This is a genomic window from Arthrobacter sp. YA7-1, from assembly GCF_025960325.1.
Taxonomy (GTDB): Bacteria; Actinomycetota; Actinomycetes; order Actinomycetales; family Micrococcaceae; genus Arthrobacter; species Arthrobacter bambusae_A.
In genome coordinates this window covers 4,112,456-4,167,824 of sequence record NZ_CP110114.1, presented here as the reverse complement: position 1 = coordinate 4,167,824, position 55,369 = coordinate 4,112,456, and the positions used below count along the sequence as shown (strand labels likewise).

Genomic DNA, 55,369 nt, shown 5'->3' with positions numbered 1-55,369 from the left:
GTGCAAAAAGCACTTTGACTCCTTACATCTCTCGGAGGTAGTGTCAGTAGCGTAACCCATTTTACTCCTGACAGGAGGCTGCTGTGTCAGCTGCAACAAACCGGGCTGGTGCTGCGGGCTTCATGGCGTCGGGCCTGGGGCTCGCGCTCTTTTCTTCAGCGGTCTTCGGCTTGTCAGGCTCGTTCGCCAAGTCCCTCCTGGAAACGGGGTGGACCCCCGGTGCGGCAGTTGCCATCCGATTGAGCGGCGCTTCGCTCATCTTGGTGATCCCGGCCGTCGTCGCCCTCCGGGGCCGTTGGCACCAACTCAAGGACAACTGGCTCACCATCCTGTTGTTCGGCGTCATCGGTGTTGCGGGGTGCCAGCTTTTCTACTTCAACGCGGTGTCCAGGCTGTCCGTGGGCGTCGCCCTCCTGCTCGAATACCTCGCGCCAACCATGATCGTCCTGTGGCTGTGGGCCGCGAGCCGACGCCGACCCCGGGCCCTCACGGCCATTGGAACGCTGCTGTCCCTCGGCGGTCTCGTCCTGGTGCTTGATCTCACCGGTTCCGTGAAGGTGGACTTCGTCGGCGTCTTGTGGGGCATGGCCGCGGCCGTCTGCCTGGTCATCTATTTCTTCATCACGGCCAAGCAGAACGACACATTGCCGCCCATTGTCCTGGCTTCCGGCGGTCTCATGGCCGGTTCAATCCTCATTTGGATTGCCGGCGCAACCGGTCTGGTGTCCATGAATTTCGCTACCGCGGACACGCAGCTCGGGCCGTGGACCACGCCATGGTGGGTCTCGATCGCCGGCCTTGTCATCCTGTCCACCGTGCTGTCCTACGTCACGGGGATCATGGCAGCACGAAGCCTCGGTTCCAAAGTGGCATCCTTTGTCTCGCTCACCGAAGTGCTGTTCGCCGTGGTGTGGGCCTGGCTTTTGCTGGCCGAATTGCCGGGAGCCATCCAGCTCGTGGGCGGGGCGCTCATCGTGTGCGGAGTGGTGTTGGTTCGAATCGACGAGCTACGTGCGGACAAGCGCGATGCCGTGGAGTCCGGTACATTCCACGCGGCCCTGGAGCTTGACCACGCAAACGACGTCGAGCCGGTTCCATCCGAGCGGGTCCTCTAAAACCGAGCCTTGAGGGAGGGCCAGGGCCTAGCATGTTGATATGTGCCGGAATATCCACACCCTCCACAATTTCGAGCCACGAGCCACCTCAGCGGAGGTGGAAGCTGCAGCACTGCAATACGTGCGCAAGATCAGTGGCACGACGAAGCCGTCGAAGGCCAACGAGGAGGCCTTCGCCGAGGCCGTCCATGAGATCGCGCATATCACCCAGCATCTGCTCGATTCCCTCGTGACCCACGCGCCCGCTCGCAACCGCGACGAGGAGGCGGCCAAAGCCCGGGCCCGCGCGGCTGTTCGTTTCGGAACGGCCTGACTTCCCCCAACTGGCTGGGCCAGCTTCCCCCAACTGACTGGCAGTTGTTGCCGTTTTGACGCTGCATAACGACAACAACTGCGAGTTAGTTGGGTGGGCCGTGAGTTGGGTGGGCAGGGGCTACTTTGCGAACGAGCGCAACCGGAGCGAATTAGCGACCACCAGGACCGAGCTCGCAGCCATGGCCGCACCGGCGATCATCGGGTTGAGCAAGCCAAGGGCAGCAACAGGGATGCCTATGGCGTTGTAGAAGAACGCCCAGAACAGGTTCGTCTTGATGGTGGTGAGCGTCTTCCGGGACAGCTCGATGGCTTGCACCAGCTGCCCGAGGTCACTGCCCATCACGGTCAGATCCGAGGCCTCGATGGCGACGTCCGTGCCCGACCCCATCGCGATGCCCAGGTCGGCCTGTGCCAGGGCTGCGGCGTCGTTGACCCCGTCCCCCGCCATCGCCACAGTGGACCCCTGGGACTGAAGCTTCCGGACCGCGTCCACTTTGCCCTCCGGCAGGACCCCCGCGAACACGTCTTCCGGGGCGATCCCGACGGCGGTGGCCACTTGGGCGGCGACGGCGGCGTTGTCTCCGGTCAGCAGCAGGGGTCGGATCCCGAGTTCCTTGAGCTTCGCTATGGCCGCTGCCGAACCGGGTTTGACGGTGTCCCTGAGGGTCACGACCCCAGCGGGCTTTCCGTCCACAGCCACCCAGATGGCGGTAGCGCCACCGGCTTCCTCAGTTGCCAGTGCCTGGCGCTGTGCGTCGTCAGGGAAAATTCCGTTGAGTTCCAGCCAGCCGGTCCTGCCTGCCACGACCGTTCGTTCGGCGCCCTTTCCGGCTCCGTTCAGCGCGACCATTCCCCGGACTCCGCCGCCCGGGGCGGAACTGAAGTCCTTCACAGCGGGGAGCGGACCGGCGTCGGGCATTGCGGACTTGGCGGCAGCAGCAATGGCGTGGGCGATGGGGTGCTCCGACGCTGCCTCGACGGCGCCGGCAAGAGACAGGACATCGGCGGGGGAGTGGCCGTTCAAGGCCAAGGTGTGTCCAACGGCCAGCTTGCCGCTCGTGACGGTACCGGTCTTGTCCAACAGGATGGCATCCACCGTGCGCGTATCTTCAAGCACCTGGGGCCCCTTGATCAGGATGCCGAGCTGAGCGCCCCGGCCGGTCCCGGTCAGGAGCCCAACCGGCGTCGCGAGCCCAAGCGCGCACGGGCACGCAATCACGAGCACTGCCACAGCAGCGGTGAACGAGGCATTGAGGTCCCTGCTCAGGACGAGCCAGACTGCGAAAGTAACCACGGCGATGACCAATACGACCGGCACGAAGACGGCGCTGATGCGATCGGCGAGCCGTGCGATCGGGGCCTTGCCCGTCTGCGCCTGGCTGACCAACCGCCCCATCTGGGCGAGCGTCGTGTCGGAACCGACGCGGGTTGCCCGGACCAGCAGACGGCCCGAAGCATTGATGGTGGCGCCCGTGACCTGGCTTCCCGGGCCGACCTCCACGGGCACCGATTCACCGGTGACCAATGAGGCATCCACGGCCGACGAACCACTCGTCACCAAGCCGTCCGTGGCGATCTTCTCTCCGGGGCGGACCACGAAGATGTCCCCTGCTACGAGTTCCTCGGCCGGGATCTGGTGCTCGACGCCGTCGCGCACCACCGTTGCGTCCTTGGCTCCCAGGTTCAGCAGCGCCTTGAGGGCATCGCCGGCCTTCGCTTTGGCATTGGCCTCCAGAAAGCGGCCCAGGAGCAGGAACGCGGTGACCACGGCCGCAACTTCGAAGTACAGTCCGCCGCCCATGCCCCCCGTGGACTCCATGCCGGGGTGTTCAGTCATCATGGGGTTCGCGAAGAGCTGCCACGCAGAGTAGAGGTACGCGGCAAGGACACCAATGGAGACGAGCGTGTCCATGGTCGAGGCGAAATGGCGTGCGTTGATGGCGGCGGCGCGGTGGAAGGGCCACGCCGCCCACGTCACCACGGGAAGGGCCAGCAACGCGGCGACCCAACCCCAGTGCGGGAACTGCAAAGCTGGAATCATCGAGATGGCGAAGACCGGGACCGTCAATATGGCCGCAGCGATCAGTCTCGGACGCAATTTCGACGCTGCGGGTCCGTGGTGCATGTGGTCTTCGTGGGTGCCCGCATTGTGGTCGCCGGCCGCGGCGGCACCGGCGCCATGCTCTGCATGCTCGCTCGTGCCTCGCTTAGACGCATGCTGGCGCATACCACCGGCACCGTCGCTGTGGTCATGTTCCGTTGCACCGTTGTCACCGGCGCTGCCTTCGGTGCTGGACGGGCTGGGCCTCGATTCGCGGATTCTGGCTTTGTAGCCCGTTGCGTTGACGGTGTCCACGATTTGTTGGTCCGTGACGTTGTCCGGGACGGTGACGTGGGCTGATTCGAGGGGGAGATTGACTGAAGCTTCCACGCCGTCGAGCTTGCCCAGCTTCCGCTCCACGCGGGCCACGCAGGATGCGCATGTCATCCCCTCGATGTCGAGCTCGATGATTCGCGTCCCCGTTTGGTGGAGGATATCGTGATTGCTCACATTGGCCCCTAGGCCTCGTTGGCGACTACCAAGTAGCCGGCTTCCGCGACAGCTTCGCCGATTTCCGACGGCGATAGTTCCTGGGTGGAGGTGATGGTGACCGTGGAGATTCCGCCGGCATTCAGGTCGATCTCGACATTCTCCACACCCGCCAAGGACTCGATTTCCTCGCTGACGGCTGAAACGCAGTGCCCGCAGGTCATGCCGGAAACGCTGACGTTCGTCTGGATGGTGGCGGTGTGGCCCATGGAGTGCTCCTTGGTCGTGATGTGAATTGTGTGGTGAGTGCTTGAGGGGTTAACGCAGCAGGCGCCCGATGGCATCGGCTGCTTCCTTGACCTTGATGTCGATTTGCTCGGCGCGCACGACGGGATCCGACTCGGAGGCAGCTCCGACAACGCAATGCCCGATGTGTTCCTCCACGAGCCCAAGGCTCACGGCATGCAATGCCTTAGTGACTGCAGAGACTTGGGTGAGGATGTCGATGCAGTATTTGTCCTCTTCCACCATGCGCGCAATGCCGCGCACCTGGCCCTCGATCCGCTTAAGGCGTCGCAAGTATGCGTCCTTGTTGGGAGAGTAGCCGTGCTGGCCATTGTTCAAGTCAACCGGGTTGTTCAGGTCCACCGGATTCACATCGATCGTGCTCATGGTGCAAATTTATACCCCCTAGGGGTATAAATCAAGTACCCCCTGGGGGTATAGGCGGGAACCGGTCGCCGCTACCCCCAGCTCGCCCAGTCCTCCGGGCTCAGCGAGGGGCGACCGATCAGATAGCCCTGGGCTGCGGTCATTCCGAGTTCGGTTACCGCGGCCAGCTCTGCCTCGGTTTCGATTCCTTCCGCCACCAAGGCGGCTCCGATTTCGGAGGAAAACCCGACCATCGCAGCGCCCAGGGCCCGCTGTGCCGGATCGGTGTCGATGCCGGCGATGATCTCGCGATCGAGCTTAATGAGGTCTGGTTTGAGCTGCAGGATGTGGCGCATCGAAGCGAAGCCGGCACCGGCGTCGTCGACGGCGATTCTCAGGCCCGCGCGCCGCAACGGTGCAAGTGCGTCCGCGAGCGGTCCGTAGTTGCCGACCTCATGGCGTTCCGTGACCTCCAGCACGATGCGCCGCGGGGGGATGGCCGACTCCACAATCGCAGCTGCCAAACGTGGGTCAAGGCATGCGCGCGGCGAGAGATTTGCCGCGACGTACAGCCCTGGCGGGAGCGACGCACCGGTAGTGAGTGCGGTCCGGAGTGCGAGGATTTCGAGCTCGACGTCCAGGCCGACCGAAGCAGCTTCAATGAACCGCACCTCCGGGGACAACTCCTGGTATCCACTGAACCTTGTCAGGGATTCGACTCCAACGACTTTGCGCATTTCCAGGCACAGGATCGGCTGGAATGCTGTGATGACTGAACCGTCAGTGAGCAATTCCTGGATGCGGGCGGTGACTTCTGCACGCATGCGTGCTGTCTCTGGATTCAAGACACGGCAGGTGCCCTCGAAACCGCGATCCCGGCCCTCCCTGTCGCGCATTGGCCTTCCGGCAACGTCAACCAAGACGCGGCTGCCGTCCCGGTGCCGACACACGGTGACTACCCGAGACCATGAGGAGTCACCGCTTTCCCTGGCTTTCCAGTCCAGCCGCGCATCCGCCAGATCCCCGGGGTCGATGATGCGTGTGATGTTCCTTCCCAGCAGTTCGGAAGGCTCGTATCCCGTGATGTCCTTGCACGCCGGGCTGCAGAATGTAAATCGCCCATCGGGCCCGGTGGCCCACAGCCAGTCCTGGCTCGTATGCAGCACCGTGTCCATCAAACGCGATGTTTGGAACGCTTGGCTGCGCTCCCGCTGCTGCTGCCGCATGAGACGCCACGCCGCCAACACCACCAGCGGCACAATCAACAGCGCTAGAAGGGCTGGGAATCCGGTTGATCCGTCCAGGCTGAGCCACGGTGGAAGCCCGAAAGCCAACGGCAGGCGGATAGACAAGGCGACCGCAGCTTCGATGAATACGACAACCAGAAGCCACCATCCAGTTGAGGCGGATGCCGGCGCGGTTGCTTGGCGTCCCTTGCGGGAAGACGCCCTCTTGAGCCTGGGAACGCGCATGAAGGGCATCACCCAATAGTGCCACCATGCCGTGGAATTCGCCGTAATCGGCAGCGGGTCGATCCAGAGGCGCACAACCCCCGACGACGGCTCCCCGGAACCCGGCTTAAACAAAGAGCTCCGGAGTGCGTTATTGGGGGATACGCACTCCGGAGCGGACTTTGGAGCAGGTTCTTTGGGTTCCTGCTGACAATTAGCTTACGTGCCCCAACAGCACTCCGCTACCAATCTGAATAACTACTTTCACTTTACTTTTTCCAGCCCCGGATTCGCGCCGAAGTCCGGTGTCTGGTCAGCTCGGTGCCCCTTGTAGAGCACCCGGCGCGGGCCTAGCGTTAACATGCACAGGAAGGGGTGGTCCACGTGGAGATCTTCATGTGGTGGCTGGACATAGACCTCAAGAGCAAGGAATGGTTGCGCGAAAACCTGCGTGCCGCGGAGCTTCCGCTGGAAGTCCTGCAGCGCATTGCCGATGTCGGCGGCCCGCGCCTTGAGGAGCTGGCTGGCGGGCTGAGCGACGCCGACTGGGACTTCATCGAGACGCAGTCCGAGTTCGTGGACTGAGGCGGTTTCCTAGACCGGTTCACAAAACCGTTGCGGCTCCCGGGCGGGGATGGTTGCATGGGGTGCATGGCTACCGCAGAGAGTTATGTCTTGGCGATCGGGACCAAAAAAGGGCTGTGGCTGGCGCGCAGCACAGACCGCAAGGAATGGTCCCTTTCCGGTCCGCACTTCCTCATGAGCGAGATCCCCAGCATCGGGATTGATACGCGCGGGGACAAACCCCGGATCATGGTGGGCGTGCGCTCCGAACACTGGGGCCCCACCGTGGCCCACTCCGATGACCTGGGCGCCACGTGGACAGAGCCCGAGCAAGGCGCCATCAAATTCCCGGAGGGCACCGATGCCGCTCTGGAAAGGATCTGGCAGATCTACCCCGATTCCGCCTCGCGCCCCGGCGTCGTCTGGGCCGGTTGTGAGCCGATCTCCGTCTGGAAGTCCACCGACGGCGGCGAGCACTTCGAGTTGAACCGCGGCCTGTGGGATCACCCGCATCGCAGCGAGTGGGGAGCGGGGTACGGCGGGGCTGCAGCCCATTCGATTGTCGTCAACCCTTCCGGGGAGAACGTCCACGTCGCCATGAGTACGGGGGGCGTCTACCGGTCGCTCGACGGCGGAGCTTCCTGGGAGGCCCGCAACAAGGGGATCTCGGCTCGCTTCATGCCCGATCCGAATCCCGAGTTCGGCCAGTGCGTGCACAAGATCGCTGCGGATGCCGCCGTCGAAGGCCGGTTGTATGCGCAAAACCACCACGGTGTGTACCGCACGGATGACAACGGTGAGAACTGGATCTCCATCGCGGACGGCCTCCCGGCGGATTTCGGCTTCGTCATGCTCACCCACCCGCGTCGCGAAGGCACCGCCTGGGTGATCCCGATCAAGGCCGATAGCGAGCGGATTCCGCCGGACGGCCGGCTTGCAGTGCATCGCACCGACGACGCCGGCGAGTCGTGGAAGCGCTTGGACGTGGGCCTCCCGGACCACGAATACAACGCCGTGCTCCGTGACGCAGCCGCGGTGGATTCTGCTGAACCCACCGGGGTGTACTTCGGAACGCGCGGCGGTTCGGTCTATGCCAGCGCCGACGAAGGCGAGTCCTTCATCGAAGTCGCCTCGCATCTGCCTGATGTCTTGTGCGTGCGGGCCGCGGTTGTCTCCGGCGTTGTTTCCCCGGATGTTGCGGCTGAATTCGCCGCTGCCGCCGCAGCTTCCGGCGTTCCCGCCTAGGACTGACCTTGCCCGATATCACTGTGCTGTTGCCCAGCGTTCTCCAGCCCCTCGCCGGCGGGCAGTCCTACCTGACTACGCCCGCCGACGGAGCTGTGACCGTGGAAAGCTTGCTTGATGCCGTGACCGGGAATTACCCGGTGCTGGCCCGGAGGCTCCGGGATGAAACCGGTTCGCTCCGCCGCTACGTGAATATTTACGTTAACGGCGAGGAGGTCCGGCGTCTGAAGGGTCTGGAAACTGAGGTTGCGGCCGGCCAGGAGGTCTTGATCATCCAGTCCGTGGCTGGCGGCTGAGCGGTTCGGGGCCAGGTCAGGCCACTCGCCAGACTGTGCACTCGTCGGTATTAATGGCCTTGCGCAGACCCGTCAGCTGATCCATGATCCAGACGACGCCGATGCCCGGGGCCGTTTCCTGGACGCGACCCCTGCGGATGACAACGTCATCGTAGGAGGGTCCGACGGAGAGGCGGGCTTCGATATGGTCGCCGCGGTGCAGCTGGTCAAGCGCGCGGATTCTTGTGGGGTGGGTTGATACTTCCTTCAACATGGTTGGCCTCCCTGGCTGGAGCTGCCAGCACTTGCCGGCTATTCCAGTGTGGCGGCCCAATGTTGCCGGGTGATTTCGGCCGGGTTAGCCGTGGGTAATACTTCCGTTAGCAAAAAAATCCATTGCCCACCCCCGGCCTAAACCGTTGGGTGGGCAATGGATCCACGGGGAATCGGGGGAGGGCTACTTCAGTCCGAGTTCCGCCGTCGGGGTCTTGAAGGATTCGCGCGCTGTCATCGCGGAGACCGCCGCGATCACGCAGATGACGCCGGTGAAGATGCTGATCTGGACCCAGCCGCCGGCCTTGGTGCCGCCCATCGCGGTGACGATGGTCGGGGCGAAGCCCGCCATGAGGAAGCCGATCTGCGTTCCGATGGCCAGGCCGGAGAAGCGGACCTTGGTGCTGAACATTTCGCCGTAAAAGGAGGGCCAGACTGCGTTTGCAGCGGCGTATCCGAGGGAGAAGTACACCACCGAGACCAGGAACATCAGGGGCACGTTTCCGGATTCGAGCGTCAAGAGGAACACGGGCGTCATGATGGCGCTGGCTACGGCGCCGTAGATGAAGACGGGCTTGCGGCCGATCCGGTCGGCCATCCTGCCGAATACCGGCTGGGTGCCGAGCGCGACGACGTTTGCCGCCACAACGAGCCACAGGGTGATGGTGCTGTTCACGTGGGCCACGTCCTTGGCGTAGGCGATGGCCAAGGTGCCGAAGACGGTGCTCACTGCGGAGATGAAGGCGCAGCAGACAACGCGCAGGACGTCGGCCCAGTGCAGCCGGAGGAGGTCGGCTACGGGAAGCTTGGCGATCTGGTTGTTCTTCTTGGCCTCGGCGAATGCCGGCGGCTCATGCAGGGTGCGGCGAATGAAGAACGCTACCAGGACCACCACGGCGCTGAGCCAGAACGGGATACGCCAGCCGATGCCGTACTTGATCTCGTCGGGGAGGGCGACGACGGGGATGAACACCAATGCTGCGAGGATCTGGCCACCCTGGGTTCCGGTGAGGGTCCAGGAAGTAAAGAAGGAACGGCGGTTGTCCGGAGCGTGTTCCAGCGTCATGGATGAGGCGCCTGCTTGTTCACCGGCGGCCGAGAGGCCCTGGCAGAGGCGTGCGAAGACCAGCAGCGCCGGCGCCCACCATCCAATGGCCTTGAAATCAGGAAGGCAGCCGATGATGAACGTGGCACCGCCCATGAGTACCAGGGTGAACATCAGCACGCGCTGGCGGCCGATGCGGTCGCCGAAGTGCCCCAGGATGATGGCTCCAACCGGCCTTGCCACGTACGCGAAGCCGAATGTCGCGAAGGACATGATGGCAGCGTTGGCGTCGGCGCTCGGGAAGAAGACATGCGGGAAAATCAATGCCGCGGCCGAACCGAAGATAAAGAAGTCGTAGTACTCGACGGCGCTACCGAGGAAGCTGGCGAGAGCGGCCTTCTTCGGCGTTCCCGCCGTGGCGGTGCCCGGCGTCGTAGACGGGATCGTGTGACTCATGGTGTTCCTTTGTGTGACGGCGATGTCGCATCTGGCTGAAATGTGCGTACCTGGAACGTCGGTGTAGGTCCGGCAGCGGCCTCACACTGTAGCCACATTGTGAGAGCTACTTGTGCGATACAGCAATGATGACTGTGAGCGCAGTCACTTGTCAAGATATTTACTCACCATCTAGATATAGCTCTCACGATGTGGCAATCTTTAGTTATGGATGTGAAGGAAGACACAAAGACCGACATGATCGGCAAGGCCCTGGGCCTCCTCGTATTGCTGGGCAATGAGCCGAAGGGGGCCAGCGCCTCCGAGCTCGCGCGCCAGGCGGAGCTGCCGTTCAGCACTACGTACCGGCTGCTCGGATCCCTGACCCGCGATGGATTCGTCGACTATGAGGCCGACGGCCGCCGCTACCACCTGGGACTTCGGGTCTTCCAGCTCGGTCAACGGGTATCAAACCATCACGGCTTCGCCGGCACCGCGCGTCCCATCCTGCAGCGCGTGACGGAAGGGACCGGCGAAGCGACCATCCTTTCCGTACGGGATGGCCACCACCACCTCACGGTCAACAAGGTGGACGGACCGCAGATGTTCCGGGTCACCAGCGATCCGGGGCATCTCGGAATGCTTCACACCACGGCCGTGGGCAAGGCGCTTGTTGCCTTCGCGGACGACGACGAGCGGCAGCAATTGGTGGAAGGGCTCGAGTTGGAGCCGCTGACGGAGTCCTCCATTACCGACCGCGACGCTTTCCGCTTGGAAATCGAGAAGGTCCGGCGCCAGGGCTACGCGGTCATGGACGAGGAAAACGAGGTGGGCATGCGCGCCGTCGCGGTCCCCGTCCTCAATTCCCAGGGCGTTGCCTTCGCTTCGCTTGCCACTGCAGTACCGGTTTTCCGGATGAGCGTGGAACAGCTCGTGGCAGTCGTTCCGCTCTTGAAGAGCGCGGCGTCCGAGCTCGCCGACCGCCTGCCGCAGCGATAATAGCCATCACTTTTGTTCGCGATAAGAACACTAGTGCAATATGTGAACAATTTGTGTAGTCTGATTCATACCGCCCGGCGGAGCAGCACGGCCTGGACGTCCCGAGGGACGCCAGGGAGCGCCATTCCACGGGTGCAGTTGTCAAAGGAGCAATGAGCATGAGCAACCGAGCTGAATCCTTCCTGGTGGGCCTGATCGGGGAAGGCGTATCGCCTTCGCTGACGCCGCCCATGCATGAGAGGGAGGCCGACGTCCAGGGGCTGCGCTACCTGTACCGGCCCATCGACCTGCTGGAGCTCTCCCTGCCCGGCTCCGCCGTCGGCGATCTGCTGACCGCAGCCTCCCGGCTTGGCTACAACGGACTCAACATCACGCATCCGTGCAAGCAACTGGTGCTGCCGTTCCTGGACGAAGTTTCCGAGGACGCCTGCCGGCTTGGCGCCGTGAATACCGTGCTGATCGAGGACGGCCGTTTCGTCGGCCACAACACGGACTTCTCCGGCTTCGGCTCTGCTTTGGCCAGCGGCCTTCCCGACGCCGGCCTGGAGCGAGTCGTCCAGCTCGGCGCCGGTGGTGCCGGCTCCGCCGTCGCCTATGCCCTCCTTTCCGCGGGGGTCAAAACGCTCGACCTTGTGGACGTTGACCCCGCACGCTGTGCCGAACGGGCGGCGGAACTCGCAGCCCTGTTCCCGGGCAGCACCATCACCGCGCGTACGACGGCGGAGCTCCCGCAACTCATGCCGCTGGCCGACGGCTTGGTGCACTGCACCCCGGTGGGCATGGCCGCTCATCCGGGCCTCCCACTGGACATGTCCCTCGTCGAATCCAGGCACTGGGTAGCCGACATCGTCTACAGGCCGATCGAGACCCGGCTGGTGCTCGAGGCCCGGGCCAAGGGTTGCCGCGTGCTCGACGGCGGACGCATGGCCGTGGGGCAGGCCGCCGACGCTTTCCGCATCTTCACCGGCCGCGACGCCGATCCGGAACGGATGCGGGCACATTTCCTGGAGCTGGTGGGCGCCGAGGAAGCCAAGGCTGAAGGGTCCAAGGCCGACAAGGCACTCGCCGGGGCGGGTCACTGATGCGCACGGGAATCGCGACCGTCTGCCTCTCCGGGACGCTCAAGGAAAAGATGCAGGCCTGTGCCATCGCGGGCTTCGACGGCATCGAGATCTTCGAACAGGACCTCGTCACCTCGCCGCTCAGCCCGGAGGACGTGCGGAAGATGGCAGCGGACCTCGGACTCGGCCTGGATCTCTACCAGCCGTTCCGCGACTTCGACAGCGTCTCCGAGGACATCCTGCAGGAAAACCTGCGCCGGGCGGACGCCAAATTCAGGCTCATGTCCCGCCTCGGCATGGACACCATCCTGGTGTGCACCAATGTGGGAACCGCCACGATCGACGACGACGACCTGCGGGCGGAGCAGCTCTCCCGCCTCGCGCAATTGGCCGGCGAACACGGCGTCAAAGTAGCGTACGAGGCCCTCGCCTGGGGCAAATACGTCAACGACTACGAACATGCGCACCGCTTGGTGGACACCGTGGACCACCCCAACCTGGGCACCTGCCTGGACTCCTTCCACATTCTTTCCCGCGACTGGGACACCGCTCCCATCGAGGCGATCAAGCCAGAAAAGATCTTCTTCGTCCAAGTGGCCGACGCGCCGAAACTCTCCATGGATGTCCTGTCATGGAGCCGCCACTACCGCGTGTTCCCGGGCGAAGGACAGTTCGAGCTGGCCAAGTTCATGGGCCACGTGGCCCGCGCGGGCTATTCCGGCCCGGTCTCGCTGGAGGTCTTCAACGACGTCTTCCGCCAATCCGATGTAGAGCGCACCGCCGTCGACGCGATGCGCTCGCTCATCTGGCTTGAGGAACAGAGCGCCAAATGGCTGGATGCGGCATCCCTCGTGCCCGCAGGCGCCGGCGGTGATTCGACCGCCAACGCTGCCGGCCGTCGTCGTTATCCCATGGAGCTGGCCACCCTTCCCAAGGTGGCCGAACCGGCCGGATTCAACTTCGCCGAGGTCAAGACCGATGAACCCGCACAGCTCGAGACGCTTCTGGGCCAGCTCGGCTTCGAATTCGATGGCCGGCACCGGACCAAGGACGTGCAGTTGTGGTCCATGGGGCAGGCACGCGTCATCATCAACGAACAAGCGCCGTCGCACAGCGAACCTGCCATCGCGGCGTTGGGGTTCGACGTCGACTCGCCCGTGATTGCCTCGGCCCGCGCCCAGCAACTCAAGGCCCCCGTGGTGCCGCGCAAGGTCCAGGCGGACGAGGAAGTTTTCCAAGGCATCGCCGCCCCGGATTCCACCGAGATCTTCCTCTGCCAGGGCAGCCCGGATGGCACCGCAGCATGGACCCGCGAATTCGGCGAAGGGCTCGAGCACCCTTCTGCGGGAGCGCAAGCGGTGATCGACCACGTAAACCTCGCCCAGCCCTGGCAGCACTTCGACGAAGCCGTCCTCTTCTACACGAGTGCCCTTGCCTTGGAACCTCAGCCGTTCGCCGAGGTGCCGAGCCCCAGTGGCCTGGTGCGCTCGCAGGTCATGCAGACTTCCGACCGTGCCGTGCGCCTGGTGCTGAACCTGGCTCCAGTCATCCAGCAGGAAGCTGGCCAGCAGGGCAGCGGCGCCCGCAAGAGCTACCAGGAACACATCGCCTTCGCGGTGGACGACCTCGTGGCCACGGCCCGGGCGGCGAAGGCACGGGGGCTCGACTTCCTCCGGATACCGGCCAACTACTACGAGGACCTGGATGCGCGCTTCGCCCTGGATCCTGCCTTCCTCGCCACCCTCAAGGAACTGAACCTTCTCTACGACAGGGACGCCAACGGTGAATTCCTCCACTTCTACACCGCCACGGTGGGCAGCGTGTTCTTCGAAATGGTGGAACGCCGCGGCGGCTACGACGGCTACGGCGCCCCCAACGCCCCCGTGCGGCACGCCGTCCAGTACGACTCGCTTCACGCCCACCACGTGCAGCGCTAAGCAGAAACACCAGCAGGAACCAGGAAAGCAACCCCCCGAAAGGAGCCGGCCGTGCTGCTAGACGCAAATGCCGGGCACTACCAAGACGACGAGCTCGTACCGGCGGCCGAACCGCATGCCGGGCACGCCCCGTTGGACGCCGCAGCCGAAACCCAGGCGGATCTCAGCGCCGAGATCAAAGCCATCGGCGAAGCGTACGCCCAGGCGCTCAAAGGCGGTGCCGCTCCGGAGACCCAGCCCCGGCTGGACTTCGCACCGTACCGCAGCAGCATCCTGCGCCACCCCACCAAGAGCCTGCACCACGCGGACCCGGAGACCATCGAGCTGTACTCGCCGGCGTTCGGGCACCAGGACGTGCACGCCTTGGAATCCGACCTCACCATCCAGCACAACGGCGAGCCCCAGGGAGAGCGGATCATCGTCCAGGGCAAAGTGCTCGACGGCGACGGCCGCCCGGTTGCCGGCCAGCTCGTGGAGATCTGGCAGGCCAACGCTGCCGGCCGCTACATCCACAAGCGCGACCAGCACCCCGCCCCGCTCGACCCGAACTTCACCGGCGTCGGGCGCTGCATCACCGGACCGGACGGTTCCTATCGCTTCACCACCATCAAGCCCGGCGCCTACCCGTGGAAGAACCACCTCAACGCCTGGCGACCGGCGCACATCCACTTCTCGCTGTTCGGCACGGACTTCACGCAGCGCATCGTCACCCAGATGTACTTCCCGGGTGACCAGCTGTTCCCGCTGGACCCTATTTACCAATCGATCGTGGACCAGGACGCCCGCGACCGCCTCGTGGCCAAGTACGACCACGAGTTGACGAGCCCCGAATGGGCCCTCGGCTACAACTGGGACATTGTCCTGAGCGGGTCGAGGCGGACCTGGACCGAAAACGAAGCCTTTGGCGACGCCGGGGATGAGGAGTAGGACATGAGCAAGCTGACACCCACACCCGGCCAGACCGTCGGCCCGTTCTACGGCTACGCCCTTCCCTTCACCAAGGACAACGAGCTTCTCGCCCCGGGCAGTCCCGGAAGCATCCGCCTGCAAGGCACCGTGTACGACGGCGCCGGCGAAGCCATCCCGGACGCCATCCTGGAGATCTGGCAGGCCGACTCCGAAGGCAACGTGGTCCAGCGCACGGGCTCCCTGGTCCGTGACGGCTACACCTTCACCGGCTGGGGCCGTGCCGCAGTCGGCAACTCCGGCGTCTTCACCTTCACCACGGTCAACCCCGGCCCCACTGAACCGGGGGCGGCGCCGTTCATTTCCGTCGCCGTCTTTGCCCGCGGCCTCATGAACCGCCTGTTCACGCGCATCTACTTGCCGGAGAACGAGGAAGCGCTCGCTGCCGATCCGCTGCTCAGCTCCCTCGATCCCGAGCGCCGCAGCACCCTGATCGCGCGCCGCGACGCAGACGGCGGACTCACCTGGGACCTGCGCCTGCAGGGCGGGAATGAGACCGTCTTTCTCGACTTCGAGCGCTTCGAAGGCGCCTCCCAATGAGCGGGGACGGCGATTTCGGGCTGCTCAGCCCGGTGTCGGCGTCGCCCGCCGTGGTGGCGCTGACGGGTGACCGTGCGGTGATCGCGGCCATCCTCGACGTCGAGGCCGCCTGGGCATCCGTGCTCGAAGAGGCCGGATTCGCGCCCGCCGGTTCTGCCGCCGTCGTCACCGAAGCCGCGGAATCCTGGGCCTACGATGCCGCTTCCATCGCCGAACGCGCTCAAGGCGGCGCCAACCCGGTCATTCCGCTGCTTGCCGACCTCCGCGGCAGGGTCAGAGGACTGGACGCTAGCGCGCTCGCCGCCGTGCACACGTCCCTGACCAGCCAAGACGTCCTGGATTCGGCCCTGATGCTGCTCGCGCACCGCGTGGTTTCAGCGCTTCTCGCCGAAGCAAAAGGTACGACGACGGCGCTCGCCGCCCTTGCGGAGCAGCATGCGGACACGCTGTGCGTGGGCAGGAGCCTGACGCAGCACGCGCTTCCGTCCACCTTCGGGCTCAAGGCGGCGCAATGGTTCCACGGAGTGGCCGCCGCGGCGGGCCGCCTTGAATCCCTGGAGTTGCCGGTTCAGTTCGGCGGCGCCGCCGGCACCCTGGCTGCCGGTACCGTACTCACGGAAGGCTCGTCGTCGAGCCCCTTTGACTTGGCCGATGCCTTGGCCGGGAAGCTGGGCTTGGCTCCCGCTCCTGCGCCGTGGCACACCAACCGCCTTGCCGTCACCGCGCTTGGCGACTCCTTGGCTTCGCTGACGGATTCCTTCGGCAAGATCGCCTCGGACCTGCTATTCCTCAGCCGCCCCGAGGTTGCAGAACTGGGTGAACCCCAGGCCGCGGGCCGCGGCGTTTCTTCGGCCATGCCGCAAAAGCAGAACCCGGTGCTCTCAGTGCTGATCCGCAGCGCGGCGCTCCAGGCTCCTGGCTTGGCGGCCCAGCTTCACGTGGCAGCCGCGAACTTCAACGACGAGCGCCCGGACGGCGCCTGGCATAGCGAATGGCAGGCCTTGAGGAGCTTGCTGCGGCTCGCCCTCGGTGCCGCCGCCCAGCTGCGCGAGCTCGCCGAAGGACTCCGGGTCTTCCCCGAGGCGATGCGCCGCAACCTGGAAATTTCCGGGCCATTGCTGCTGAGCGAAGCCGTTGCATCGTCTGTTGCCCCGCTCCTCGGCGCGGACAGGAGTGAAGCGAAGGCCAAGCTGCAAGCCGTCGTTGACGAGACGCTCCGGGCACCTGCAGCGGAGCAGCCCCGGATCTATACCAAGCTCCTCCGCGAAGTAGTCCCGGCCAGCAAGCTGTCCGACGAGGAACTGGAGGACCTTCTTGACCCGGCGAACTACATCGGTGAGGCTGCCGAGATCAGCCGCCGCATCCTTGCCGCGTACCCCGAATTCGCGCACACCAACCCGAAGGGAGCCGATCGTGGCTAAGCCCAACGTCAAGGCGGTGCTGCTGTCCCCGCAGCGCACCCTCGGGGAGAAGCCGCTCCTGGTGGTGGGGCCCTCGCTCGGAACGTCCACCGTCCTGTGGACCGAGACGGCAGCCCTGCTCGGTGACGAGTTCGACGTTGTCGGCTGGGACCTTCCCGGCCACGGCGTCTCGCCAGCGGCCTCCGAAACGTTCAGCGTCGCCGAGCTGGCAGACGCGGTGGTTGACCTGGTGGATTCGATCGTGCCGGGCGCCGTGTTCCACTACGCCGGGGACTCCCTGGGCGGTGCCACCGGACTGCAATTGGCCATCAAACACGGTGAACGGCTCAAGTCCTTGTCCGTGCAGTGCACCGGAGCGAAGCTCGGTACACCGGAGGGGTGGCTGGAACGCGCCGAAACCGTCCGTGCGCAAGGTACCGCGGTGATGATCCAGGGTTCCGCGCAGCGCTGGTTCGCTCCCGGTTTCATGGATCGCCAGCCCGTGGTCAGCAGCCGCCTGCTGCATGCCCTGCGGGACGCCGACCGCTTCAGCTACGCCTTCTGCTGCGAGGCCCTCGCCGGATTCGATGTCCGCTCCCAACTCGGCGGCATCACCGTCCCCACGCAGGCCCTGGCGGGCGTCGAGGACACTGTTGCGCCGCCGTCGTGCGCTGAAGAAATTGTCGCGGGCATCAACTCCAGATTCAACACAGGCGGCGGCAGCGCAGTTGCTGTGGCGCTCGACGGCGTCGGGCACCTCGCGCCCGCGGAGGCGCCCGCCGTCGTCGCGGACCTCATGCGGACTTTCATGAAGGAGGCCGGACAATGAGCACTGATTCTTCGCAAGGCGCGGTTCAGCGTGACGCCACCTCGCAGGAAATCCACGACGCCGGCATGGTGGTCCGCCGCGAAGTACTAGGCGATGCGCACGTGGACCGAGCGAACGCTGCCAAAGACGAATTCACTGGTGACTTCCAGGACATGATCACCCGCATCGCCTGGGGTGGCATCTGGACCCGGCCCGGCCTGACGCGGCAAATGCGCTCCGCCGTCACCATCACCGCGATGGTGGCGCACGGGCACTGGGAAGAACTGGCCATGCACATCCGCGCGGCCATCACGAACGGGCTGAGCAGGGACGAGATCAAGGAAATCCTGCTGCAGACCGCCATCTATTGCGGAGTTCCCTCCGCCAACACAGCATTCAAGACCGCGCAGGGTGTTTTCGCGGACCTCGACGCGACCCCCGAAGCCCCCGCCCCACCCAACTGACTCGCATTAGATGTCGTTTTGAGCCCTCATAACGACATTAACTGCGAGCTAGTTGGGACTACAGAAAATTAGAGGAGACCCCATGAACCAGGCGTATGTGTACGACGCCGTGCGCACACCTTTTGGAAAATTCGGCTCGGGCCTTGCCGGGGTCCGTCCGGATGACCTCGCGGCCCACGTGGTGCGCGAAGCCGTCAAGCGCGCCCCCGCTTTGGATGTTGAGCGGATCGACGAAGTGGTGTTCGGCAACGCCAACGGCGCCGGCGAGGAGAACCGGAACGTCGCCCGCATGGCCACGCTGCTCGCAGGGCTCCCGACGTCGATCCCCGGCACCACGGTCAACCGGCTGTGCGGTTCGTCCCTCGACGCGGCGATCATCGCTTCCCGTCAGATCAACGCCGGCGACGCCGAATTGGTCCTGGTGGGCGGTGCCGAGTCCATGTCCCGCGCACCCTGGGTGCTGCCCAAGACCTCCAAGCCGTACCCGGCCGGTGACATGACCCTGGCTTCCACCACCCTGGGATGGCGTCTGGTGAACCCGGCCATGCCCAAGGACTGGACCATTTCCCTGGGCGAGGCCACGGAACGCCTGCGTGAGAAGTACGGGATCACCCGGGAGCGGCAGGACGAGTTTGCCGCGGCCTCGCACAACCTCGCCGCCGCGGCGTGGGACGAAGGCTTCTACGACCAGCTGGTGACCCAGGTTCCGGGCACCGAGCTGGTCCGTGACGAAGGCATCCGCGCGGGCTCGACGGCGGAGAAGCTCGCCGGCCTCAAGACCGTGTTCCGTCCCGAATCCCCGGACGCCGCCGCAGGTAAGACAACAGGCGGAACGGTCACCGCGGGGAACGCTTCGCCGCTGTCCGACGGCGCCTCCGCGGCCTGGATCGGCAGCGACAACGCCACCGGGCTGCTCGGGCTGGAGCCGCTCGCCCGGATCGCCGGCCGCGGCGCGCACGGAAACGATCCCCAGTTCTTCGGCTACGCCCCGGTTGAGGCTGCCAACAAGGCACTCGCGAAGGCGGCCATCGGCTGGGAGCAGGTGGGCGCCGTCGAACTCAACGAAGCCTTCGCCGCGCAGTCCCTGGCCTGCATCGATGCGTGGGGCATCGATCCGTCCATCGTGAACCGGCATGGTGGCGCGATCGCGATGGGGCACCCGTTGGGCGCCTCCGGCACGCGCATCCTGGGCACCCTGGCTCGCAGTCTGGAGGCCTCCGGTGAGCGCTGGGGCGTCGCGGCGATCTGCATCGGCGTCGGACAAGGACTGGCCGTGGTGCTGGAGAACGTCACCGCCGGAGTGAAGGGCTAGAGGACATGCTGACATTCATTGACACCGTCGGCGAAGCAATCGCGGGCATCAAGGACGGCTCCACCGTCATGATCGGGGGCTTCGGGAACGCGGGCCAGCCGTTCGAACTCATCGACGCGCTGCTCGAATCCGGCGCTACGGACCTCACTGTGGTGAACAACAACGCCGGCCAGGCCGACCAGGGCCTGGCGCTGCTCATCAAGGAAGGACGGGTCCGGAAGATGATTTGCTCCTTCCCGCGGCAGTCCGATTCCTGGCACTTCGACGCCAAGTACAAGGCCGGGGAAATTGAACTGGAACTCGTCCCGCAGGGAAACCTGGCCGAGCGCATCCGTGCCGCCGGGGCCGGCATCGGCGGGTTCTTCACTCCCACCGGCTACGGCACCATGCTCGCCGAAGGCAAGGAAACCCGCTTGCTGGACGGAAAATGGCAGGTATTCGAGACGCCCATCCACGCCGACGTCGCGCTCATCAAGGCGCTCAAGGCCGACGGCAAGGGCAACCTTGTCTACCGCAAGACCGCCCGTAACTTCGGCCCCATCATGGCCGCCGCGGCCAAGCAGACCATCGTCCAGGTGTCCGAGATCGTCCCGACCGGCGCCCTGGACCCGGAGAACGTCGTGACTCCCGGGATCTACGTCAACAGCATCGTGAAGGTGGCCTGACATGAGCATCCAAAACTCAACAACACCCCTCGGCCGCGACGATCTCGCGCGGCTCGTGGCGCGGGACATCGTGCCGGGTTCGTTCGTGAACCTCGGCATCGGGCAGCCCACGCTGGTCTCCAACTACCTCTCGGAAGAGCAGAACATCACGCTCCACACGGAGAACGGGATGCTCGGGATGGGCCCGGAGGCCAAGGACGAGGAGATCGACGGCGACCTCATCAACGCCGGCAAGATCCCCGTCACGGAACTCCCCGGCGCCTCGTATTTCCACCACGCCGATTCCTTCGCTATCATGCGCGGCGGCCATCTGGATATCTGCGTGCTCGGCGCTTTCCAAGTCTCCGCCACGGGTGACCTCGCCAACTGGCACACCGGAGCACCGGACGCTATCCCGGCCGTCGGCGGGGCGATGGACCTGGCCACCGGCGCGAAGGACGTGTTTGTGATGATGACACTCCTGACCCGCGAGGGTGTGTCCAAACTCGTCGGCACCTGCAGCTACCCGCTGACGGGCGTGGGCTGCGTGACCCGCGTGTACACGGACAAAGCCGTCTTCTTGATAGGGCCCGACGGCGTGACCGTGCGTGAGACGTTCGGCTGCACCTTCGAGGAACTCCAGGCCCTGGTGCCGGTCCGGCTGGTGCCGTTCGACGAGAAGGCGGCGGGCGCCGTCGTCGGCGTCTAAACGCGCCAATAAGATTGGTAACCATGACCGACGCAGCAGTAGCCGGAGTGCCGCACGCAGGTGCTCCCCAAGCGAGTGACCAGTACGTGCAGTCGCTGGCACGCGGCTTGTCCGTGATCCGTGCGTTCGACGCGGCCAACCCCGTCATGACGCTCAGCGAGGTGGCGGCGCGCACAAACCTGACGCGTGCCACGGCCCGACGGTTCCTGCATACGCTGGTGGAGCTGGGCTATGTGCGCACCGACGGCAAGACTTTCGCGCTCACGGCGATGGTGCTGCAGCTTGGCTATTCGTACTTGTCGGCGTTGTCACTGCCCCAGCTCGCGCAGCCGCACCTTGAGGAGTTGTCGCTGAAGCTGGGGGAGTCGACGTCGGCCGCGGTGCTGGATGGAGCGGACATCTTCTACGTGGCCCGCGTGACCACGCGCCGGATCATGACGGTGGGGATCTCGGTGGGCACCCGCTTCCCGGCCTACGCCACATCCATGGGCAGGGTGCTTCTGGCCGGGCTGCCGCAGCAGAAACTGGACCAATATTTGGCCGACGTGGAGTTCAAGGCCTTGACGCCGCGGACCATCACGTCCCGCGAAGAGTTGGTTGCCGAGCTGGACCGGGTGCGAAATCAGGGCTGGTGCCTCCTGGACCAGGAGCTGGAACTCGGGCTCATGTCCATCGCTGCGCCGGTGTGGAACCACAATGCCGGACATGTGGCTGCGGCGGTCAACGTCTCGCTCCAAGCCCAAAACGTTGCTGCGCAGCCAGACCCCCAGGCGTACCTCGAATCGGTCCGGGAGCAGATCGTCGGAACTGCCCAGGCGATATCGCAGGATGTCTCGGCGAAGCATTAGCGTTTAGGGTCGTTGCCACGGCGCGTTGCGGCGCGTAGGCCCACGGCCCATGACCGACGTGGATGAGCAAGACTGTGGCTCCGACGTCGATGACCCTCGGCGGGCTGATCAAGCACTTGGCCTATGTCGAGGAGGACACAACGGCCACCCCGACCTGCTCCGGGATTCTGCGGATGGGCTGAGGGGGGAGTAGGCGGGGACGCGATAGTCGTCAGGCGAGCCCGGAACCAGCACGTTAGAGTGGTTTGGAGCGCTATACCGTCCTGAGGAGTCCCATGTCTGACCTGGCGTTGGAGAGCCGCCGGGTTCGGCGGCGATTCCCTCCCCGGCTGGATCCCTTGTTCTCTGGACTGTTCGGTTTTCTACTGTCCTTCGCCGGAAGCTGGATCCCATCGATTTGGAGGGACGAGGCTGCCACCGCCTATGTGGCCAACCATTCGAGTCAGGAACTGTTTGCCATCGTAGGGCGCATCGACGGCGTCTTCGGGCTGTACTACTGGCTCATGCATGGCTGGTTGAGCCTTGTGGGGACTAACCCGTTGACCTTGCGGTTTCCGAGCGCCGTTGCTGTCGGCGTCGGCGTGGCCGCCGTGGTCGCGATCGGGTCCCGGCTGCACAGCCGCTGGCTGGGCCTTGCCGCCGGCTTGGCATTCGCCGTGCTGCCGAGGATGACCGCGATGGGAATCGAGGCCCGTTCCTATGCGATGTGCGCGGCGATGGTTGCCGTTCTTGGCTGGCTGATGTTGCTCCTGACGGAACGCGCCCGGATCCTCAGCGCTGTGCCCTACGTTGTGGTGGGCGTCATTGCCGTGTATCTGCACATGTATGCCGTGCTCGCGGTCGGATCGCTGTGGCTGTCCGGCATGCTTTTGTCCCGAACGCGGCGGTCAAGGATCGTCCTGAGCGTGGCAACTGCCGGGATATTCGCCGTGACCGTCCCCCTGTTCCTGCTTGCCCGCACCCAAGCGGCAGCTCAGATCAGCTGGATCAACACCACTCCGGCCCAAATGTTTGCCCAAGTCTTCGTGGAGCAATTCTTCCCTTACAAGACCGTGGTGCGCTTCACGACGCCGGACCAGGAATGGGTGCGATCGCTCGCCGTCGTGCTGGCCGGAATCGCCTGGATACTCGTTGCCGCCTTGCTGGTCACGGGATGGAAGCGGTATCGCCGGGCATTGCTCTTCGCGGTGCCGGGCGTCGTCCTGCCGACAGTCGCGGTGTTCGTCTACTCCTTCCTGGTCTCACCGGCATACACGCCGAAGTACTTGATTTCCACGGTTCCCGCCTTTGCGATCCTGCTCGCATGTGCCCTCGGGAACCTGCCGCGGGTCTGGCCTAAAGTCACGGCGGTGGTGCTTCTGGCAGGGATTGCCGCCCCGATCTACGTTTCGCAACGGCAGCCCAACGGGAAGTTCGTCGTCGACGATTTCTCCTTCATCGCCGGGACCATCGACGGCCACAGCACAACGGGAGATGGGATTCTCTTCGACGACAGCCCGGGAGACCCGATCGAATCCGGACGCAACGCGCTCTCCGGCTACCCGGCGTCGTTCCGCAACGTCCGGGACATCGCAGCAGTGACCGGACCCGAACGATTGACCTCCCCGTGGTCACTCCAGCTCCCGTTCGATGCGGTGCAGGATCAGGTCGCCAGAACGTCCAGGGTGTGGCTGGTCACCACGCCCCAAAAGAAGGCCGACGCCGGCGCTGACGCCGCCAAGCTGACGCGCCTCGGCTTCCACCAAGCCAGCCAGTTCGCCGGTCCCACCCACGAGGTCATTCTCTGGACGCGCTGAGGCTGTAACGCTACCGCGTCAGCTTGGCGTGGTCCGGATGGTGGTCGCCGATGTGCCCCGGGGCGTTGGCAGCCAAGACGCGCTCAACAAACGCACAGTATTCCTCCACATAGTGGCGCAGGATGGATGCCGTGCCTTCGTCCCTGACCGATCCGTCCTCGTTGTAGGCCGTGCGATCGAATTTGATGTAGGCCTCCGGGGCGTTCAGCTGGGGTGCGTCGAGGAAGCTCAGGACGCTGCGCATGGACGCCTGCATCACGGCCGTGCCGATGCTGCCGGGAGACGTTCCGATGATGCCCGTTGGCTTGCGCGCGAAGGAATTGGTTCCCCAGGGCCGGGATCCCCAGTCGATGGCGTTCTTCAGGGCGCCGGGGACGGAGCGGTTGTACTCCGGCGAGATGAACAGGATGCCGTCCGACGCCGCGATCGCGTCCTTGAGGGCCCGGCCGGCAGGCGGGTAGTCGGCGTCGTAGTCCGGGCTGTACAGGGGCAGGTCCTTGATAGGAATCTCGGTGAATTCGAGCTCTTCCGGCGCCACGCTGATGAGCGCCTTGGACAGGACCCTGTTGATGGAGCGGCTTGAAAGGCTGCCGACGAAGTATCCGATCTTGTACGTGGCCATGGCAATGTTCCTTCCCGACGGCGCGGCCGGAACCGGCTCATCGACGGTGCGGTAACTGGAGGCTCCCAGCCCACAGCGAGCTTATTAGAGCAGCCCGGAGATGGGAATGGCCGGCCGCTGAGGCCTCCCCACTCCCGCCCGGGCCTTCCGCGTCCTAGACTCAAGCCAACAACGGCTCAGGGCAATGATGTTCAGAAGGACAACGGGGTTTCGGAAAAGGGAGCGCGGGTGAAACTTGGCATAGCTCGGGAACGCCTGGACGGTGAGCGGCGTGTGGCTGCGACGCCGGAGACTGTCACGCAGTTGGCCGGACTCGGCCTGGAAGTCGTCGTCGAAAGCGGAGCGGGAACGGCCGCGGGGCACAGCGACGAGCACTACCGGAAGGCAGGCGCCCTCATCGTCCCCGCCCTGGATCTGGCCAAACTGGATGTCTTCGCGCACGTCCGCCCCCTCGAACCCACGACGGCGGCTGCGCTGCGGCGGGGCGCCGTCACTGTAGGCCTGGCCTCGCCGTCGTCGGAACTTCCTACCGTCCGCGCGCTCGCCGATGCGGGTGTGACTTCCTTCGCCCTTGAGTTGGTGCCGCGCATTTCCCGGGCACAATCCATGGACGCGCTCACGTCCCAGGCACTCGTGGCCGGGTACCGCTGCGTGCTCGAGGCGGCAATGCGCCTCCCGCGCTTCTTCCCGCTCTATATGACGGCCGCGGGAACCATTCCCCCGGCCCGCGTGCTGGTGCTCGGTGCGGGCGTGGCAGGACTGCAGGCCATCGGCACCGCGAAGCGGCTGGGCGCACGGGTCTCCGCCAACGACATCCGGCCGGCCTCGGCGGACGAGGTCGCGTCCATGGGCGGCACCTTCATCAAGCTCGACGTCGAGACGGCCGAATCGTCCGGCGGCTACGCGCGCGAGCTCAGCGCCGACCGCGGTGCCCTGCAGCGTGAGCTGCTCGCCCCGCACGTGGCCCAAGCGGACGTGCTCATCACGACGGCGGCGGTCCCCGGGCGGCGGGCCCCCCTCCTGGTGAGCCGCGAGATGGTCCAGCACATGCGCCCGGGCTCGGTGGTGGTGGACCTCGCCGCGGAATCCGGCGGCAACGTGGAAGGCTCGGTGCCGGGCCTGGATCTTCAAATCCCGACGGCGGACGGCCAGGGCGCAGTCACTCTCGTGGGGATGAAGGATGCCGCCTCCGCCATGCCCGCGGACGCATCGCGCCTCTACGCGAAGAACGTCGCGAACCTGCTGGCACTGATGACGTGTGACGGCGCCGTCGTCCCCGACTTCGGTGATGAGGTGGTGGCGGGTGCGTGCCTGACGCACGACGGCGAGGTGCGGCACGGTCCGACGGCGGAGGCCCTTGCGGCGCTCTCCGCCGAGACGGCGGAACCTGTCAGCACCGCCAACGAGGGGGTTTCCTGATGGACGGCATCGCCCTGCTCACTATCACCGTCCTGGCCGTCTTCGTTGGCTTCGAAGTGGTCTCCAAGGTTTCCAGCACGCTGCACACCCCCTTGATGTCAGGGGCCAACGCCATCCACGGAATCATCCTGGTGGGGGCGATCATCGTCGCCGGTCAGGCCTCGGATCCGTGGGTCCTCGCGGTGGCGTTGCTCGCCGTCGTCCTCGCCACCGCCAACCTGGTGGGCGGCTTTGTGGTGACGGACCGCATGCTGGAGATGTTCCGCGGCCGTCAACGCGTGGCACCGCCCGGAGGTAAGGCCGGGCCCGTAGAGGCTGAGTCGAAGGAGCGCACGCGATGACCCTCATCGACCCGGTGTGGACCTCGCTTCTCTACCTCGCGGCTGCCGTGTGCTTCATCCTCGCCCTCAAGGGACTCAACTCCCCGCGAACCGCCCGGCGGGGCAACCTCGTGGGCGCATTCGGTGCGGCGCTCGCCGTCGCCACGGTGTTCATGTCCGTCAAAATGGACAATGTTCCCTGGATCGTGGGCGCAATGGTGGTTGGTTCGGGCGTGGCCGCGCCGGTCGCGCGGCAGGTCAAGATGACCCAGATGCCGCAGCTCGTGGCGCTGTTCAACGGCGTGGGCGGCGGCGCCGCGGCGCTTGTTGCGCTTCTGGAACTCGCGCACACTGGCGACCGCTGGGTGCGCGTGGCCATTGTCTTCACGCTGCTGGTGGGGGCGGTGTCGTTCGCAGGTTCCGCCATCACTTTTTCCAAACTGCAGGAGCTCATGACCACCCGTCCGGTGGTGTTCGCCGGCCTGCCGACCCTCATGGGGGCGGTGCTGCTCGCGGCGGTGGGTGCCGCCGTCGCCGTCGTTTTCAGCGGCTCCCTCGCGCTCGCGCTGCTGCTCTTGGTGCTGGGGTTGGCGGCAGGCGTCCTGCTGGTATTGCCGGTGGGCGGCGCGGACGTGCCGATCGTCATCTCGCTGCTGAATGCCTTCACGGGCCTGGCCGTGGCTGCCTCGGGCCTGGTGCTTGGCAATGTGCTCTTGGTGGTGGCCGGCACCTTGGTGGGCGCCTCGGGCACCATCCTCACGAGGGCCATGGCGGCGGCCATGGGCCGCAGTGTTGCGGGTATCCTCTTTGGCGCGTTCAAGGGAGGCTCGACGGCGGGCTCGACGGCGGTGAGCGATCGGCCCGTCCGCTCCTCCAGCCCGGAAGACGTGGCCGTGCTCCTTGGCTATGCACAACGGGTCATCATCGTTCCCGGTTACGGCCTTGCCGTGGCCCAGGGGCAGCACACGGCGGCGGAACTGGCCCTTGCCTTGGAGGCGAGGGGGATCGACGTGGATTTCGCGATCCACCCGGTGGCCGGCCGCATGCCCGGGCACATGAACGTCCTGCTTGCCGAAGCCAATGTGCCCTATGAGTCCCTCAAGGAAATGGGCGAAATCAACTCGGAATTCCGGACAGCCGACGTCGCGCTGGTGGTCGGCGCGAACGACGTCGTCAATCCCGCCGCGAAAACCACCGCAGGTTCGCCGATCTACGGCATGCCCATCCTCGAAGTGGCCGACGCGCGCCAAGTAGTCTTCCTGAAGCGCTCCATGCGGCCGGGATTCGCGGGAATCGAGAACGAACTCATGTACGAACCCCAGACCACACTGCTGTTTGGCGACGCCAAGGAATCCCTCATCAAGGTGTTGAGTGCGGTCAAGGCGCTCAAGCTTAGTTAACCAACTCGGGGGTGCCCGCGCGCCTCTCTGCCGCCGAATCAGGTGAGCACACTCAGGGTCGCGGCCCGCAGCTGCTGCCGGCCGGGTGAGCCCACTCAAGACGCGGCCGGATTCATCGCCCTATCATCGCCGAAGACCCAGGGTGGGAATGCTTCCATCCTTGACGGTTGCCCCGGCTTCGAATGGACGGTGAGTGGAGTGGCTGGATCCTCGACGCATGAGCAGACGGTTAAGCGGCGCTTCCGGGTCCGTTGGGCCGCCGTCGGAGCGTGCGCAGCGATGGTCCTGGCACTGCTCAGCGGCTTTGCTCTGCCCGCGCATGCCGCAGCCAACACTGTCATTTCCCTGACCTTTGATGACAGCAACGCGGACCAGTTGACCGCCGCTGCCACCATGAAGAACTTGGGGCTTCATGGCACCTTTTACACGGTCTCCGGATGGATCGATCAGCCGAGCTATTTCACGTCGGCGAACCTGCAGCAACTCGCTGCGGACGGCAATGAGATTGCCGGGCACACGGTCACCCACCCTGACCTGGTCACGTTGACGTCGGATGAAGTGACCCGGCAGGTGTGCAACGGCCGGGTCGCCTTGGCAAACATGGGCTTCAAAGTCACGAGCTTCGCCTACCCCTTCGCTTCCTTGGATCCTGCCGTGCAGACCATCGTGAAGAATTGCGGTTTCAACAGCGCACGCGGGCTCGGAGACCTTTACAGCAAGGACGATCCCGGGCTTCCGGCTGCTGAGACCATCCCGCCCGCCAACCCTTATGACACCGCGGCGCCGGAGGAAGTGGACAGCACATGGACGCTGTCCAACCTTGAAAACTCCGTCACCAGGGCCCAGGCGGCCGGCGGTGGCTGGGTTCAGCTGACGTTCCACCACATCGCGGTGGGGACCGATCCGACGCTGACCATCAGCCCCAGCCTGTTCAACCAATTCGCCTCCTGGCTGGCGCAACAACAGACGGCAGGCAGCGTTGCCGTGAAAACGGTTGACCAGGTCATCGGTGGCCCGGTCCAGCCGCTCGTCTCGGGTCCGCCGGTGCCGCCTCCGCCACCACAGGGAACCAACATGATCCAGAACCCGAGCCTCGAGACGCTGACCAGCGGGATTCCGCTGTGCTGGGCTGCGGGGGGATACGGCACCAACACCCCCAGCTTTTCAGTGGTCTCGCCTGGCCACACAGGCAACAACGCGGAACTGCTGACCATGAGCGGCTACGTCAGCGGTGACGCGAAGCTCCTGCCGGCCCTGGACCTTGGCGGCTGCTCACCCACGGGCACTCCGGGCCATATCTATCAGCTCAGCGCCTGGTATAAGTCCAATGTCATCACCCAATTCGAGGTCTACTACCGCACTGGAACGGGGTATTGGACCTACTGGACGGCGAGCCCGTTGTTCAACGCGAGCAGCAACTGGACACAGATCACCTGGACCACGCCTGCCCTTCCGGCAGGCGCCTCCGGTATCAGCTACGGCCTGAACATCCAGTCCAACGGCTCGATCACCACCGATGACTACTCGATGATCGACGTCAGTCCTGCTGCCTCGACGGCGCCGGCGGCTCCCACCGGCGTGACCGCCACGGCGGGTAATGCTTCCGCGGTGGTGTCGTGGACGGCGCCTGCCAACGGCGGCTCCCCGATCACTTCCTATACGGTGACGCCTTCGTCCGGCGGCACGGCACTGGCTCCCGTGACGGTCTCCGGTAATCCGCCCTCGACGACGGCGACCGTCACCGGCCTGAGCAACGGCACGGCCTACTCGTTCACGGTGACGGCCACCAACGCCGTCGGGACGTCACCCCAGTCCGCGGCGTCGGCGCCCGTCACTCCCACGGCTCCAACAGTTCCGGCCGCTCCGACCGGGGTGACCGCGACGGCGGGTAATGCTTCCGCGGTGGTGTCGTGGACGGCGCCTGCCAACGGCGGCTCCCCGATCACTTCCTATACGGTGACGCCTTCGTCCGGTGGCACGGCATTGGCTCCGGTGACGGTCTCCGGTAATCCGCCCTCGACGACGGCGACCGTCACCGGCCTGAGCAACGGCACGGCCTATACGTTCACGGTGACGGCGAGCAACGCCGTCGGGACATCGGTGCCGTCGGCCGCCTCACCGCCAGTGACTCCCACGGCGCCCGTTCCCGGTGTCGTCAACGGCGGTTTCGAATCCGGACTTAGCTCCTGGACCACCGGAGGGGTCAAAGCGCCGGTTGCCTCGACCACCGCCCACACCGGCACGGGTTCTGCGTTGTTGGGCCTGGCATCGGGGGCCGAGCCGCTGGGCGACAGCAACCTGTCCCAGACCATCACCATGCCCGCTTCCGGGACATCCACACTGTCCTTCTGGTACCAGCCGCACACGGCTGACGAGACCTGCACAGGCACCGCGTGCAGGTACGACTGGATGGAAGCGCAGGTCCGCTCCACGAGCGGCACGGTCCTGGGCAGCCTCTTCAAGCTCTGCAACAATAACGGCATCTGGACCCAGCTCAGCGCCAACCTGTCCGCCTACAACGGCCAGACCATCGTGCTCTGGTTCAACGTCCACCTCGACGGCTCCAGCCCGGCGGATGACACTTGGATGTACCTCGACGACGTCACCCTCACCAACACCCAAACGACGCCGACGGCGCCCGCCGCACCCACCGGCGTGACGGCGACGGCAGGTAACGCCTCGGCAACCGTGTCCTGGACCGCGCCGGCCAACGGCGGCTCCGCGATCACCTCGTACGCGGTCACGCCGCACGCAGGCGCCACCGCCCTGGCGCCGGTCGCCGTGACCGGGAACCCGCCGGCGACGACGGCAAACGTCACGGGGCTGACTAACGGCACCGCCTATACGTTCACGGTGACCGCTACGAACGCCATCGGCACCTCCCCGGCGTCGGCCGCTTCTGCCGCTGTCACCCCGACGGCGGGTGCGACGGCACCCGCCGCGCCCACCGGCGTGACCGCGACGGCAGGTAATGCCTCGGCAACCGTGTCCTGGACTGCGCCGGCCAACGGCGGCTCCGCGATCACCTCGTACGCGGTCACGCCGCACGCAGGCGCCACCGCCCTGGCCCCGGTCACCGTGACCGGGAACCCGCCGGCGACGACGGCGAACGTCACGGGGCTGACTAACGGCACCGCCTATACGTTCACGGTGACCGCTACGAACGCCATCGGCACCTCCCCCGCGTCGGCCGCTTCTGCCGCTGTCACCCCGACGGGCACGACAACCTCGGCCATCACCAACGGCGGCTTCGAATCCGGGCTCACCGCATGGACCACCGGCGGCGTCAAAGCGCCCGTGGCCTCCACCGTCGCCCACACCGGCACGGGCTCGGCACTTTTGGGCCTGGCTTCGGGTGCGGAACCCTTGGGCGACAGCAGCCTGTCCCAGACCATCACCGTCCCCGCCACTGGAACCACCACCCTGTCCTTCTGGTACCAGCCCCACAGCCAGGAAGACCCCTGCACCGGCAACGCCTGCCCCTACGACTGGATGGAGGCACAAGCCCGCACCACCACCGGCACCACCCTGGGAAGCCTGTTCAAACTCTGCAACAACAACGGCACCTGGACCCAGCTCACCGCCGACCTCACCGCCTACAAAGGCCAGACCATCATCCTCTGGTTCAACGTCCACCTCGACGGCTCCAGCCCCGCCGACGACACCTGGATGTACCTCGACGACGTCACCCTCACCAACGGCTGAATCGGCGGGAAAGAGGTCCTGCTACTTGGATGCGGTTGGCGCTGTCGCCCATTCCGCGTCAACCGCCAGGTCCATGGTTGTGAGCCGCAGCCAGAGCCAGAGCCGTTTCTGCGGCTGAAGCCGGGATGACCATGGTGGTGGTCACGCACGAATTGGGCTTCGCGCGCCAAGTCAGCGATCAGGTGGTCTTCATGGACCAAGGGGTAGTTGTTGAAAGCGGCAGGCCCGAGGACGTCCTGGGCAACCCGCAACACGAACGCGCCCAGGCCTTCCTCTCGAAGGTCCTCTAAACATCAGCAATCCCGGCCGGCCAACGGCCGGTCCCCGGAAAGGAACTCATCCATGTCCCGCAAGCAGGTCACAACCGAACTCGCCCCCAGTCCTGCCGGCCCCTACTCCCAGGCCGTCGTCGCCAACGGCTTCCTCTACACGGCTGGCCAGACTCCGCATGACCCCATCAGCGGTGACGCCGTGGGAACCACCATTGAAGAGCAGGCACTCCAGGCCATGAACAACCTTGGCGCCGTCTTGGCCGCGTACGGGCTCGACTTCTCCCACGTTGTCAAAGCGACGGTGCACCTGCACCATCCGGGCCGCGACTTTGCAGGATTCAACACCGTCTACGAAACGTTCGTCGAAACCCCGTACCCGGCCCGGACAACGGTGGGCTCGTTCCTGGGTGACTTCCTCGTCGAGATCGACGTGGTCGCCGTCGTGCCCTAGCGCTTAGCGCTTAACGCGGAAGCGGCGGCCGCTAAGATTCGCAGCCGCCGCGTCGGCCATTCGCAGCCGAGGGGGGAGAGCCTGGGGCCGACGTTTCTAGCTGGCTTCGAGGATCTTCTTGAGGTTCTCCAGGTCCTTGCGCATGGCCGCGCGCATCATTGGCGCCATGACGATGCCTGCAAGGGCAGAGAACCCGGAAGGTTCGCCTGTGTTGCGGAGCGTCATGCGGGTGGCGCCATTCTCATCGGACCAGGTGTACGTGGTCCGCATAGGGAAAGGACCTTGGCTTGTGCGCATGGTGAGTTTCTCGCCGGGGACAAGCTCGGTGAATTCGTAGACATAGTCCAGATTTCGGCCCAGGAATCGTGCGGTGAAGGCAACCCGGGATCCCACCGCGAGCGGCTTCGGCGTCTGCCATTGTGCAGATCGTATGTTCACGTACCAGACCGGCGCGTTGTCCGGATTGGAAGCATAACTTGCCACGATCTCGCGGGGCTGCCGGATCAGTATTTCGGTCTGGACGTTCACCATGTCCCCAACTATCGCAGAACGCGTCTACAGGCCGGTAATCCCATATCCAAGGAGCTCAGGGCAAGTTGTCGGAAAGCGTGGGAGCGTGCCCGGCCTCTCCGCCGTGGGGTTCAATCTCCACGTAGTAGATCGTCCCCGTGCCAGGGGCGTGGAGGCGGTGCGGTGAGTGACGAATCGGCCGGTAGTCGTGTCCGAAGGGATCGCGCACAGTGACACGTTCAAAGTGATCCAGCCGCGCGAGGAGGCCATCGACGTCCCTGAGTGTCGCGGGATGGGTCTCTTCGCCCTCTACATCCACTACCCAGGGCGAACTTGTGGCGCTGCTGGCGAGCTCCAAGGTGAGAGTCTCGAATATTCCGGCCAGGAGGGCATCCAGCGTTGTGGGGTAGAGGCGGAGCAGCCGATGCGCTTGCGGTTCCCGGCGTCGGTCGGTGATCCAGGTTTGGCGGAGCCACGTGAATTCGACCCGGCCGAACGAGGAGCCTAAGTTCAGCTTCCGGCCCTCCTCCAACGTCAAATGGAAGTTGTTGCCTGCCCGGTCCAGGATGCTGGCTGCTTCCTCAACGTACTCAAGGTCCCTGAGCATGGCGGTTTTAGAAGGATAGTAGGTGAAATCACCGAGCTCATCGACCACGACGTAGTCTGCCGGATCCGCGCCGGCAAGCTCGGTATCGTGTGCGGTTTCTTTGCTGAGGTCGGTGCGTTTCATGGTGAATCAGCTCCTACGGAGGGTCAGTCCGAAGCCCGGATAGGCGTTGCGTCCTGCCTTCATCAGACCACCAAACGGACCGGCCGGCATCGGTCCTTAATGGTTTCCTTACGCCGGCGGGAGCAAATTTAGCGCCCCCGTTCACGTTTGTAACAGTCGGCCGCCAGCATGCCCAGAATTACGCAACAATGGCATGTTGTTATTAGAGTAAGGATTGCCTTGCCTATCACGCCGCCGTTCCGCCCCGACTCGTCGGGCTGGCCCGCGTGAAGGGCGGGGCTACCCCAACCATTCCGGTCCCAGCCGGAAACCTTGAAAGGCCCCCATGAAATTCGGCATCAAATCCGCTACGGTCCTTGCCGCCGCCACGGCCTCGCTGCTGGCACTTTCGGCGTGCAGCGGCGCCCCAAGCGGCAGTTCCGCGGCATCCGGCGACGGCATCGTCGTATACAACGCGCAGCATGAGAACCTCACCGGCGCATGGGTGGACGCCTTCACCAAGGAGACGGGAATCAAGGTTACGCTCCGCAATGGTGACGACCTTGAAATGAGCAACCAGCTCAGCGAGGAAGGCAAGAACTCTCCGGCCGACGTTTTCCTGACCGAAAACTCCCCGGCCATGGTCCGCATTGCGAGTGCTGGCTTGCTTGCCCCGGTGGACCAGGCAACCCTCAGCCAGGTCCCGGCGCAGTACCGGCCCTCCACGGGTGACTGGACGGGCATCGCGGCCCGCTCCACCGTGCTTGCCTACAACAAGACCAAGCTCAGCGAGGACCAGCTCCCCAAGTCCTTGATGGACCTCGCGGATCCGTCATGGAAGGGCCGTGTGGGCGCGTCCACAGGCGGAGCTGATTTCCAAGCCATCGTCAGCGCGATGCTTGCGCTCAAGGGGGAAGACGCTACCCAGAAATGGCTGGAGGCGGCCAAGTCCAACTTCAAGTCCTACAAGGACGACACCCCGGTGCTCGCGGCCGTGAACGCAGGCGAGGTCGAGGCTGGAGTTTTGTACCACTACTACTCTTTCGTGGACCAGGCGCAGACCGGAGAAAACAGCAAGAACGTTGCTCTTCACTACTTCAAGAACCAGGACCCGGGTGCGTTCGTCAGCGTATCTGGCGGCGCTGTTCTGGCGTCCAGCAAGAAGCAGGCCCAAGCGCAGGAGTTCCTGAAGTTCATCACGGGTAAAACAGGTCAGCAGGTCCTCCAGAACGGTGACTCCTTCGAGTACACCGTTGGTTCCGACGTACCGGCCAATTCCAAGCTCGTGCCCCTCAAGGAACTCCAGGCACCCGCGGTGGACCCCGCCAAGCTCAATAGCGAGAAGGTCACCGAGCTGATGACCAAGGTCGGGCTGCTCTAACGGGTCAGCCGAGCTTGAAACCCCCGTTGCTGTAAAGAATCTGGCCATTCATCCACGAGCCCTGCTCGGAAAACAGGAATCTGACGAGGTCCGCGGTGTCCTCGGCCGTGCCGAGCCGGCCGGCCGGGGTCGCCTCAATGCCCGAACGCCGCGTCGCGTCGTCCATCCATCCAGTGTCGATGGGGCCCGGGTTCACTACGTTCGCACGCACACCCCGATCTGCCAGCTCAACGGCGGCTGCGGTGACGATGCGGTCCAGGGCTCCCTTGCTCGCTCCGTATGGCAGATTGTGAACGGTGTGATCGCTCGTCAAGGCGACAATCCGGCCGCCGACGCCGCCCGGTACAACGGGTTCCCGTAGTTGTTCCGCGAACGACTTGATGAGGAGCGCCGTTGCGCGGGCGTTGACTGCGAAGTGGCGGTCCCAGCTCTCAAGGTCGGTTGTCAGGATCGAACTGTCCACGGATTCACAGTGCGACATGACCAAAGCCGTGACCGGTCCGAGCGTTCCGGCAGCCCTGATGAGCTCAGCCGGCACCGCTGGATCGCTCAAGTCGCCCGGAACGAGCTCGACGGCGACTCCCAACGCCCGGCATTCGCTGGCGATGGACTCCGGATCGTCGGCGTTGCGCTCCAGACCGACCCGATCGTCGTACGGTCGCCAATAGTTGAGGGCGACGTCCCAGCCGTCGCGCGCCAAACCGACCGCGAGACTCGCCCCGATTGAGCGCCGTCGGCCGACCCCCGTCACAAGTGCGACTTTCGAATGGCTCTGGATAGTCATGCTTCGATTCTAGGAAGGTTCCAATCAGTCAACGCGGATCCTTGCGCCCCCGAACCCCGCACCGTAGGTTTGAGGAAGCGGACGTATGCGTCCGGGGGCATCGGGTTTGAAGCCGATGGCCAGTCAGATTCAGAGAAGGAACATGGCCGTGGCAACAGGTATTGTCAAGTGGTTCAACGCCGAGAAGGGTTTCGGCTTCATTGCCCCCGACGACGGTTCGGCGGACGTTTTTGCCCACTACTCAGCAATCGCTTCGAGTGGGTACCGATCACTGGACGAGAATCAGCGGGTCCAGTTCGACGTCGTCCAGGGCCCGAAAGGCCCCCAGGCGGAGAACATCCATCCCCTGTGACAGTAGGGCACTTTTCCTAAGGCAGTTCTGCAAGCAGCCGGCCCCACGTGGGTGCCAATAAAGGCGCCCCGGCAAGCTTGAGGCAATGCCACAGCGTCACCGCTACGGAATCCAGCACCGGCACTCCGGTGGTTTCCTCCACTTCCGCGGTGATGTTGGCGCCGTAAAGGTTCGTGCACAAATAAATGAGCGCGTCCGGGTTCGAGGCGGCAAGTTCCAAGGACCCGGGCAGCATTTCCGCGTCCGTGACCCGGGCGAAGGATTCGTTGTTGCTGAGGTCCAGGTGGCGGTGGTCAACCGTCTTGATTCCTTCGCGCGCATACGACTCAATGACGGCTTCGTTCACGTCCCCGGTATACGGCGTGAACATGCCGACGCTCTCCCTACCTCACGACGCGCAACCTGTTACGCGACGCGGAGAAGCCTCGCCGACGCCGGAATTCCGAGGTCCCAGGGAATTTTCCGTGTCGCCAGGCTTTTTAGGGGCCGGCTCGGGAGGGCTTAGCGCGGGTTGAGGTCGGCCAGAGCCGTCAGCGCCCGCTCGGGATGTTCCGCGATGCGGTTGAGGACGTACAGCCACCACTCGCCACCGAAGATGACGTACTCCCGGGTCCTGTAGCCGTCCCTGTGGAGCCGATCGAGAAGGTCGGTCCCCAGGCCGAGGAGCATCTCGAATTCGATCGCGTCGGTCTTCAGCGCCTCGCCGTGCCTGGAGATGAGCGTGTTGACGAGCTCGTCGTCGTGGGTTGCGAGGGACAGGGAGTGGCCCGAGAGGATGAGCTGGCTCGCCAGATCGAGGTAGGCAGCCGTCAGTTCGGCACTGTTGCGGGGGAAGGCGACAGACTCGGGCTCGAGGAACGCGCCTTTGACCAAGCGAACGGTACCCGGGTGGCGAAGGACCCGCTCGAGGTCTCCGGGGGTGCGGTGCAGGCGGGCTTGGAGTGTGATGCCGACGCGGGGGATCTCGGCTACGAGTTCGTCGTACAGGTCGAGGACCAAATCGGTCCGATCCGAACCTTCGGCCGAGATCATTAGTCCCGTTCCATACGGTTCAGTTATCGCGGCAAGCTGGCGTACATGGTTGAGCGCCAGATCGCGGTCGACGAGTGCGCCGAGGTGGGAGAGGTCGAAGGAGATGGTGCTCGGCAGGCCAGCCTTCCCGAGGGCGGCGCCCAACTCAAGGAACACTGCGGCTTCAGAGCGTGCGAGGTCGGTGTTGCGCACACTCTCGCCGGCATATTCGATGCTGGCGGCATGCCCGCGGGCCACCGCCGCTGCCGCTACCCCGATGGCCTCCGCGGCTGTGTCCCCGGCCGAGTACCGACTTGCCACGCGTGAAGCCATTGTCGCCAAGGCTGGTGTGGACATGACGCGTTGCTTGAGGCCTTCATCCAATGCCCACGCCCGGAGGGTATTGGCAGCACGCTCAAGATCAATGTTCGTAGTCACCCGACAAACTGTACCTGTGGAGATCGCGGGCACCGGGGTGGGGTTCACGATGCGAAATGCGGGGCCCAGGGCTGCTCAGGGTCGGCTGCCCCTCCGGGTGTGCGCCAGGATTTCAGCCAGCTCGGCAAGCCGATGTGCGCGTGCCGATTCTGCCGGCGTGAACGGTTCGTCCGGGCGCGAGAACAGGAGCGGCCCGTGCCATGCGGTCGGAATCTTGAGGAGCGTCGTGGAGGGCCCGACGGCGGCGCGCGCCCCGGCGGCCGGGCCTTCGGGTTCCGGGGCGATGATTTTCGCCGACAAGAGCTCGGCGACCGCCAGCGGCAGTTCGTCCGGGTTGTCGGCGATCCGGGCAGCCAGGCTCAGGGCCTTGGTCTGGCCGTCCGCCATGGCGAGTGCAGTGGTAGGCCACACGTGCGAATCCCGGCCGCCGCCGCCGTCGAGCGCTGTCAGTAGCTCTTGCTCGCCGAGGTGGCCGGGAGCAGACAACACGAATTCGTCCATGACGGCTCCATCCATGGGGTGGACATGGATGCTGAGGATGTTGATGTTCATCCGGGCGAGCGAGTGGGTGATCCGTTGGAGGGAACCTGGCTGGTCGCGGAGCACCGTCCTCGCCCGCCAAAGCGCCTGGGCCGAATCGAGCTTCCTGCGATGGCGGAGGGCAGGCGCGTGGATCCAGCGCCGCAGGATCCTGGTCGCGGAGGGCTCGGCAACCCAAATGACCAGGACAGTTGCGGTCACGGTCAGGAGGAGCACCTTGGCCAGGTAAGGCAGTTGCGTTTCAACCACAATGGCGTGGACAAGAAGTTCGATGGGAAGCATCACCGCGATTTGGGCCACGGTTACCCGGGCCTTCGGGGCCTCGGGCATCTGGCCGCACACTTCGCAGGAGAGCTCAGCGGTAATGGAAGTCCTCTTGTTCGGCTTCATGGCACCATCGTGCCCGAACCCTGTTTCAGGCGGATTGCGCCTGCGTCACGATCTTGGGCAGCCCTGATCGGGGCCAGTTCGGCGCCGACCGGATGCGCCGAACTGGCCCTGGGGCGCGAACTTAGCGGGAGCTCTCGTCGCTTTTGTTGGCGGCGGTGAGCTCCGTCAGGAGGTCACGGATTTCAACAAGCAGGGCGGTGTCGGCCGGAAGCGGTTCGTCCTCGGGCTCTTCAATGGAGGCGCGGCGCTTGGTCAGTTCGTTGATCTTGTTCATGGGCGCGACGAAGATGAAGTACACGACGGCGGCCGTGATCAGGAAGGTGACGAACGCGGTGATGACGGCGCCGAAGTTGACGAAAGTCTTCGCGTTGTCAGGCCAAATAGAGAAGCCCAGTCCCTGCGCGTTGACTCCGCCGGCGGCGGCGATAACCGGGTTGATGATGTTGGTGGTGAACGCTGCGACCAGGGCGGTGAACGCGGTGCCGATGACGACGGCGATGGACAACTCGATAATGTTGCCGCGAAGAACGAAGTCCTTGAAACCTTTGAGCATGGAATGACCTCCGGTGAATGGGTACGGGTGAGGTGGCCGGAATGAGCCCCCGGCCCGGCTGGTGACAACCGAAACGAGACTATCAATCGACGCCGTTCAGGCGTCACACCCACGGCAATTTTTACGTCATTCAACGGAAGGCGATCGGGCTTCCCGGGGCCGTCCGGCGTAAGCTCGGACCGGATGCCAGTGCCGCCGTCGGGCAGTATTAGTTGAGCCCTACAGCGCTCAAGAGAAGCAAAACAGAGGCAGGCAATCCAGTGAACGCCCTGGCAGAGATGTTCAGGATCGGTCCCGGCAACAAGGACCATCACCCAGCTGTGCGCTGCGCCGTGGGCGTCTTCCTGCCATTGATCACCCTCGTGTTGTTTGGACGGCTGGACCTTGTTGTTTTCGCCAGCTTTGCGGCGTTCACGAATATCTATGGCCGCAACGAGCCCCATAGCCACCGTTTTCGAAGCCAGCTCCGGGCCGGATCGCTCCTGCTCGGCATCATCCTGCTCGCCACCCTCACCGCCAGGATCGGACAGGGCTCGGACGCCTACGTGTGGATCCTCACGCTGGGCACCACGTTGGTTGCAGCCTTTTGCTCCGTCGTGACTGCGCTGTGGCGGCTTCGCCCAGCAGGTTCCCTCTTCCACATTTTCGCTTTTGCCGCGATCGCCTCCGTGCCTCAGCAGCCTCCGCTTTGGGAGGGGATGCTTGCCGCCGTTTTGACTGCTGTGTTGGCGTTGCTGATCGGAATGTCGGCGCGGGTAGTCCCGAGCCACCGGACACCCTGGAAGCGGCCGGCGGCGGACCGGTTGCTTCCTCAGGAAGTCCGGGCAGCTTGGCTGGAAGGCTTGGGCTACTTCGTTGCTGCCGGCCTGGCCGGAACGCTTGCTACCTTGGCCGGGCAATGGCTCGGGTTCGGACACGGCTATTGGGCCATGGTGGCGGCAGTGGTTCCCTTGGTGGGGCGCAGTACCAGCCACCGGGTGCAACGGGGAATCCAGAGGATCGTGGGAACCATGCTGGGTTTGCTGGTGTTGGCCGGAATTCTCTGGCTCGGCCCGGCGCCGTGGCAGATGGTATTGGTGATTGCCGCATGCCAGTTCGGGGCCGAGCTCTTCATCGCGCGCCAATACCTTGTGGCACAGGTATTCGTCACGCCGCTGGCGCTCATTTCCACCCTGCTGGTTGCCAATGTTCCGCCAGGGCTCTTGCTGCGGGACCGCATCGTCGAGACGGTGATCGGGGCCGCCGTCGGCGTCGCGGTGGTCTTGGCGCCAGCGGCGTGGTCGCGGTTCCGGGAACTCGTTCCCCGCTAGGCATTTCTCAATTGCCGGCGGTGTGGGGCCTTATGTAAAGGGACTTATTATTTCCACATGCCCCAATCAGCATATTCATCGGGAGAACGTGCCATGCTTCCTGCAGATTCCACTTGGACCACCATCGACCGGATCCAGAACCTGATCCTGGAGAGTGCCGACTTTGAGGACTTCCTGAACGAGCTGGCACGGTTTTCTGCCCACCAGATGGCGGGCGACGGCGATGACGCGCTCTGCGGGATCACGCTTTTGCGCGAGCGGAAGGCACTCACGATTGGTTGGAGCAGTGATGAGGCCCGTGAAGTGGACGAGATCCAGTACTCCTTGGCCCAGGGGCCATGCTTGACGGCAGCCGAAGAGGAACGCGAAGTCCACGTGCCGGATCTCCTTGAGGAGAACCGATGGGGTCCTGACTATGCGAACGCCGTTGCGTCGCACGGACTGAGGTCTGTGTTGTCGTTGCCGTTCGACCTGGAGGGAGAGGCCAAAGCAGCCCTCAATCTGTACTCCGAGGCCCCGTACAAGTTCGACGAAAGGGCCGCAGATCGGGCCCGCGGGTACACCCGTGAGGTATCGCAGGCCTTGCGTCTTGCGATCAGGTTCGCCCTACATGCGGACAGTGCAAAGAATCTCAGGGCAGCAATGGAGTCCCGCACGGTCATCGATATCGCTATTGGAATTGTCATGGCACAGAGCCGCTGCAGCCAGGAGGACGCCGTCCGGATCCTGACGGAAGCCTCAAGCAACCGCAACGTGAAACTGCGGGATATCGCCAAGTCCTTGGTGGATTCCGTCGACGCGGCGGGCACCCTGACCCACTTCGAAGAACCGGCCCAGGAGCCCGGCCGCACCCGGGCAGGGTGAGTCCGGACCGCAGTTGGCCACCTCGCGGGGTGTACAACGGCGGTGCCAGAGGATAACCTTCTTGAGGTTGAGCCGTCGGCCATAGACACCCTTATTTGGAGTACCTATGGACCGTAGATTGCACGCCCTCGTTAAATTTGATGTTTCCACCGACGCCGTCGATATCGATGTTCGGGGAAGCCTGAATCAAGATTCGAGGCCCGCACTCGTACAGATCGTTCGCCGGATTCGGCGAATGGGCATCACCTCCCACATCAGAGTGGGCTTGTCCCACGCCGCGATGGTCGAATCGCAGGCTTTGGCCGGACTCCGCAATGACCTCAACGCGATCGACGGCGGCACCACGGAAGTGGGCCTCGCCACTGGATCCGGAGTTTCGTTGGAATTCACGGAGAGGCCTGCCGGTTTCCCACTCGGGGCCGCAACGGGAGTGAAATCGATCGAGATCGCCGGCGAGTTCACTGCCTCGATCGATGCGTCAGGACTCCAGCCGTTGGACAAATGCTCCGATGAAGAACTTCTTGCCGCGAGCGATTTCGCCTTCGGCCTGCTGGACCAGCCCGGCACAGCTGCCTCTCCGGTAGTGCTGGCTCACTACGACGCGATCGGCTTGGAGATCTCGCGGCGGGAAACCAAGGACGGATCAGCGGATGCGCCTGAGCCGGTCTAAGCTAGTGCTCCATTCAATGGAATACATGGAAGCGGTGAAGGCGCATTGGCAAACTCGGCATCGGGCGATTCAGTGGTGGACCGCATCGTCCGGATTATCGAGGCGTTCCCCGAAGGCTCCACGTCGCTGCGGCTTTCCGAATTAGCGGACACCGCCGGCCTGCCCCTCGCAAGCGCCCATCGATTGGTCCGGCAGCTCGCCGATCACGGACTCCTGGAGCTTGGCGCGGGCGGTAGTGTCCGCTTGGGCCTGCGGTTGTGGGAACTCGTGAACCGGAATTCGCCAACTCTGGCCCTACGGCAAGCGGCCCTGCCGTTCATGGAGGACATCCAGCAGGTCCTGAACCAGAACGTGAACCTTGCCGTGCTCGATGGCTGGGAAGCGTTGTTCGTCGAGCGGCTGTCCCGCCGGGGATCTGTGGCCAACCGCGCCCGCGTTGCTGGACGCATGCCCGTCCACATCTCTTCGGCCGGGCTGGCACTGATGGCTGGCCAGCCGAAGGAACAGCAGGCCGAGTACCTCAAGCAGTTCAGCGACCCCGCGGGAAAGGTGACGGCCGACGTCGTCCGTCGCCTTGTGGCGGAAACCGCCCAGCAGGGGTACGCCCAGCTCGCGGGCGTGGTGGATCCGGACACGTGGGGCATCGCGGTGCCGGTCACGGACAGCAAGCGGCGCACGGTAGCCGCGCTCGGCGTCGTGGTCCCGCTCGCGGAAATGCGCCTACAGGCCCTGGTGCCTGCGCTGCAGACTGCGGCACGCGGAATCGCCCGCCAACTTGGGGAGCGTCGGAACGCCTAACTTTTTCCGTTGAACGGAATTCGTATGACGCCGATCATGCGGCGGGGGTCACACTGGTCAGCAGAACCACCGCAGCCCGTGAGGCGCGATTCCGCAATGAAGCGAGGAACACCATGGCACGCAAGATCATCACCACCCAAGTGGCCATTATGGGCGCCGGGCCGGCCGGGCTCATGCTTTCCCATCTGCTGGCCACCTCGGGGATCGAATCCACTGTCATCGAGGTCCGTAGCCATCAGCAGATCGCCGAAACAGTCCGTGCGGGCATCCTGGAACACGGCTCGGTGAACCTGCTCGTGGACAGCGGTGTTTCCGACCGGGTGCTGCGCGATGGCGACCGGCACGACGGGATCGAACTGCGTTTCAACGGCGAAAGCCACCGGATCGACTTCAAGGAACTCGTGGGCGAATCCGTGTGGCTCTACCCGCAGACGGAGGTCTTCCTCGATCTCGCCGCACGGCGCAAGAACGACGGCGGCGACGTCCGGTACAGCGTCACGGACACCACCATCCACGACCTCGAAGGCAAACCCAAGGTCTGGTTCACCGACGCCGAGGGCCAGGAATTCGAAATCCAGGCGGACTTCCTGGTGGGCGCCGACGGTTCCCGCAGCCACTGCCGCTTCCAGATCCCCGAGGCCAACCGCAAGTGGTACTTCCACGAATACCCCTTCGCGTGGTTCGGCATCCTCGCCCAGGCACCGCGGAGCTCAGACGAACTGATTTATGCCAACTCCAAGAACGGCTTCGCCCTGATCAGCCAGCGCACTGAGAACGTGCAGCGCATGTACTTCCAATGCGACCCCAAGGAAAACGTGGCCGATTGGGACGACGAGCGCATCTGGTCCGAATTCCGCAGGCGCGTCAACGGAAACGGCTTTGAGCTCAAGGAGGGGCCGGTACTCGAGAAGATGGTCCTGCCGTTCCGCAGCTTCGTCCACACCCCGATGCGCCACGGGAACCTGTTCCTGGCCGGCGACGCTGCCCACACCGTCCCGCCGACGGGCGCCAAGGGGCTCAATTTAGCCCTGCATGATGTCAAGGTTCTCTTCGAAGGCCTCGATTCCTTCTACACAAACGGCTCCAACGCGCAGCTCGAGTCCTACAGCGACCGTGCCCTGGAACGTGTCTGGAAGGCACAGCACTTCTCCTACTGGATGACGTCCATGCTGCACACCGCGCCCGGTTCGGACGACTTCGGCCGCGCACGCCAGCTCGGCGAGCTCCACTCCGTGGTCTCTTCCCGGCATGCGCAGGCATACTTGGCTGAGTCGTACACCGGATGGCCGGCAGGGAAGTAGCTGGCGACCGCGGCTGGCTAATCGCGACGGATATCCGAGAATCCACGGCGCCGCCGGCGTAGTGGTGCCTCAGTGTGAGGCGCCGCTGCCCTTGGACCGTCCCGGAACCTCGACGTAATAGACCGACCCCGCCGCAGGAAAGAAGAAGCGATGCCCCGCGTGTCGGATTGGCTGGTAGTCGTGGCCGAAGGGATCATGCACCGTGACTCGTTCGAGGTGATCAACGCGGGTGAGGAGGCTACTGACTTCGTGCAGAGTCGCGGGGTGGGTTACTTCGCCGTCCACCTCCAAGACCCACGGCGCGTCCGTGGTCCTGCCGGCATGTTCGAGGTAAAGCATTTCAAATAGTCCCTCAAGGAGGGCTTCCAGCGTTGTCGCGTGGAACCGCTGCAAGGGATGGGCCTGCATGTTTCTCTGCTGGTTGTTCGTCCACGCTTGGCGGAGCCAGTTGAATTCCACCGTGCCCAGTGAGGGACCCAGATGCAGCTGCCTGTCCGTATCCATGGCCAGGCGGTAGTCGTTGCCGGATCGGTCAAGAATGCATGATGCTTCGTTTACGTATTCCAAGTCTTTGAGCATGGCGGCCTCGGACGGATAGTAAGAGAAATCGCCGACCTCATCGATCACCACGTAATCGTTCGGACGGATGCCCGGGACTGTGGCGTCGGTCGCCATTCCGTGAGAAAAGCCGTTGGGTTTCATGGTTGCGTCAGCTCCTTCGGAGAGACCGGTCCACGGCCAGGCTGGCCATGAATTACTCCCTCGATCAGATCACCGAAAGGATCCGCCGCCTGCGGTCTTAATGGTTTCCATATGCCAGCGGGCGCAGATTTAGCACTCTCTTAACGGCTAGGCCTCAAGCATTGGCGGCAGGCATGGCAGACTTCGGCCATGAGTATCGAGCACTGGTGGTCGAAGCTGAAGCCGTCTACCCGGAAATGGCTGATCGAGAACAACGGCGACGCGGTTCCGCCGGAAGTGGTAGTCGAGATCACCCAAGCTGGCGGCCCGATTGCTTCGGATGCATGGTGGGTTGGTCGGAGTGGGCCTTCAGGGTTTTATTTCTCGGACGAGGCGGTCGACTGGATCGAAGCGGTAGCGAACGGCGAGATGCCGGAGCGGCCCTGACAGCATCCGCCCGGGGCGCCCCTACGCTGCGCTCAGCCGACGTGGACCCACGGGCGCCGGCTGACATCGGGTTCGGCTTCACGCAGGACTTCGCGGGTGACCGGAGCGATCTCTCCCTCGCCGAGGAACAGGAAGCGAAGCAGGTTGATGACGGGGTTTCCTTCGGTCCAGCGGAAGTAGATGTGCGGCATGAGGCCGGTCACGTCACGGATGTGCAGCAGCACTGACGCGATGGTGTTGGGGACCACGGGACCGTGGACTTCCAGTATCTGGTGTCCGTGCCGGACCACGCCATGGACCTCAAGTGCGGTTTCAAAGTCGGAAGAATCGTCCACGATCACTTCCAGGAAGAGCGCCTGGTAATCCACCGGAATGTGGCTGACTTCGATGGCAGAGGTGAGTTTGTCCCGATAGGCCTCCGCGGTGAGTCGGAGGGGTTCGTGGGCGATGAGCGCAATCGGGCCGCTCAAATTGGTGGACATGAATTCCAGCGCCTGGCGGTCCAGATGGACGTGGGTGGCGTGCAGTTCGAACGAGCGCCGGATCCTCGAAAGCAGCGAGATCACGATGATCCCCACGATGAAGATCGCGGCGATCCGGATACCTTCGGGACGTTCGAAGATGTTGGCAATCGTTGTGTAGATAAAGACGACGGCGATGATCCCGAATCCGACGGTGCGCTTGCGCTGCCTCAAGCGGCGCGCCGAGAGGGTCACCGCCACAGCGGCAGATGTCATCAGCACCAACACGCCGGTGGCGTACGCGCCACCCTGGGCGTCGACGTCGGCGTTGAAAAGGAACGTGATCAGGAACCCGATGAGGGTGAACACCAGGACCAACGGGCGCACCGCACGGGCCCAGCCAGGCGCCATTCCATATCGTGGCAGGTACCGCGGGACCAGGTTCAGCAGCCCGGCCATGGCGGAGGCGCCTGCGAACCACAGGATCGCGATGGTGCTCAGGTCATAGACGGTGCCGAACCCGACGCCGAGATATTGGTGCGCGAGGAATGCCAGGGCGCGTCCATCGGCCTGGCCGCCGGGCTGGAACTCCTTCTCCGGAATCAGCACAACAGTGGTGAAGCTGGTAGCGATCAGGAAGGAACTCATGATGACGGCCGCCGTGGTCAGGAGGCGGCGGGTCCCCTTGATCCGTCCGGCGGGGTTCTCCTCTGTGTCCGAGGCACGTCCACGGATCTGCGGCATCACGGCGACACCGGTCTCGAAACCGGACAGGCCCAAGGCGAGTTTTGGAAACACCAGCAGGGCGATGCCGATCACCATGAACGGGTTTCCGTGCGAAGTGGACAGTGCATGCCACCAGTCGCCCACCGCGACCGGATGGGCGAACACCTCTACAAACGTTGAGAATACGACCACGACATTGAGGCCCAGGTAGACCGCGACGAGGACGACGGCCACGCCGATGGCTTCCTTGAATCCGCGCAGGAATACGGCGGCCAACAGGGCGAGGAGGAACAAAGTAACCAGGATGTTCTGTCCCTGCAGCCAGCCTGGGGCGAGCGGGTTTTGGATCGCGTGTGCGGTGGCGTCAGCGGCCGAGAGGGTCATGGTGATCATGAAGTCCGTCGCCGCGAACCCGAGGAGAACAAGGACGAGGATCTTCCCTCCCCAGCGGGGCAAGAGACGCTCGAGCATCGCTATGGATCCCTCGCCGCGGTGGCTTTCACCGGCGACGCGGTGGTACACGGGCAGGGCGCCGAGCAGCGTGACGGCCACCAGGACGATGGTGGCCAAAGGGGAGATCACTCCCGCGGCCAAGGCCGCGATGGCGGGCTGGTAGCCGAGGGTGGAGAAATAGTCGACACCGGTGAGGCACATGACCTGCCACCATGAATGCTTCTTCAGATGGGGATCGCCCACCGCACCGGGTCCTTGGTGCGATCCTTTGGAATCCTGCAGTCCGAACAGCAGCCATGTCCGCAAGGAGGCCATGCCGCCGGGCCGTGGGGCCGAAGGATCAGCCGGGGGCCTGCTCAAGGTAGTCATGGTGTCCTTTCCGCGCGACGCGCAGGCACCGCGATCATTGCTGAAGATAGCACCGACTACAGGTGTTTTCGCTGGTTGAAGCCGATCTTGATGAATCCTTAACGTCGATGTCGCGGAAGCCGCAGGGCGGCCGAAAGAAGCCACGCCTGTTAAGAAGCCGTCAAGATTCGGCCCCGCGGTGTTAAGGAACCATCAGGAACCGCTTTTCACGTCAAGCCAAGGAGTTGACTGGCATCAGCCCCGCAAACGGGGCACGAATGAAAGGACGTTCCAATGGCCGACGTGGCTGTTGTGGGGATCTTCGTGGTGTCCATGGGGATCGTGATGTGGATTGCCCACCTGCTGGGCAAAATCGTCGACGGCGATGGGCCGGTGAACGGGCAGTGAGCGCGGACGCCGTGATGTGGTTGGTCCTGTTCATTGCAGGCCTGTGTTTGTTCGGCTACCTGCTGGCCGTCTTGATCCACCCGGAAAAGTGGTGATTCGGGATGGTTTTCAGCATTGCCTCCTTCGTCACCCAGGTAGCCGTTCTGCTTTTGCTGCTGATCTTGGTGCACAAGCCGCTGGGCGTTTACCTCGCCAGCGTGTTTGAGGGCAAGAAGTCAACGCGGGTGGAACGGCTGTTCTACCGATGGTCCGGGGTGGACCCAAATACCGAACAGCGCTGGTCGATATACCTGCGCAGTGTCCTGGTCTTCTCTGCCGTGTCCATCCTGCTGGTCTTCCTTCTCCAACGGCTCCAAGGCGTCCTCCCCGGGAACAACTCCCTCCCTGGCGTGGATCCTTGGACGGCCATGAACACGGCCATCTCCTTTGCTACGAACACGAACTGGCAGACGTACACGCCGGAGACCACCATGGGCATCTTCGCGCAGATGTGCTTGCTGGCCGTGCAGAACTTCCTCTCCGCCGCCGTCGGAATCGTGGTGGTGGTCGCCCTGATCCGCGGCATCGCGCGGACCCGGACGGACAGGCTGGGGAATTTCTGGGTGGACCTGGCTCGCACTTCGTTCCGCGTGCTGCTCCCGATGGCTGCGCTCGCGGCCATCGTGATGGTGATCGGCGGTGTGGTGCAGAATTTCTGGTCCACCGACGTCGTCAATCAAGCAACAGGCGTCACCCAGACCATCCCCGGCGGCCCGGTAGCCTCCCAAGAGGCCATCAAGATCCTCGGCACGAACGGCGGTGGCTACTTCAATGCCAATTCCTCGCACCCGTTCGAGAACCCGAACGTCTTCATCAGCATGTTCGAAGTCTTCTTGATCCTGCTCATTCCTTCCGCATTGCCGTACGCCTATGGCCGCATGGTGGGGGACCAGCGGCAGGGGTACACGGTTGTCGGCGTCATGGGCACGCTCTGGCTGACGTCCACGGTGCTGATGGGCTGGGCCGTTGCAGGCGCTGCGGGAACGGCAACCGCGGCAGCCGGCGGTTTGGGCGAGGGCTTTGAACAGCGCTTCGGCGCGGCCCAGAGCTCCATCTTTGCCACCGCCACCACCCTGACTTCAACAGGAGCAATCAACGTGGCCCACGATTCCCTGCCGCCTCTGGCCGGCGGCGTGGCCATGGTGAACATGATGCTCGGTGAAGTGGCCCCCGGCGGCACGGGGTCAGGGCTTTATGGCCTGCTCATCCTTGCGATCGTCTCCGTGTTCATCGCCGGGCTCATGGTGGGCCGCACACCGGAATTTCTTGGCAAGAAGATCGGGCCACGGGAAATGAAGCTCGCAGCCATGTACATCCTCGTGACGCCGGTGGTGGTGCTGGCCACGGCCGGAATCACAGTCCTGCTTCCGGACGCCATGGCCAACGCGCCTGCCTCCGGTCCGCACCAATTCAGTGAGGTGCTCTACGCGTTCACCTCCGGAGCCAACAACAATGGCTCCGCGTTCGCCGGCATCACCACCTCCGGCCCCTACCTGTCCACCATCATGGGAATCGCCATGCTCCTGGGCCGCTATCTGCCCATCGTGCTGGTGCTGGCCCTGGCGGGTTCCATGGCCAAACAACCCAAGATCCCGGCATCCTCCGGAACAGTGCCCACCCATGGCTGGCTCTTCGGTTCGCTCCTGCTCTCCGTCACCGTGATCATGACGGCGTTGAGCTACTTCCCTGCCCTCGCCCTGGGCCCCCTCGCAGAAGGACTCCTCAAATGACCCCGTCCACAACGGACACCGCCGCCCAGACCTACGCAGACGGAAACCCCCTGGGCACTCCGGGGGAGCACAAACACCACACCAAAGCGCCGGCGAAGCTGGACTTTGCCAGCATCCGAACCGCCCTGCCGGTCGCAGTACGGAAGCTGGGGCCGCGCCAGATGATCCATTCGCCCGTGATGTTCACCGTGCTGGTCGGGGCTGCTCTCTGCACAGCCATCTGCATCCTCAAACCAGCCGTGTTCGGCATCTCGGTGACAATCTGGCTTTGGCTGACAGTGCTCTTCGGTACCTTGTCGGAAGCCATCGCCGAGGGCCGCGGCAAGGCCCAAGCAGACAGTCTCCGGGCCAGCAGGAAAGGCGTCGTTGCCCGGCTTCGGCTGGAGGACGGCACCCTCAAGGAAGTGCCGGGAACGGAACTGCGGAAGAACGACGTCGTGATGTGCGAAGCCGGGGACGTCATCCCTTCCGATGGCGAGATCATCGAAGGCCTGGCGAGCGTGGACGAATCCACCATCACCGGTGAATCGGCGCCAGTGATCCGTGAATCCGGCGGCGACCGCTCCTCGGTAACCGGCGGCACCAAGGTCCTTTCGGACCGCATCGCCGTTCGCATTACAGCTGAAGCGGGCGAAACGTTCATCGACCGGATGATCAAGCTTGTGGAAGGCGCCGTCCGGCAAAAGACGCCCAACGAAATCGCACTCCACGTCCTCCTTGTCTCGCTGACCATCGTCTTCCTTGCAGTCACCATGAGCTTGGCACCGTTCGCTTCGCTGCCGGGGGCAACGCCGTCGCCGATCGTGCTGGTGGCGCTGCTCGTCTGCCTGATCCCGACGACGATCGGGGCGCTCGTGCCGGCCATCGGCATCGCCGGCATGGACCGCTTGGTGCAGCACAATGTCCTGGCCACGTCCGGCCGCGCCGTGGAGACCGCGGGAGACATCACCACCCTGCTGCTCGACAAGACCGGCACCATCACCTACGGCAACCGCCGGGCGGTCAACTTCTTCCCGGCCCATGACGTCGAGCGGTCCGAACTCATCGAAGCGGCACGCCTGTCGAGCCTGGCTGATGAGACGCCGGAGGGACGCTCGATCGTGGATCTCGCGGCGGAAAAGGGCGTCGGCGGCCCGGACCTCGCCGCACTCCTGAAGGGCTCGGAAGAGTTTGCGGTTGTCGAGTTCAGTGCGAGCACGCGCATGAGCGGCCTGGATCTCGACGGACGGAAGATCCGCAAGGGCGCGGCAACCGCCGTCGCGAAGTTCGTGGCGGATGCCGGCGGCCAGACGCCTGCCGAGGTGGACCGGAAGGTGCGGGAAATCTCCGCCCAGGGCGGCACGCCGCTGTTGGTGGCCGGCGTCGGGCACGACGGCGGAGCCCGGGTCCTCGGCACGATCCACCTTGCCGATGTGGTCAAGCCGGGGATGCACGCCCGCTTCGCCGAACTGCGCCGGATGGGCATCCGGACGGTGATGATCACGGGCGACAACCCCATCACGGCCAAAGCAATTGCTGCGGAGTCCGGCGTCGACGATTTCGTTGCCGAGGCCACCCCCGAAGACAAGCTTGCTGTCATCAAGGACGAGCAGGCGCACGGCCGGCTGGTAGCCATGACCGGTGACGGCACCAACGACGCCCCCGCGCTGGCCGCGGCGGATGTCGGCGTCGCCATGAACTCGGGCACGCCGGCCGCCAAGGAAGCTGCAAACATGGTGGACCTGGACTCGGATCCCACCAAGCTCATCAACATTGTGGGCATCGGCAAACAGCTGCTCATCACCCGCGGCGCCCTGACCACGTTCTCGGTGGCGAACGACGTCGCAAAGTACTTCGCGATCGTTCCGGCGCTGTTCACCTCTGTATTTCCAGGGCTTGCCCGATTGAACATCATGGGCCTGGCGTCGCCTTCCTCGGCCATCCTGTCCGCGGTGATCTTCAACGCCTTGATCATCATCGCCCTGGTTCCGCTCGCCCTGCGCGGCGTCAAATACCGTGCCGTTTCGGCGAACCAGGCGCTCGCCAGGAACCTGGCCATCTACGGCCTCGGCGGCCTTGTGGCTCCCTTCATCGGGATCAAGCTCATCGACCTGCTCATTTCCCTCATCCCCGGCATCGGCTAGGAGAGAATCATGAACACCCTTCCCGGCTATCTTCGGCAAGCAGGAACGGCCCTCCGCTTCCTGCTCCTGGCCACTGTGGTCCTTGGATTGATCTACCCCCTGGCGATTTTCGGTATCGGCCAGGCCGTTGCGCCCTTCCAAGCCAACGGCTCCATCGTGCGGGACGCATCCGGAAAGCCCGCAGCTTCCGCACTGATTGCGCAAGTCTCCGCCAACGACGCCGGCATCCAGAATCCGTTGTGGTTCCACGCCCGCCCCTCGGCGGCGAAATGGGACCCGGGGGCGTCCACCGCCAGCAACCTGGGACCCAACGATCCCAAACTGCTTGACGCCATCAAAGCCAACCGCGCCGCCGTCGCCGCCGCAGAGGGGGTCAAGGAATCCGACGTCCCAGCCGACGCCGTCACGGCGAGCGGTTCCGGGCTGGACCCGCAGATCTCGGTGGCATATGCCCGCCTGCAGGTGCGCAGGGTGGCCAAGGCACACGGGCTGAGTCCTGAGACGGTCCAGGCCATGGTGGACCGCCGCACGGTCACGGGACTCGAGGCCTTCCTGGGGCAGCCGTCCGTGAACGTCACGGAGTTGAACCTGGACGTCGCCGCAGCGGCCGTCAAATAGAGGAAACCGACAAAGTGTGCGCGGCCGGTCCCGCGGGCACCCCCCGCGTTCAACAAGTGAAAGAATGACCACATGGCACGGGCAACGCTGCGCATTTTCCTCGGGGCAGCCCCGGGGGTGGGGAAGACCTACGCCATGCTTGAAGAAGCCCACCGGCTGCGCGGGCGTGGCGAAGACGTGGTGGTGGCTTTCGCCATGGACCACGGGCGCAGCGACACCCGGGCCTTGATGGACGGGCTGGAAGTCATTCCTCCGCACAGAATCGCGTATCGGGATACCAGCTTTGAAGAGATGGACGTCGACGCGGTCCTGGCACGCAAGCCGCGCACCGCCGTCGTCGATGAATACGCCCACTCGAACATCCCCGGAAGCCGCAACCCCAAGCGTTGGCAGGACGTCGAGGAATTGCTCAACGCCGGAATCAACGTCCTCTCCACCGTCAACGTGCAGCATCTGGCATCCCTCGGTGACGTCGTGAGTGCCATCACCGACGTCCGGCAGGCGGAAACAGTGCCCGACGACGTCGTGCGGCGTGCGGACCAGATCCACCTTGTCGACATCTCACCGGAGCTGCTGCGGCAGCGTTTGGGCGACGGCAAGATCTACTCGGCGGACAAGATCGACGCCGCGTTGTCCAACTACTTCCGGATGGGCAACCTGACGGCTTTGCGGGAACTGGCGCTGCTGTGGCTGGCCGACCGCGTGGATGAAGGGCTCGCGAAGTACCGTTCGGAACAGGGGATCGAGGCGAGCTGGCCCGCCCGCGAACGCATCGTCATCGGGCTCACGGGCGGCCCCGAAGGGGAAGTCCTCGTCCGCCGGGCTGCCCGGATCCTCAAGCGCGTCAACGGCGGCGACTTGCTCGCGGTGCACGTCCGCGCCGCGGATGGCGTGGCGTCGGAATCCCCGCAGGCGTTGGAAGCCCAGCGCTTGTTGGTCCGGGATTTGGGTGGCAGCTACCACACGGTGGCGGGGGAGGATCCGGCCAAGGCTTTGCTTGACTTCGCGCGCAGCGTGAACGCGACGCAGATCGTCGTCGGGATTTCGCGACGCCGGAGCCTCGTCGCCCGGCTGACGGGCCGCGGGATCGGCAACCGGGTGGTGCGGGACTCCGGCGATATTGACGTGCACATGGTTTCGCATCCTTTGGGTGGACGGGGCGTCGACCGTCCGCGGCAGCGCGACCTTGGCCGCACGCGGGTGATCGTCGGGTTCGCCATGGCGGTGGTCCTTCCGGTTCTTTTGCAGCTCCTCCTGGCCGCGAGCCCCACGCACAGCATTGCGACGGCGGTGCTCGTCCAGCTGACGGGCTCGGTTGCCGTGGCGCTGGTCGGTGGGTTGTGGCCCGCCTTGCTCGGTGCCTTGTGGAGCAGCCTGTTGGTGAACTTCTTCTCCATACCGCCCGTGGGGACCCTGACCATCAGCGACCCCGAGAACATCCTTGCCTTACTGGTCTTCGTGGGCGTTTCGGCAGCTGTGGCCGCCGTCGTGGACGTCTCGGCGAGGCGTTCCAAGGAAGCCGCCCGCGCCCGTGCCGAGGCCGCCACCCTGGGTGACCTGACGCGCGGAGCATCGAGCGCGGAGGACACCGTCGAAGGACTTTTGAAGCAGGCGCTGGACGTATTCCAGATGCGCGGCGCGGCGTTGTACCGGGCCGCGGGTTCCGCCGGCGCTGCGAACGCCGGCTGGCGCCTCGTCGCGAAGGCCGGTGAGGCTGCGCCGTTCCCCGGCGACGGCGGCGAAAACACCGAACAAATCGACGCCGGAACCCGGCTGGTCCTCTCCGGCCGCATCCTGCCGGCCAGCGACCGCCGCTTGCTTAGCGCCTTCGGCGCGCATCTTTCGGCGCAACTCGAGCGGCGACAATTGGCGGCGAGCCGGCGTGAGGTCATGCGTTTGGCCGAGAGCAACACCATGCGCACATCCATCCTGCGTGCCGTTTCCCATGATTTGCGGACTCCGCTGGCCGGGATCAAGTTGGCTGTAGGCGGCTTGCGGCAAAGCAACGTCCACTACACACCCGAGGAGGAACAGGAACTGTTGGCAACCATCGAGGAATGCTCGGACAGGCTGGACGTCCTCGTGGGGAACCTCCTGGACATGTCCCGCATTACCTCGGACTCGGTGAATGCCCTCATTCGCCCGGTGCGCTGGTACGAAGTGATCCCCACCGCCCTCCATGGCATGCCGCCGGGCCGGGTGCGGGTGGACCTGCCGGGAAATATGCCGGAGATCGACGCCGACGCCGGCATGCTGGAGCGCGTCATCGCCAACATCGTGGAGAACGCCATCAAGTACGCCCCGGATTCCGATGTTGTGCTGGTGGGAGCCGCGGGTGGCTTCAGTTCGTCCAGCCTGGACGGGAGGCCGTCCGGAGAACTGCGCATCATCGACCACGGCCAAGGAGTCCCCGCCGAAAGCGTAGTCAGGATGTTCCAGCCGTTCCAGCGGCTCAACGACGTCCCTTCCCCTACCGGGGTTGGCTTGGGGCTCGCCGTGGCCAAGGGATTCACGGAAGCGATGGGAGGCACCCTCACCGCGGAAGAGACTCCGGGCGGCGGACTGACCATGGTGATCCGGCTTCCGTTGTCCACGGGGGTCGCCTTCCCGCACGAGGAGGCGCAAGCTCCCATGGAAGCGCAATCGGTTCTCTTGCAACGCCGCCATGTGCCGCCGTCGGGCAGTCCGGATAGCGCCACCAGGGAGGCCCTATGAGCAACGTCCTGGTAGTGGACGACGATCCCCATATCGTCAAGGCGTTGCGGATTACGCTCCAAGCCCACGGCTACACCGTGGCCACCGCGTCCGACGGCGAATCGGCCTTGCGCTCTGCCGCCCAGCACCCGGTGGGCGTCTTGATCCTCGACCTGGGCTTGCCAGACATCGACGGAACCACGGTCATCTCGCGCCTGCGTGAGTGGAGCAGCGTGCCCATCCTGGTCCTCTCCGCGCGTCACGGCTCCGACGACAAGGTGGAAGCCCTTGACGCCGGAGCGGACGACTACATCACCAAGCCGTTCGGGCTCGACGAACTGCTGGCGCGCCTCCGAGCCATACTGCGGCGCACCACGGATCCGGGCGAAGAAGCGCCTGTGCTCGTGACTGAAGCGTTCACGGTGGACCTGGCCATGAGACGCGTAACGCGCGACGGCGAGGACGTCCGGCTGACGCCGACGGAGTGGAGGATCGTGGATCTCTTCGTGCGCAATCCCGAGAAACTGATCACCCAACAGCAGCTCCTCAGCGAGGTCTGGGGCCCGGCCTATGCCAAGGAAGCCAATTACCTGCGCGTGTACATGGCGCAGCTCCGGCGGAAACTCGAACTGGAGCCCGGGAACCCGCGCCACCTGATCACCGAGGTGGGGATCGGGTACCGCTTCATGCCGTGAGGCGGGCTTTCAGGCCGCCTCGGACCCGGCCAACTGCACAGTTTCCCCGGCTTCGACAAGCCGCGCATACGCGCCGCCGGTATCGCGAAGCTGCCCGGGAGTTCCGAACTCCACGATCGCGCCGCCCGAGAGCACTGCGAGCTGATCGGCTTTCTCCACCGTCGAGAGCCTGTGGGCGATGGTCAGGGTAGTCCGGCCAACCGCCAACCGGTCGAGCGCCGCCTGGACATGGGCTTCCGTGGCGTTGTCCAGGGCGGACGTGGCCTCGTCGAGGACGAGCACTTTGGGATTGCGCAGGATGGTTCGGGCAATGGCCAAGCGCTGCTGCTCTCCTCCGGAGAACCGGTGGCCCCGGGCCCCGACCATCGTGTCCAGGCCGTCGGGCAAGCTTGCGATCAGATCAGCGATCTGGGCCGAGGCCAGCGCCTTCCACAGGACGGCGTCGTCCGCGCCGGGTGCAGCGAGGAGCAGGTTCTCCCGGATGGTGTCGTGAATCAGGTACGTCTCCTGGGACACCACGCCTACTATTTTCGTCAGCTCCTCCGGGGCGATGTCGCGCACATCCACGCCGTCGATGGTGATCCGCCCGGCGGTGGCGTCATGCAGGCGCGGGAGCAGCGAGCCCAGCGTCGATTTACCGGAGCCTGTGGGGCCCACGATTGCGGTACTGGTGCCGGCCGGGAGCGTGAGGTCGACGTCGAGCAGAACGTCAGTGCCGCCGTCGTACGCGAAACGGACGCCCTCGAAGCGGACCTCGCCGCGC

Annotated in this window: 56 protein-coding genes and 1 pseudogene (2 of these 57 cut by a window edge); 39 read left to right on the top strand and 18 right to left on the bottom strand. The window is 64.7% G+C overall.

The features are described from left to right. Positions 1-13: the 5' end (the start) of a CGNR zinc finger domain-containing protein gene (locus OIT41_RS19530; protein ID WP_078107112.1), read on the bottom strand. The gene continues 536 nt to the left of window position 1, outside the view; the window shows 13 of its 549 coding nt (coding positions 1-13); its start codon is at positions 11-13; the stop codon falls past the left edge of the window. A gap of 70 nt (positions 14-83) precedes the next feature. Between OIT41_RS19530 and OIT41_RS19525 the strand changes: the two genes are divergently transcribed. Next, the gene (locus tag OIT41_RS19525) at positions 84-1,115 is read left to right on the top strand and encodes an EamA family transporter (RefSeq protein ID WP_078107113.1); all 1,032 of its coding nucleotides are present in this window, start codon (positions 84-86) and stop codon (positions 1,113-1,115) included. Between the two features lie 40 nt (positions 1,116-1,155). Further along, positions 1,156-1,428, top strand: coding sequence for a DUF2277 domain-containing protein (locus OIT41_RS19520; RefSeq protein ID WP_059388822.1), 273 nt, complete (start codon positions 1,156-1,158; stop codon positions 1,426-1,428). A 120-nt stretch (positions 1,429-1,548) separates the two neighbouring features. Here the strand turns inward: OIT41_RS19520 and OIT41_RS19515 are convergent, their stop codons facing one another. From OIT41_RS19515 to OIT41_RS19500, 4 genes are all read right to left on the bottom strand, one after another. Next, positions 1,549-3,981, bottom strand: coding sequence for a heavy metal translocating P-type ATPase (locus tag OIT41_RS19515; protein ID WP_264637116.1), 2,433 nt, complete (start codon positions 3,979-3,981; stop codon positions 1,549-1,551). Between the two features lie 8 nt (positions 3,982-3,989). Further along, entirely contained in the window at positions 3,990-4,229 is a 240-nt protein-coding gene (locus OIT41_RS19510) for a heavy-metal-associated domain-containing protein (RefSeq protein WP_059388821.1), read from the bottom strand. A 49-nt stretch (positions 4,230-4,278) separates the two neighbouring features. Then, positions 4,279-4,632 (bottom strand): metal-sensitive transcriptional regulator, encoded by a 354-nt coding sequence (locus OIT41_RS19505; RefSeq protein ID WP_264637115.1) that lies wholly within the window; start codon positions 4,630-4,632, stop codon positions 4,279-4,281. Between the two features lie 71 nt (positions 4,633-4,703). Further along, entirely contained in the window at positions 4,704-6,092 is a 1,389-nt protein-coding gene (locus tag OIT41_RS19500) for an EAL domain-containing protein (protein WP_264637114.1), read from the bottom strand. Positions 6,093-6,446: 354 nt separating this feature from the next. Here OIT41_RS19500 and OIT41_RS19495 point away from each other — a divergent pair, with 354 nt between their 5' ends. Genes OIT41_RS19495 through OIT41_RS19485 form a run of 3 tightly spaced genes read left to right on the top strand, consistent with a single transcriptional unit; the run spans position 6,447 to position 8,167 of the window. Continuing rightward, positions 6,447-6,647: a hypothetical protein gene (locus OIT41_RS19495; RefSeq protein ID WP_078107243.1), complete on the top strand. Its 201-nt coding sequence runs from the start codon at positions 6,447-6,449 to the stop codon at positions 6,645-6,647. A gap of 57 nt (positions 6,648-6,704) precedes the next feature. Then, positions 6,705-7,871 carry a WD40/YVTN/BNR-like repeat-containing protein gene (locus tag OIT41_RS19490; protein WP_241707595.1) on the top strand — a complete coding sequence of 389 codons (1,167 nt, stop codon included), beginning with the start codon at positions 6,705-6,707 and terminating at the stop codon, positions 7,869-7,871. 8 nt (positions 7,872-7,879) lie between these two features. Beyond that, positions 7,880-8,167, top strand: coding sequence for a MoaD/ThiS family protein (locus OIT41_RS19485; protein WP_078107129.1), 288 nt, complete (start codon positions 7,880-7,882; stop codon positions 8,165-8,167). A 16-nt stretch (positions 8,168-8,183) separates the two neighbouring features. Here OIT41_RS19485 and OIT41_RS19480 read toward each other — a convergent pair whose 3' ends face one another. Continuing rightward, a complete protein-coding gene (locus OIT41_RS19480; RefSeq protein ID WP_078107130.1) occupies positions 8,184-8,420 on the bottom strand; it encodes a hypothetical protein in 237 nt (78 codons plus the stop codon). Positions 8,421-8,603: 183 nt separating this feature from the next. Beyond that, a complete protein-coding gene (locus OIT41_RS19475) occupies positions 8,604-9,920 on the bottom strand; it encodes an MFS transporter (protein ID WP_078107131.1) in 1,317 nt (438 codons plus the stop codon). A 207-nt stretch (positions 9,921-10,127) separates the two neighbouring features. Here OIT41_RS19475 and OIT41_RS19470 point away from each other — a divergent pair, with 207 nt between their 5' ends. The 14 genes from OIT41_RS19470 to OIT41_RS19405 all read left to right on the top strand — a co-directional run bounded on the left by OIT41_RS19470 (position 10,128) and on the right by OIT41_RS19405 (position 23,383). Continuing rightward, positions 10,128-10,898 (top strand): IclR family transcriptional regulator, encoded by a 771-nt coding sequence (locus tag OIT41_RS19470; RefSeq protein WP_241707594.1) that lies wholly within the window; start codon positions 10,128-10,130, stop codon positions 10,896-10,898. Positions 10,899-11,056: 158 nt separating this feature from the next. Then, positions 11,057-11,980 carry a shikimate dehydrogenase gene (locus OIT41_RS19465; protein WP_241707593.1) on the top strand — a complete coding sequence of 308 codons (924 nt, stop codon included), beginning with the start codon at positions 11,057-11,059 and terminating at the stop codon, positions 11,978-11,980. Continuing rightward, positions 11,980-13,896, top strand: coding sequence for a bifunctional sugar phosphate isomerase/epimerase/4-hydroxyphenylpyruvate dioxygenase family protein (locus OIT41_RS19460; RefSeq protein WP_241707592.1), 1,917 nt, complete (start codon positions 11,980-11,982; stop codon positions 13,894-13,896). The genes OIT41_RS19465 and OIT41_RS19460 overlap by 1 nt, the downstream gene beginning before the upstream one ends. Before the next feature lie 54 nt (positions 13,897-13,950). After that, entirely contained in the window at positions 13,951-14,823 is an 873-nt protein-coding gene (gene pcaH, locus OIT41_RS19455) for a protocatechuate 3,4-dioxygenase subunit beta (RefSeq protein WP_241707702.1), read from the top strand. 3 nt (positions 14,824-14,826) lie between these two features. Beyond that, entirely contained in the window at positions 14,827-15,402 is a 576-nt protein-coding gene (gene pcaG, locus OIT41_RS19450; RefSeq protein ID WP_241707591.1) for a protocatechuate 3,4-dioxygenase subunit alpha, read from the top strand. Continuing rightward, the gene (locus OIT41_RS19445) at positions 15,399-16,823 is read left to right on the top strand and encodes a lyase family protein (protein ID WP_241707590.1); all 1,425 of its coding nucleotides are present in this window, start codon (positions 15,399-15,401) and stop codon (positions 16,821-16,823) included. The genes pcaG and OIT41_RS19445 overlap by 4 nt, the downstream gene beginning before the upstream one ends. Next, positions 16,816-17,631: an alpha/beta fold hydrolase gene (locus OIT41_RS19440; RefSeq protein ID WP_241707589.1), complete on the top strand. Its 816-nt coding sequence runs from the start codon at positions 16,816-16,818 to the stop codon at positions 17,629-17,631. The genes OIT41_RS19445 and OIT41_RS19440 overlap by 8 nt, the downstream gene beginning before the upstream one ends. Beyond that, complete coding sequence (pcaC, locus tag OIT41_RS19435) at positions 17,628-18,074, top strand: 4-carboxymuconolactone decarboxylase (protein ID WP_241707588.1); 447 nt, start codon at positions 17,628-17,630, stop codon at positions 18,072-18,074. The genes OIT41_RS19440 and pcaC overlap by 4 nt, the downstream gene beginning before the upstream one ends. A gap of 82 nt (positions 18,075-18,156) precedes the next feature. Beyond that, a complete protein-coding gene (locus tag OIT41_RS19430) occupies positions 18,157-19,386 on the top strand; it encodes a thiolase family protein (RefSeq protein WP_241707587.1) in 1,230 nt (409 codons plus the stop codon). 5 nt (positions 19,387-19,391) lie between these two features. Further along, complete coding sequence (locus OIT41_RS19425; RefSeq protein ID WP_241707586.1) at positions 19,392-20,051, top strand: 3-oxoacid CoA-transferase subunit A; 660 nt, start codon at positions 19,392-19,394, stop codon at positions 20,049-20,051. A gap of 1 nt (position 20,052) precedes the next feature. After that, positions 20,053-20,739 (top strand): 3-oxoacid CoA-transferase subunit B, encoded by a 687-nt coding sequence (locus tag OIT41_RS19420; protein ID WP_241707585.1) that lies wholly within the window; start codon positions 20,053-20,055, stop codon positions 20,737-20,739. 23 nt (positions 20,740-20,762) lie between these two features. Beyond that, the gene (locus OIT41_RS19415) at positions 20,763-21,587 is read left to right on the top strand and encodes an IclR family transcriptional regulator C-terminal domain-containing protein (protein WP_241707584.1); all 825 of its coding nucleotides are present in this window, start codon (positions 20,763-20,765) and stop codon (positions 21,585-21,587) included. A gap of 62 nt (positions 21,588-21,649) precedes the next feature. Beyond that, positions 21,650-21,769, top strand: a complete 120-nt coding sequence (locus OIT41_RS19410; RefSeq protein WP_241707583.1) for a DinB family protein — start codon at positions 21,650-21,652, stop codon at positions 21,767-21,769. Positions 21,770-21,862: 93 nt separating this feature from the next. Further along, positions 21,863-23,383: a glycosyltransferase family 39 protein gene (locus OIT41_RS19405; protein ID WP_241707582.1), complete on the top strand. Its 1,521-nt coding sequence runs from the start codon at positions 21,863-21,865 to the stop codon at positions 23,381-23,383. 10 nt (positions 23,384-23,393) lie between these two features. On the opposite strand, the gene OIT41_RS19400 is transcribed toward OIT41_RS19405, so the two are convergent. Next, complete coding sequence (locus OIT41_RS19400; protein ID WP_078107144.1) at positions 23,394-24,005, bottom strand: NADPH-dependent FMN reductase; 612 nt, start codon at positions 24,003-24,005, stop codon at positions 23,394-23,396. Positions 24,006-24,233: 228 nt separating this feature from the next. Here OIT41_RS19400 and OIT41_RS19395 point away from each other — a divergent pair, with 228 nt between their 5' ends. The 6 genes and pseudogenes from OIT41_RS19395 (at position 24,234) to OIT41_RS19370 (ending at position 31,572) form a co-directional block, all read left to right on the top strand. Next, on the top strand, positions 24,234-25,424 hold the full coding sequence (locus OIT41_RS19395; RefSeq protein WP_241707581.1) for a Re/Si-specific NAD(P)(+) transhydrogenase subunit alpha: 1,191 nt from the start codon (positions 24,234-24,236) through the stop codon (positions 25,422-25,424). Further along, on the top strand, positions 25,424-25,765 hold the full coding sequence (locus tag OIT41_RS19390; protein ID WP_241707580.1) for an NAD(P) transhydrogenase subunit alpha: 342 nt from the start codon (positions 25,424-25,426) through the stop codon (positions 25,763-25,765). Before OIT41_RS19395 ends, OIT41_RS19390 begins: the two co-directional genes overlap by 1 nt. Beyond that, positions 25,762-27,144 carry an NAD(P)(+) transhydrogenase (Re/Si-specific) subunit beta gene (locus OIT41_RS19385; protein ID WP_241707579.1) on the top strand — a complete coding sequence of 461 codons (1,383 nt, stop codon included), beginning with the start codon at positions 25,762-25,764 and terminating at the stop codon, positions 27,142-27,144. The genes OIT41_RS19390 and OIT41_RS19385 overlap by 4 nt, the downstream gene beginning before the upstream one ends. Positions 27,145-27,342: 198 nt before the next feature. After that, complete coding sequence (locus OIT41_RS19380) at positions 27,343-30,849, top strand: fibronectin type III domain-containing protein (protein ID WP_241707578.1); 3,507 nt, start codon at positions 27,343-27,345, stop codon at positions 30,847-30,849. Positions 30,850-30,956: 107 nt separating this feature from the next. Next, positions 30,957-31,139: pseudogene (locus OIT41_RS19375) on the top strand (ectoine/hydroxyectoine ABC transporter ATP-binding protein EhuA); the annotation flags it as partial. Positions 31,140-31,191: 52 nt separating this feature from the next. Continuing rightward, positions 31,192-31,572, top strand: coding sequence for a RidA family protein (locus OIT41_RS19370; protein WP_241707577.1), 381 nt, complete (start codon positions 31,192-31,194; stop codon positions 31,570-31,572). A 96-nt stretch (positions 31,573-31,668) separates the two neighbouring features. On the opposite strand, the gene OIT41_RS19365 is transcribed toward OIT41_RS19370, so the two are convergent. Both OIT41_RS19365 and OIT41_RS19360 read right to left on the bottom strand, forming a co-directional pair. Continuing rightward, entirely contained in the window at positions 31,669-32,103 is a 435-nt protein-coding gene (locus OIT41_RS19365; protein ID WP_241707576.1) for an SRPBCC family protein, read from the bottom strand. Positions 32,104-32,158: 55 nt separating this feature from the next. Further along, positions 32,159-32,812: a hypothetical protein gene (locus tag OIT41_RS19360; RefSeq protein ID WP_241707575.1), complete on the bottom strand. Its 654-nt coding sequence runs from the start codon at positions 32,810-32,812 to the stop codon at positions 32,159-32,161. A 325-nt stretch (positions 32,813-33,137) separates the two neighbouring features. Here OIT41_RS19360 and OIT41_RS19355 point away from each other — a divergent pair, with 325 nt between their 5' ends. Next, entirely contained in the window at positions 33,138-34,172 is a 1,035-nt protein-coding gene (locus OIT41_RS19355; protein ID WP_264637113.1) for an iron ABC transporter substrate-binding protein, read from the top strand. A gap of 4 nt (positions 34,173-34,176) precedes the next feature. Here OIT41_RS19355 and OIT41_RS19350 read toward each other — a convergent pair whose 3' ends face one another. Then, the gene (locus OIT41_RS19350; protein ID WP_264637112.1) at positions 34,177-34,956 is read right to left on the bottom strand and encodes an SDR family oxidoreductase; all 780 of its coding nucleotides are present in this window, start codon (positions 34,954-34,956) and stop codon (positions 34,177-34,179) included. A 148-nt stretch (positions 34,957-35,104) separates the two neighbouring features. Here OIT41_RS19350 and OIT41_RS19345 point away from each other — a divergent pair, with 148 nt between their 5' ends. After that, positions 35,105-35,308 (top strand): cold-shock protein, encoded by a 204-nt coding sequence (locus tag OIT41_RS19345; RefSeq protein WP_078107248.1) that lies wholly within the window; start codon positions 35,105-35,107, stop codon positions 35,306-35,308. A 16-nt stretch (positions 35,309-35,324) separates the two neighbouring features. Here the strand turns inward: OIT41_RS19345 and OIT41_RS19340 are convergent, their stop codons facing one another. The 4 genes from OIT41_RS19340 to mscL form a co-directional block, all read right to left on the bottom strand. Then, positions 35,325-35,678 (bottom strand): hypothetical protein, encoded by a 354-nt coding sequence (locus tag OIT41_RS19340; protein ID WP_264637111.1) that lies wholly within the window; start codon positions 35,676-35,678, stop codon positions 35,325-35,327. Between the two features lie 131 nt (positions 35,679-35,809). Further along, entirely contained in the window at positions 35,810-36,757 is a 948-nt protein-coding gene (locus tag OIT41_RS19335; protein ID WP_264637110.1) for a proline dehydrogenase family protein, read from the bottom strand. Between the two features lie 75 nt (positions 36,758-36,832). Further along, positions 36,833-37,687, bottom strand: coding sequence for an ACT domain-containing protein (locus tag OIT41_RS19330; protein ID WP_264637109.1), 855 nt, complete (start codon positions 37,685-37,687; stop codon positions 36,833-36,835). 121 nt (positions 37,688-37,808) lie between these two features. Next, positions 37,809-38,240 (bottom strand): large conductance mechanosensitive channel protein MscL, encoded by a 432-nt coding sequence (gene mscL, locus OIT41_RS19325; protein ID WP_241707565.1) that lies wholly within the window; start codon positions 38,238-38,240, stop codon positions 37,809-37,811. A gap of 260 nt (positions 38,241-38,500) precedes the next feature. On the opposite strand from mscL, the gene OIT41_RS19320 reads away from it, so the two are divergent. The 5 genes from OIT41_RS19320 (at position 38,501) to OIT41_RS19300 (ending at position 43,183) form a co-directional block, all read left to right on the top strand. Next, positions 38,501-39,550: an FUSC family protein gene (locus tag OIT41_RS19320; protein ID WP_264637108.1), complete on the top strand. Its 1,050-nt coding sequence runs from the start codon at positions 38,501-38,503 to the stop codon at positions 39,548-39,550. A 93-nt stretch (positions 39,551-39,643) separates the two neighbouring features. Beyond that, complete coding sequence (locus OIT41_RS19315) at positions 39,644-40,414, top strand: GAF and ANTAR domain-containing protein (RefSeq protein ID WP_241707701.1); 771 nt, start codon at positions 39,644-39,646, stop codon at positions 40,412-40,414. 106 nt (positions 40,415-40,520) lie between these two features. Next, entirely contained in the window at positions 40,521-41,084 is a 564-nt protein-coding gene (locus OIT41_RS19310; protein WP_241709778.1) for a hypothetical protein, read from the top strand. A 45-nt stretch (positions 41,085-41,129) separates the two neighbouring features. Continuing rightward, positions 41,130-41,882, top strand: coding sequence for an IclR family transcriptional regulator (locus OIT41_RS19305; RefSeq protein WP_264637107.1), 753 nt, complete (start codon positions 41,130-41,132; stop codon positions 41,880-41,882). Positions 41,883-41,995: 113 nt separating this feature from the next. Then, positions 41,996-43,183, top strand: a complete 1,188-nt coding sequence (locus tag OIT41_RS19300) for a 4-hydroxybenzoate 3-monooxygenase (protein WP_264637106.1) — start codon at positions 41,996-41,998, stop codon at positions 43,181-43,183. 69 nt (positions 43,184-43,252) lie between these two features. On the opposite strand, the gene OIT41_RS19295 is transcribed toward OIT41_RS19300, so the two are convergent. Continuing rightward, the gene (locus OIT41_RS19295) at positions 43,253-43,885 is read right to left on the bottom strand and encodes a hypothetical protein (RefSeq protein WP_264637105.1); all 633 of its coding nucleotides are present in this window, start codon (positions 43,883-43,885) and stop codon (positions 43,253-43,255) included. Between the two features lie 189 nt (positions 43,886-44,074). On the opposite strand from OIT41_RS19295, the gene OIT41_RS19290 reads away from it, so the two are divergent. Further along, positions 44,075-44,311, top strand: a complete 237-nt coding sequence (locus OIT41_RS19290) for a hypothetical protein (protein ID WP_264637104.1) — start codon at positions 44,075-44,077, stop codon at positions 44,309-44,311. Positions 44,312-44,343: 32 nt separating this feature from the next. Here the strand turns inward: OIT41_RS19290 and OIT41_RS19285 are convergent, their stop codons facing one another. Continuing rightward, positions 44,344-46,320: an amino acid transporter gene (locus OIT41_RS19285; RefSeq protein WP_078107171.1), complete on the bottom strand. Its 1,977-nt coding sequence runs from the start codon at positions 46,318-46,320 to the stop codon at positions 44,344-44,346. A 401-nt stretch (positions 46,321-46,721) separates the two neighbouring features. Here OIT41_RS19285 and OIT41_RS19280 point away from each other — a divergent pair, with 401 nt between their 5' ends. The 6 genes from OIT41_RS19280 (at position 46,722) to OIT41_RS19255 (ending at position 54,606) form a co-directional block, all read left to right on the top strand. Continuing rightward, on the top strand, positions 46,722-46,802 hold the full coding sequence (locus OIT41_RS19280; RefSeq protein WP_231497388.1) for a potassium-transporting ATPase subunit F: 81 nt from the start codon (positions 46,722-46,724) through the stop codon (positions 46,800-46,802). A gap of 6 nt (positions 46,803-46,808) precedes the next feature. Further along, positions 46,809-48,476, top strand: coding sequence for a potassium-transporting ATPase subunit KdpA (gene kdpA / locus OIT41_RS19275; RefSeq protein ID WP_264637103.1), 1,668 nt, complete (start codon positions 46,809-46,811; stop codon positions 48,474-48,476). Continuing rightward, positions 48,473-50,599, top strand: a complete 2,127-nt coding sequence (gene kdpB / locus OIT41_RS19270; protein ID WP_241709772.1) for a potassium-transporting ATPase subunit KdpB — start codon at positions 48,473-48,475, stop codon at positions 50,597-50,599. The genes kdpA and kdpB overlap by 4 nt, the downstream gene beginning before the upstream one ends. A gap of 9 nt (positions 50,600-50,608) precedes the next feature. Then, positions 50,609-51,217: a K(+)-transporting ATPase subunit C gene (gene kdpC, locus OIT41_RS19265; RefSeq protein ID WP_264637102.1), complete on the top strand. Its 609-nt coding sequence runs from the start codon at positions 50,609-50,611 to the stop codon at positions 51,215-51,217. Between the two features lie 72 nt (positions 51,218-51,289). After that, complete coding sequence (locus tag OIT41_RS19260; protein ID WP_264637101.1) at positions 51,290-53,932, top strand: ATP-binding protein; 2,643 nt, start codon at positions 51,290-51,292, stop codon at positions 53,930-53,932. Beyond that, complete coding sequence (locus tag OIT41_RS19255) at positions 53,929-54,606, top strand: response regulator (protein ID WP_241709769.1); 678 nt, start codon at positions 53,929-53,931, stop codon at positions 54,604-54,606. The genes OIT41_RS19260 and OIT41_RS19255 overlap by 4 nt, the downstream gene beginning before the upstream one ends. Positions 54,607-54,615: 9 nt before the next feature. Here OIT41_RS19255 and OIT41_RS19250 read toward each other — a convergent pair whose 3' ends face one another. Continuing rightward, positions 54,616-55,369, bottom strand: partial view of an ABC transporter ATP-binding protein gene (locus OIT41_RS19250; protein WP_241709768.1) — the 3' portion only. 1,118 nt of this gene lie beyond the right edge of the window; only the last 754 of its 1,872 coding nucleotides appear in the window; its start codon lies off the right edge, out of view; the stop codon is at positions 54,616-54,618.

What these genes read in the sequence shown, in the direction of transcription:
- OIT41_RS19520 (WP_059388822.1), top strand. Translation starts at nt 1,156, where the DNA reads ATGTGCCGGAATATCCACACCCTCCACAATTTCGAGCCACGAGCCACC.
- OIT41_RS19510 (WP_059388821.1), bottom strand. Translation starts at nt 4,229, where the DNA reads ATGGGCCACACCGCCACCATCCAGACGAACGTCAGCGTTTCCGGCATG.
- OIT41_RS19505 (WP_264637115.1), bottom strand. Translation starts at nt 4,632, where the DNA reads ATGAGCACGATCGATGTGAATCCGGTGGACCTGAACAACCCGGTTGAC.
- OIT41_RS19500 (WP_264637114.1), bottom strand. Translation starts at nt 6,092, where the DNA reads ATGCCCTTCATGCGCGTTCCCAGGCTCAAGAGGGCGTCTTCCCGCAAG.
- OIT41_RS19490 (WP_241707595.1), top strand. Translation starts at nt 6,705, where the DNA reads ATGGGGTGCATGGCTACCGCAGAGAGTTATGTCTTGGCGATCGGGACC.
- OIT41_RS19480 (WP_078107130.1), bottom strand. Translation starts at nt 8,420, where the DNA reads ATGTTGAAGGAAGTATCAACCCACCCCACAAGAATCCGCGCGCTTGAC.
- OIT41_RS19475 (WP_078107131.1), bottom strand. Translation starts at nt 9,920, where the DNA reads ATGAGTCACACGATCCCGTCTACGACGCCGGGCACCGCCACGGCGGGA.
- OIT41_RS19470 (WP_241707594.1), top strand. Translation starts at nt 10,128, where the DNA reads ATGGATGTGAAGGAAGACACAAAGACCGACATGATCGGCAAGGCCCTG.
- OIT41_RS19465 (WP_241707593.1), top strand. Translation starts at nt 11,057, where the DNA reads ATGAGCAACCGAGCTGAATCCTTCCTGGTGGGCCTGATCGGGGAAGGC.
- OIT41_RS19460 (WP_241707592.1), top strand. Translation starts at nt 11,980, where the DNA reads ATGCGCACGGGAATCGCGACCGTCTGCCTCTCCGGGACGCTCAAGGAA.
- pcaG (WP_241707591.1), top strand. Translation starts at nt 14,827, where the DNA reads ATGAGCAAGCTGACACCCACACCCGGCCAGACCGTCGGCCCGTTCTAC.
- OIT41_RS19445 (WP_241707590.1), top strand. Translation starts at nt 15,399, where the DNA reads ATGAGCGGGGACGGCGATTTCGGGCTGCTCAGCCCGGTGTCGGCGTCG.
- pcaC (WP_241707588.1), top strand. Translation starts at nt 17,628, where the DNA reads ATGAGCACTGATTCTTCGCAAGGCGCGGTTCAGCGTGACGCCACCTCG.
- OIT41_RS19430 (WP_241707587.1), top strand. Translation starts at nt 18,157, where the DNA reads ATGAACCAGGCGTATGTGTACGACGCCGTGCGCACACCTTTTGGAAAA.
- OIT41_RS19425 (WP_241707586.1), top strand. Translation starts at nt 19,392, where the DNA reads ATGCTGACATTCATTGACACCGTCGGCGAAGCAATCGCGGGCATCAAG.
- OIT41_RS19420 (WP_241707585.1), top strand. Translation starts at nt 20,053, where the DNA reads ATGAGCATCCAAAACTCAACAACACCCCTCGGCCGCGACGATCTCGCG.
- OIT41_RS19415 (WP_241707584.1), top strand. Translation starts at nt 20,763, where the DNA reads ATGACCGACGCAGCAGTAGCCGGAGTGCCGCACGCAGGTGCTCCCCAA.
- OIT41_RS19410 (WP_241707583.1), top strand. Translation starts at nt 21,650, where the DNA reads ATGAGCAAGACTGTGGCTCCGACGTCGATGACCCTCGGCGGGCTGATC.
- OIT41_RS19405 (WP_241707582.1), top strand. Translation starts at nt 21,863, where the DNA reads ATGTCTGACCTGGCGTTGGAGAGCCGCCGGGTTCGGCGGCGATTCCCT.
- OIT41_RS19400 (WP_078107144.1), bottom strand. Translation starts at nt 24,005, where the DNA reads ATGGCCACGTACAAGATCGGATACTTCGTCGGCAGCCTTTCAAGCCGC.
- OIT41_RS19390 (WP_241707580.1), top strand. Translation starts at nt 25,424, where the DNA reads ATGGACGGCATCGCCCTGCTCACTATCACCGTCCTGGCCGTCTTCGTT.
- OIT41_RS19385 (WP_241707579.1), top strand. Translation starts at nt 25,762, where the DNA reads ATGACCCTCATCGACCCGGTGTGGACCTCGCTTCTCTACCTCGCGGCT.
- OIT41_RS19370 (WP_241707577.1), top strand. Translation starts at nt 31,192, where the DNA reads ATGTCCCGCAAGCAGGTCACAACCGAACTCGCCCCCAGTCCTGCCGGC.
- OIT41_RS19365 (WP_241707576.1), bottom strand. Translation starts at nt 32,103, where the DNA reads ATGGTGAACGTCCAGACCGAAATACTGATCCGGCAGCCCCGCGAGATC.
- OIT41_RS19360 (WP_241707575.1), bottom strand. Translation starts at nt 32,812, where the DNA reads ATGAAACGCACCGACCTCAGCAAAGAAACCGCACACGATACCGAGCTT.
- OIT41_RS19355 (WP_264637113.1), top strand. Translation starts at nt 33,138, where the DNA reads ATGAAATTCGGCATCAAATCCGCTACGGTCCTTGCCGCCGCCACGGCC.
- OIT41_RS19350 (WP_264637112.1), bottom strand. Translation starts at nt 34,956, where the DNA reads ATGACTATCCAGAGCCATTCGAAAGTCGCACTTGTGACGGGGGTCGGC.
- OIT41_RS19340 (WP_264637111.1), bottom strand. Translation starts at nt 35,678, where the DNA reads ATGTTCACGCCGTATACCGGGGACGTGAACGAAGCCGTCATTGAGTCG.
- OIT41_RS19330 (WP_264637109.1), bottom strand. Translation starts at nt 37,687, where the DNA reads ATGAAGCCGAACAAGAGGACTTCCATTACCGCTGAGCTCTCCTGCGAA.
- mscL (WP_241707565.1), bottom strand. Translation starts at nt 38,240, where the DNA reads ATGCTCAAAGGTTTCAAGGACTTCGTTCTTCGCGGCAACATTATCGAG.
- OIT41_RS19315 (WP_241707701.1), top strand. Translation starts at nt 39,644, where the DNA reads ATGCTTCCTGCAGATTCCACTTGGACCACCATCGACCGGATCCAGAAC.
- OIT41_RS19310 (WP_241709778.1), top strand. Translation starts at nt 40,521, where the DNA reads ATGGACCGTAGATTGCACGCCCTCGTTAAATTTGATGTTTCCACCGAC.
- OIT41_RS19300 (WP_264637106.1), top strand. Translation starts at nt 41,996, where the DNA reads ATGGCACGCAAGATCATCACCACCCAAGTGGCCATTATGGGCGCCGGG.
- OIT41_RS19295 (WP_264637105.1), bottom strand. Translation starts at nt 43,885, where the DNA reads ATGAAACCCAACGGCTTTTCTCACGGAATGGCGACCGACGCCACAGTC.
- OIT41_RS19290 (WP_264637104.1), top strand. Translation starts at nt 44,075, where the DNA reads ATGAGTATCGAGCACTGGTGGTCGAAGCTGAAGCCGTCTACCCGGAAA.
- OIT41_RS19285 (WP_078107171.1), bottom strand. Translation starts at nt 46,320, where the DNA reads ATGACTACCTTGAGCAGGCCCCCGGCTGATCCTTCGGCCCCACGGCCC.
- OIT41_RS19280 (WP_231497388.1), top strand. Translation starts at nt 46,722, where the DNA reads ATGTGGTTGGTCCTGTTCATTGCAGGCCTGTGTTTGTTCGGCTACCTG.
- kdpA (WP_264637103.1), top strand. Translation starts at nt 46,809, where the DNA reads ATGGTTTTCAGCATTGCCTCCTTCGTCACCCAGGTAGCCGTTCTGCTT.
- kdpB (WP_241709772.1), top strand. Translation starts at nt 48,473, where the DNA reads ATGACCCCGTCCACAACGGACACCGCCGCCCAGACCTACGCAGACGGA.
- kdpC (WP_264637102.1), top strand. Translation starts at nt 50,609, where the DNA reads ATGAACACCCTTCCCGGCTATCTTCGGCAAGCAGGAACGGCCCTCCGC.
- OIT41_RS19260 (WP_264637101.1), top strand. Translation starts at nt 51,290, where the DNA reads ATGGCACGGGCAACGCTGCGCATTTTCCTCGGGGCAGCCCCGGGGGTG.
- OIT41_RS19255 (WP_241709769.1), top strand. Translation starts at nt 53,929, where the DNA reads ATGAGCAACGTCCTGGTAGTGGACGACGATCCCCATATCGTCAAGGCG.